The organism is Streptomyces sp. NPDC086835 (assembly GCF_044745705.1).
In the GTDB taxonomy this organism is placed as follows: Bacteria; Actinomycetota; Actinomycetes; order Streptomycetales; family Streptomycetaceae; genus Streptomyces.
In genome coordinates, this window is record NZ_JBIVAU010000016.1 from 1 (window position 1) to 54,233 (window position 54,233).

The window sequence follows — 54,233 nt, forward strand, 5'->3', positions numbered from 1 at the left end:
GCTTTCCTCCGGGCGCTTCCCTTCGGTCTTGCGTTTCCGACTCTATCAGATCTTTCCGATCCGATTTCCTCGGTGTGCTTTCCGGCCTTTCGGCCCTCCGGCGTGTTCACTACTTTAGCGGATTTCCCAGGCGACTCATAATCGAGTCAAGGGGATTGAATTCCGGCATGCCGAAATCGCACCCGTTCGGGTTTGTCGTAAGTAGTGGATGGCCGCTCCGGATCTGCTGACAGCAGTGCTCCGTCTCAAGCGGCTCGGGCTACATTAGGCGTCCCCGGCATCCGAGTCAAGTTGCGCCGAGGGCCTGCGTCGCGGCACGTGGGCCCGGTAGGGACTGACCGTCGGGTCCCCGTCTATCCAGAAGCGCCACGGATGGAATGCGCCTTCGCCGCCCACCCCGGTGCGCGGGCCGTTCCTGACCTGGTCGGGCGTCGGCCGGTGGCCCGGGAGAAGAGAGAGGGGCGCGTCCGGGCCGAGGCAGAAGTCGGCGCCGTTGAGGCTGCGGTCCACATCGAGCGCAGTGGCCAGCCGGGCGGGGCCTTTGGCCAGTTCCTTGTCATGCCGGGCCGAGAGTCGACGTTTGCGCGCCAGGTCGGCGCCCACTGTCACCTCGCCGGCACGGAGCAGGACTCCGCTCGCCCGGCCCTCCGGACCGCACACCACATTGAGGCAGTGCCACATTCCATACGTGAAGTAGACGTACGCGTGCCCCGGCGGGCCGAACATCACCTCGTTGCGTGCGGTTCGGCCGCGGAAGGCGTGCGAGCCGGGGTCGGCCTCTCCCGCGTACGCCTCCACCTCCGTGATGCGCAGCTCGATGGGGCCGTCGTCGGTCAGGCGGGTCAGCGTGCAGCCGAGGAGGTCGGGAGCGACCTCCAGCACCGGGCGGTCGAAGTGGTCCCGGGGCAGCGGCGTACGGTCAAAGCTCTCGATCATCGCGTTCGAGCGTACCGGGGATCCGCTCGAGGCCGGGGGGAACCGACTACGGTCATCGGGCGTATGTAGGGGTCAGGACCAAGAAGGAGTGGACATGGGCTTCAAGAAGCTGCTTGCGAGCATGGGTGCCGGCGGTGCCTCCGTGGAGACGGAGCTGACCGAGGCGAACGTCGTCCCCGGCGGTGTCGTCCAGGGCGAGGTTCGTATCCAGGGCGGCTCGGTGGATCAGCAGATCGAGGGGCTGTCCGTCGGTCTCCAGGCCCGCGTCGAGGTCGAGGGCGGTGACCAGGAGGTCAAGCAGGACATCGAGTTCACCAAGCAGCGGCTCGGCGGTGCCTTCGTGGTGAAGGCCGGAGCGGTGCACGTGGTGCCCTTCGGGCTCGACATCCCGTGGGAGACCCCGATCACCACCATCGAGGGACAGAATCTGCGCGGGATGGACATCGGTGTGACGACGGAGCTGGAGATCGCGCGCGCCGTGGACTCGGGCGACCTCGACCCGATCCGCGTGCACCCGCTGCCGGCTCAGCAGGCGATCCTCGACGCCTTCGTCCAGCTCGGTTTCCGCTTCAAGAGCGCCGACATGGAGCGCGGTCACATCCGTGGGACGCGTCAGCGGCTGCCGTTCTACCAGGAGATCGAGTTCCTCCCGCCGCAGCAGTACCGCGGACTGAACCAGGTCGAGCTGACGTTCGTCGCCGACGACCGCGAGATGGACGTCATCTTGGAGATGGACAAGAAGCCGGGCCTCTTCAGTGAGAGCAGCGACTCGTACAAGGCGTTCAAGGTGGATCACGAGGACTTCCGGTCGACCGACTGGGCGGCCTACCTCAACCAGTGGCTGGCCGACGTCGGCGGCCGTCGCAACTGGCTCTAGTCTCGGAGCGAAAGGCAGTACGCGAGACGCAGAACGGCCGATTCGGAGGGTTTGACGTGACCGAGCTCAAGAGGGCTCCGCTTCCCCACGACTTTCATCCGGCGGTGCCGTCGTTCACGGTGGTGAGCGACGACCTCGAGCCGGGGTCGGTGCTGAAGGACTCCCAGGTCCAGGCGGCGGGCAACAGCTCGCCCCATCTGCGCTGGGAGGGCTTCCCCGCGGAGACCAAGAGCTTCGCAGTGACGTGCTTCGACCCGGACGCGCCGACCGGCAGTGGTTTCTGGCACTGGGTGCTCTTCGACATCCCAGCGTCGGTGACGGAACTGCCGGCGGGTGCGGGCGGCGGGAAGTTCGAGGGGCTGCCCGACGGCGCCCTCCACGCCCGGAACGACTACGGGACTCAGGACTTCGGCGGGGCCGCTCCGCCGGCGGGCGAGAGGCACCGGTACGTCTTCACCGTGTACGCGGTGGACACCGAGAAGCTCGGACCGGACTCCGACGCCTCTCCCGCGGTCGTCGGCTTCAATCTGCGCTTCCACACGATCGCGCGCGCCCAGCTGATCGGCGAGTACGAAGCCCCCGCGGAGGGCTGACGATTCGGCCGGGAGCTCGGCCGAGAGTTCGTCCGGAGTTTGCCCTGCCCTGGTCTTGGAGAGATCAGGGCAGGGCAGTTTTGTTGCCAGGGGTTCAGGTGTCCTCCCCCGGCAAGGCACAGATATTGCGTTGTCCATCTCGGCGCGCCCGGCCAGAGTTGATCCAGGCTGATGCCCGCCGACGGGGGCCGGGCCGGCGAACGGAGGTGGGCAGGATGCGGGACACACTGGTGCTCAATGCGAGCTTCGAGCCGTTGTCGACGGTGACGCTCAACCGCGCGGTCGTGCTGGTGCTTCAGGACAAGGCCGTGGTCGAGCAGTCCCACCCGGCGCTCAGGGTGCGTGCGGCGGCGGTGGATCTTCCGGTGCCCCGGGTGATCAGGCTCTGCAGATACGTACGGGTGCCGTTCCGAAGACAGGCGCCGTGGTCGAGGCGGGGTGTGCTGGTACGGGACCAGCACCGGTGCGCCTACTGCGGGCGGCGTGCCACGACGGTGGACCACGTGGTGCCGAAATCGCACGGTGGCGCCGACAGCTGGCTGAACACGGTGGCGTCCTGCGCCGAGGACAACCACCGCAAGGCGGACCGTACTCCGGAGCAGGCTGGGATGCCGCTGCTGCACGAGCCGTTCGTGCCGTCGCCGGCGGACGCGATGCTGCTGGGTCTGCGGTCGGGCGAGCGTGCGGCGCTGCCGGACTGGCTGGCGGCGCAGCCTGCCGCGTAGGACCGACGAGACCCGCTCCCCTGGAACACGAGGGGCGCGGGTCTCGTCGTGTCAGCGCAGCAGGAGCTGGACGATGGCGACAGTGCCGACGACGACGATGATGCCGCGCAGCACGGCGGGCTTGAGCTTGCGGCCGATTCCGGCGCCGAGTTGTCCGCCGATCGCGGATCCGACGGCGATCAGCAGGACGGCTGTCCAGTCGAACTCGGCGACGAAGAGGAAGAAGACGGCGGCGACTCCGTTGACCACGGCGCCGAGGACGTTCTTCACGGCGTTCATCCGCTGAAGGCTGTCGTCGAGGAGCAGACCCATGAGGGAGAGGTAAAGGATCCCCTGGGCGGCACCGAAGTAGCCGCCGTACGCGCTGGCGAGGAGCAGGCCGGTGTGGAGGACGGGGCCGCCGTGCGGGCGCGGCTCGGTGCCGCGTGCCTCGCGGCGCCGCTGCACGGCCTTGGCGAGGCGCGGCTGGAGGACGATGAGGATCAGGGCGAGCGCGATCAGTACGGGGACGATCGTGTCGAACGCGTCGGAGGGCAGGGCGAGAAGCAGGACCGCGCCGGCCAGGCCGCCGAGGAGCGCGGTGACTCCGAGGCGAAGGACCCGGCCGGTCTGTCCGCGCAGCTCGGCGCGGTAGCCGATGGCGCCGCTGATCGAGCCGGGCACGAGTCCCAGGGCGTTGGAGACGTTCGCCGTGATCGGGGACAGCCCGGTGGCGAGCAACACCGGGAAGGTGATCAGGGTGCCGGAGCCGACGATGGTGTTGATGGTGCCGGCTCCCACGCCGGCCGCGAATACCGCCAGTGCTTCCCAGATGGACAACGCCATCTCCTTACATGGTCCGTGAGTCGCCTCCCCGCCTCCAAGGTCGAGGGGCCTCACCGATCATGCATGAAGGAGCGTGGGCGTCAGTCGATGGGGGGCTGCTCGCGGCGTTCGGTGCCGTTGCCGCCGGTCTGCTTGGGCACGGAGCCGCCGCCGCCCATGCCGCCCATGCCGGCCATGGGGTTGAAGTTGCCCATGGCGCCGCTGAGGCCCTTGAGGGCGTCGCCGATCTCGCTGGGGACGATCCAGAGCTTGTTGGCGTCGCCCTCCGCGATCTTCGGAAGCATCTGCAGGTACTGGTAGGCGAGCAGCTTCTGGTCGGCGTCTCCGGCGTGGATGGACTCGAAGACGGTACGGATGGCCTGGGCCTCGCCCTCCGCCCGCAGCGCGGCCGCCTTGGCCTCACCTTCGGCGCGCAGGATCGCCGACTGCTTCTCACCTTCGGCGGTCAGGATCTGCGACTGCCGGATGCCCTCTGCGGTGAGGATCGCCGCGCGCTTGTCACGGTCGGCGCGCATCTGCTTCTCCATCGAGTCCTGGATGGAGGTGGGCGGCTCGATGGCCTTGAGCTCGACGCGGTTGACGCGGATGCCCCACTTGCCGGTCGCCTCGTCGAGGACACCGCGCAGGGCCGCGTTGATCTCCTCGCGGGAGGTCAGGGTCCGCTCGAGGTCCATGCCGCCGATGATGTTGCGCAGGGTGGTGACGGTGAGCTGCTCGATGGCCTGGATGTAGCTGGCGACCTCGTAGGTCGCGGCGCGGGCGTCGGTCACCTGGTAGTAGATGACGGTGTCGATGTTGACGACCAGGTTGTCCTGGGTGATCACCGGCTGGGGCGGGAAGGGGACGACCTGCTCGCGCAGGTCGATGCGGTTGCGGATGGAGTCGATGAACGGGACGACGATGTTCAGGCCCGCGTTGAGGGTGCGGGTGTAGCGTCCGAAGCGCTCGACGATGGCGGCGCTGGCCTGTGGGATGACCTGGATCGTCTTGATCAGGGCGATGAAGACCAGCACCACCAGAATGATCAGGACGATGATGATCGGTTGCATCGCGTTCCCTGTGCCCTTCGCTGCCGGATGAGTCTGATGATCAGTTTCCCAGAACACGGGCTGCTCTGTGGGGCGTTCGGCCCGTTCTGCCCGGCGGCTTCAGGTCGTTCCGCGCGGAATCCGTGCGGAACAGGGTGCCGGGCGGGTGGAGTGCGCGTCACATGACGACGGCGGTTGCCCCGTCGATCTCTATGACGTCGACCTGCTGGCCTTCTTCGTAGGCCATCGTCGCGTCGAAGGCGCGGGCGGACCAGACCTCGCCGGCGAGCTTGATCCGGCCGCCGTTGCCGTCGACCCGTTCCAGCACAATGGCCTGACGGCCTTTCAGGGCGTCCACACCGCTGGCGAAACCGGGACTCTGCGATCTGTGCCGATTGGCGATCGGGCGCACGACGGCGATGAGCGCCACCGACACCGCCGCGAACACGAGCACCTGGGCGACCGTGCCACCGCCGACCGCCGCCACGACGGCCGCGGCCACCGCGCCCGCGGAGAACATTCCGAATTCCGGCATGGCGGTCAGCACGAGCGGAATGCCCAGTCCGACCGCGCCGATCAGCCACCACACCCATGCGTCGATGTCCACATGGGCATGGTAGGTCCGCCGGGCGCGCTCGGGACAGGGGGCGAGGTCGTGTCACCTTGCCCGTAGGGCAGTTGTCCGTAAGGGAGTTGCACGCAACGGAGTCGCCTGCGAGGGAATCGCCCGTGCGGGAGTCGCCCTTGAGGCGGTTCAGCGAGCGGGGGTTCAGCCGAGCGGAAGTCCCTGGGCGGACCAGCGCTCGCCGTTGCGCTCGACGACGAGCGGCAGGCCGAAGCAGAGCGAGAGGTTGCGGGAGGTCAGCTCGGTCTCCATCGGGCCCGCGGCGAGCACCTTGCCCTGGCGGATCATCAGGACGTGCGTGAATCCGGGCGCGATCTCCTCGACATGGTGGGTCACCATGACCATGGAGGGGGCGTACGGGTCACGGGCGAGCCGGCCCAGGCGCCGGACCAGGTCCTCACGGCCGCCGAGGTCGAGCCCGGCGGCGGGCTCGTCCAGGAGCAGCAGCTCGGGGTCGGTCATCATGGCGCGGGCGATCAGGGTCCGCTTGCGCTCGCCCTCGGAGAGCGTGCCGAACTTCCGGTCGAGGTAGTCGGTCATGCCGAGGCGGTCGAGGAACGCGCGGGCACGCTGCTCGTCGACCTCGTCGTAGTCCTCGTGCCAGGTCGCGGTCATGCCGTAGGCGGCGGTGAGCACCGTCTGCAGGACGGTCTGGCGCTTGGGGAGCTTGTCCGCCATGGCGATGCCGGCCATGCCGATACGGGGCCGCAGTTCGAAGACGTCGACGGCGCCGAGGCGGTCGCCGAGGATCTGCACCGTGCCGGTGGTCGGGAAGAGATAGCTGGAGGCGAGGTTGAGGAGGGTGGTCTTACCGGCGCCGTTGGGGCCGAGGATCACCCAGCGCTCACCTTCCTTGACCGACCAGGAGACGTCGTCCACCAGAGCGCGTCCGTCGCGGACCACGGATACGTCCACCAGCTCCAGTACATCGCTCATGAGCGCGTAGTCTCCCCATGCAGTCGTCTTGAGGTGTTCGGGTGTGATTCGGGTGCTTTTGTGCACCTGTGGGCACACCACCCAGGGAAAACCTACGCCACCGGGTGAGTGCTCCGGTCGCCCGGCCCGGTCCCTAGGCTGGTGCCATGCTTTCGGAACCACGCTCAGGACGGTTGGCCGCATGGGGAAATGCCCTCTTGGCCGGACTTGTGTCGCCGGACGACGCCGTGCACGCGATCGTCGGCGACGACACGGTGCACCGCGTCGAGGGCCTGCCCGGGGAGACGGCACCGGTCGGTCTCACTCTGGCGCTGGGGCGCCTGCGGGCGCTCGGTGTGACCGGCTTCCGGGTCGCCCTTCCCGCCGCCGGACACCCTCTGGGGCTCAGCGGCCCGCCGGCGTTCAACGCGCGGGCACTCGAGGCGGAGGAAGCGGTCGTCGCCACGGGGGCGGCGTACGGGCTCGTGCCCGAGGTGTACGAGGCCGGCCCGGCCGGGGACGTCCACGTCGAGGTCGTCTGGCACTGCCTGCCGGTTCGGGACGCGCCACCGGCGGACGTGCCGTCGCTCGGCGAGGCGGAGCGTGAACTCGCGGAAGCCCTGCGGGACGCGACGAATACGCTGACGCGGCTCGACGTGGCGGCGTCCGGGCCGGTGGCGGAGGCGGCACTCGACGCGTACCGTGCGCGGGCGCAGCGGGGCGCGGCCGAGACGCTGGCCCCGGGCTATCCGCCGCGTGCGGTACGGGTGCTGGAGCTCGCGCAGCGGATCGGCCTGCTGATCTCCGTGGCGTACGAGAACGGCCACGGGGGCGCGGTGAGCGCGTCGGAGATGGCGGCGCGGGGCGAGGCGCTGCGGCCGGTGGAACGGGTGGCGCGGAGGGCGCAGGTGGCGGCGTACAACGCATATGTGGAGGAACGGGAGCGGGGCTGACGCCGGAGCAAGCGCCGGACCCGTACCGCGCTCCGCGCGTGCCCCCGCGCCTCGAACTCCGTCTTACGGCCTGGCGGCCGTGGGAGGTGCCCACAGCGAGGCCGGACGCCGCGCAGCGGACTTTCCAGCCCGTCCGGCGATTGAGGACACCGCGCAGCGCGGTGCCGGTCGGGCGAAGCCCGGTTCGGGAAGGGGGGGTCCCCACGGCCGCCAGGCCGTAGGGGAGGGAAGGGGAAAGTGCCCGCCGCAGGCGCCACCCGCCCGCGCGCGGAACGCCGCACGGCCCCGGGGCTGCGCCCTGGGGCCGTGCGGTCGGACTCGAGCGGCCGTCAGCCGTTGACGCCGACGTTGCCGAACGCCGGGTTCAGCAGGCCGATCACGTTCACCGAGTTGCCCACCACGTTCACCGGGACGTGCACCGGCGCCTGGACCAGGTTGCCCGAGAGGACGCCCGGGGAGTGCACAGCCTCGCCGTGGGCGTGCGAGCCGCCGGTCGTGGCCGACGCGACACCGGCGCCCGCCGCGACGAGGCTTCCGGCGATCATCGTGAGGGCTGCGGCCTTCTTCAGGTTCTTCACTTCGTCATTCCTCCTGAGCACTCGCTGCGGCCGGCCGCCGCAGCACGCTATGGAGAACGCCCGCGAGTGGATCAGGATGCGCCGTATGGGTGACATACACCCGACAGTATGAATCTCGGATCGGAGGATGACGCTCCGCTCAGTCCGTCATCCCGTGCCGGACCGCCCACAGCGCCGCCTGCGTGCGGTCCGCCACGTCCAGCTTCATCAGGATGTTCGAGACATGGGTCTTGACGGTCTTCTCCGAGAGGACCAGCGCCCGCGCGATCTCCCGGTTCGAACGTCCGTCCGCGATGAGGCCCAGCACCTCGCGCTCCCGCTCGGTGAGGCTGCTCCCGCGGCCCGTGCCGCTGCCCGGATCGTCGTCGGAGAGCAGCGCCCCCGCGATCTCCTGCTGGAGCAGCACATGGCCCGCGTGCACGGAACGGATGGCGCCGGCCAGCGCGTCGGGGTCCACGTCCTTGTACACGTATCCCGAAGCGCCCGCGCGCAGGGCGGGAACGACCGTGCGCTGCTCGGTGAAGCTGGTCACGATGAGGACCTTGGCCGGATTGGCCAGCTCCCGCAGCTTCCGCAAGGCGTCGATGCCGTCCATGCCCGGCATCTTGACGTCCATGAGGACGACGTCCGGCCTCAGCTCCTCGGTGAGGGCCACTCCCTCCGCGCCGTCACCCGCCTCGCCGACGACCTCTATGTCGTCCTGGACCTCCAGGAACGTGCGCAGGCCACGCCGCACCACCTGATGATCGTCGACCAGCAGCACGCGGATCCTCTTGTCAGCCACCGGGGACCTCCATCTCGACCGTGGTGCCCCTGCCGGGCGCCGATTCGACCTTGAGCCTGCCTCCGACGCCGCTCGCCCTGTCCCGCATGGAGACGAGTCCCAGGTGGCGTCCGGCCCGGCGGACCGTCCGCGGCTCGAAGCCCTTGCCGTTGTCCGTGACGGAGAGGACGGCGCCCTGGCCCCGGCGGATCAGCGCCACGTCCACCTGAACCGCGCCGGAATGGCGCAGCGCGTTGTGCAGAGCCTCCTGGGCGACCCTCAGCAGCGCCTCCTCCTGGGCGGCGGGCAGCGCCCTGATCCCGCAGGCGTCGAAGGTGACGCGCGCGCTGTGGGCGCGGTCGAGGACCTGTATCTGCGTGCGCAGGGTGTTGACGAGGCCGTCCTCGTCGAGCGCGGCGGGGCGCAGCTCCACGACGGCGGCACGCAGCTCGTCCGCGGCCTCCGCGGCGAGGGCCGCCACCTGCTGGAGCTCGCCCTTGGCGCGGGCCGGGTCACGGTCCACGAGCGCGGCGGCGGCCTGGGCGGTCAGCCGCAGGGAGAACAGCTTCTGGCTCACGGCGTCGTGCAGCTCGTGGGCGAGGCGGGAGCGCTCCTCCGCGATGGTGAGCTCGCGGCTGCGCTCGTAGAGGCGGGCGTTGGTGAGGGCGATCGCGGCGTGCTGGGCGAGGATGCCCAGCAGCTCCTCGTCCTCCTCCGTGAAACCGCAGCCGCCCTGCGGCTTGGGGCACCTCTTGTTCGCCAGGAACAGGGCGCCCATGGTCTCCTCGCCGTCCTTGATCGGCAGGCCGAGGAAGTCCGACATGTCGGGGTGGGCCGACGGCCAGCCCTCGAAACGCGGGTCCTTGCGGACGTCCGCGAGCCGCTCCGGCTTCGCGTCGCGGAGCATCGAGGCGAGGATGCCGTGCTGCCGGGGCAGCGGTCCTATCGCCTTCCACTGGGCGTCGCTGACCCCGTCGACCACGAACTGGGCGAAACCTCCGTGGTCGTCGGGCACGCCCAGCGCCGCGTACTCGGCGTCGAGGAGTTCGCGCGCCGAGGCCACGATCGTCTTCAGCACGTCGCGCACCTCGAGGCGCCTGCTCATCGCGAGGAGCGCGGTGCTCACGGCCGCGAGGCCGGAGCCGGGTCGGTGACTCATGGACCAACCGTACCGGCGGGATGTGACGGTCCGTATCGGTCCGGGGACCGCGTCCGCTTAGGGCTGCGGACGTAGGTCGAAGTGCCTTGTGGAGTGGGGCCTCGGGCACGAGGCGGCGGGACCGGCCGCGTTCCTACGTTGAGTCCATCCATACGGACGGCGACAGCGGACAGCACGTGGCAAGGGGATGGGAACCATGGCGGTAGCAGTGATCACCGGAGCGTCGAAGGGCCTGGGGCGGGCCCTGGCGGAGGCTCTCGCGCGGCAGGGCTGGGACCTGGTCCTGAGCGCCAGGAGCGCGGACGTACTGAAGGAGAGCGCGGAGCACGTGGCGCAGTACGGCACCCGGGTCGTGGCGGTGCCGGGGGACGTCACGGACGCCGCACACCGCGGCGAGCTGGTGGCGGCGGCCGGGCGGCTGGGCGGTCTCGACCTGCTGGTGAACAACGCGAGCGCGCTGGGCGCCGAGCCGCTGGTGCGGCTGGAGGGGCTGTCGCCGGCAGGGCTGCGGGAGGCGCTGGAGACCAACGTGGTCGCTCCGCTGGGCCTGGTGCAGGAGGCGCTGCCCCTGCTGCGGGCCTCGCGGACGGGTGGCACGGTCGTCGCCGTCAGCTCGGACGCCGCGACCACGGCCTACGAGACCTGGGGCGGCTACGGCGCCTCGAAGGCGGCGCTCGACCAGCTCGCCGCCGTGCTGGCGGTGGAGGAGCCGGGGCTGCGGGTGTGGAGCGTCGACCCGGGTGACATGCAGACGGACCTGTACGCGGCCGCGGTGCCGGACGACGACGCCCCCCGCCCCTCGCCCGGGTCCGTGGCGCCCGCCTTCCTGCGCCTGCTCGAGGACCGGCCCGCCAGCGGCCGGTACGAGGCCACCACGCTGCTGGGGACCCGATGAGGGCGGGGCAGCGCGCGGGGGCGGTCCTGGAGGCCCTGAAGGTGCCGGAGGAGCTGTCCGCCCGGGTGCCGGCGGAGGAGCGCGGGTCGGGCAGGGACGACGTGCGGCTGCTGGTCTCGCGGGGTACGGAGGTGTCCCACCACCATTTCCGCGACCTGCCGGGCCGGCTGCGGGCCGGTGACGTGCTGGTCGTCAACACGTCGGCCACCCTGGCGGCCGCCGTGGACGGGAGGCTCGGCGGCGAGGCCGTCGTGGTGCACTTCTCGACCCGCGGGGACCTCGGGCGCTGGGCGGTGGAGCTGCGCAGGCCCGACGGCGCGGGCAGCACCCTGCCGCGCCCCGGGGGGCCGGTGGGGGCCGTCGTACGGGTACCGGGCGGGGGCGAGCTGGTGCTCGAGGCGCCGCTCGTGCCGGGCGGCGAGCGCCTGTGGTGGGCGACGGCGTCGGTGGACGTACCGACGCTGCTGCGGCGGTACGGCAGGCCGATCCGCTACCGCTACACGGAGCGGGACCAGCCCCTGTCCGCCTATCAGACGGTCTTCGCGCTGCCCTCCCCCGACGGCTCGGGTTCCGCGGAGATGCCGAGCGCCGCCCGTCCCTTCACGCCCGGTGTGGTGGCGGACCTCGTGAGCAGGGGGGTGCAGTTCGCGCCGCTCGTGCTCCATACGGGGGTGGCGTCGGCGGAGGCGCACGAGCCGCCGTACCCGGAGCGCTTCGAGGTGCCGGCGACCACGGCGTGGCTGGTGAACGCGGCACGAGCGGCCGGGGGCCGGATCGTGGCGGTGGGCACGACGGCCGTGCGGGCCCTGGAGTCGGCGGCGGACGGCGAGGGCGTGGTGCGTCCCGTATCCGGCTGGACGGACCTGGTCGTGACGCCGCGACGCGGTGTGCGGGCGGTGGACGGTCTGCTGACCGGACTGCACGAGCCGGAGGCGTCGCATCTGCTGATGCTGGCGGCCATCGCCGGCCGGGACGCTCTGACCTGCGCGTACGACGAGGCGCTGAGGCAGCGGTACCTCTGGCACGAGTTCGGCGACGTCCATCTCGTACTCCCCGCGGAGGGCCCTCACCCAATGAATTGCTGACGCAACACGCGGTGAGAACGGGGCACGGCCGATGTGAGCCCTCACATAGGGCCCAGATCACTTACGAGACTCTTTAGTTGATACATAAGGGGCATCTGAGCGCGGACAGCACAGGCGAATCCGGACATTGGGAACATGTGTCCACTACCGCGGATCGTACGTCACACCTTTGCCACGCGATTTTGCGCCAGCTAAGAATTGCCGACGTCGCTACCGAACAGCGCAGAGCCGACCGGCCTGGAGCGACTTTCCGCTATTCGAAGAGGTACGTCTGTATGTCCGCGTTCATCACCCCTGAGATCCGCCGCCGCCTCAAGAGTCGTAGGACCGCCGTGGCCGGCATCGCCGCCGTCGCCGCCACGACCGTCGCGCTCTCGCTCGCCCCGTCGGGTGACGCCGAGGCCGGCGTGAAGACCGAGGCAGCAGCCGCGGCGGCGCCCGTCGCGTGGAAGGCCGACGCCAAGCAGGTCGCGGCCGTCCACGAGAGCATCACCAGCCAGAAGTCCGCCTTCGAGGCCCAGCTCAAGGCCACCCAGGCCAAGGCCAAGGCCGCGGCAGAGGCGAAGGCGAAGGCCGAGAAGGCCGCCGCCGAGAAGGCCGCCGCCGAGAAGAAGGCAGCCGCCAAGGCCGCCGCCGAGAAGCGCGCCAAGGAGCAGGCCGCCAGCCGCTCCGCCGCCCGCCCGGCGAAGGTGACCTACCCGAACAACCTGGACGGGTGGATCCGCGAGGCCATGGCGATCATGAAGAAGCACGACATCCCCGGCAGCTACGAGGGCATCCACCGCAACATCATGCGGGAGTCCTCCGGTAACCCCCGGGCCATCAACAACTGGGACATCAACGCCATCAACGGTGTCCCCTCGAAGGGTCTGCTGCAGGTCATCAAGCCGACCTTCGACGCCTACCACGTCCCCGGTACCTCGTGGGACCAGTACGACCCGGTCGCCAACATCGTCGCCGCCTGCAACTACGCGGCCGACCGTTACGGCTCGATGGACAACGTCAACAGCGCCTACTGAGGCACTTTTGCGCTGAGCCGGCAGCACAACCGGCGGACATCAACAGACGCTGAAGGGCGCACCCCGCGCAGGGTGCGCCCTTCGGCGTCGTGCTGTCACCGCGTGACGTGCGTTACTTGCGCATGACCTCGGGCTCGTGGCGGCGCAGGAAGCGGGCGACGAGCACTCCGCACAGGGCGCCGAGAGCGATCAGTGCGGCCATGTCCATGCCCCAGGCGGCAGCCTCGTGGTCCCACAGGGGGTCGGTGCTGGTCGGGTCGTCCGTGTTCGGGTTGATCTTGTTGAAGTCCAGCGTGGTACCGGCGGCCGCGACCGCCCAGCGCGACGGCATGAGGTACGAGAACTCGTTCACGCCGACCGTGCCGTGCAGGATGAACAGGCAGCCGGTGAACACGACCTGGATGATCGCGAACATCACCAGCAGCGGCATGGTCTTCTCAGCGGTCTTCACCAGCGCGGAGATGATCAGACCGAACATCATCGACGTGAAGCCGAGAGCCATGATCGGCAGCGAGAGCTCGAGCATGACCGCCCCGCCGAGGACCAGGCCCTCTTCCGGGAGTTCGCGGGTGGCGAAGCCGATGGCGCCCACCAGACCGCCCTGGATCACGGTGATCATGCCGAGGACGACGACCTTGGACATCAGATACGCGGAGCGTGACAGTCCGGTCGCGCGCTCCCGCTCGTAGATCACCCGCTCCTTGATCAGCTCACGGACGGAGTTCGCCGCGCCGGCGAAGCAGGCACCGACCGCGAGGATCAGCAGCACCGTGGTGGCCGTGCCGTTCGGGATGATCCGGCCGGTCTGCGCGTTCTGGTTCACCAGCAGACCCTTGTCCGGGTCGATGAGCAGGCTCACCGCGCCCAGCACCGCCGGCAGGATCAGCATGAGGGCCATGAAGCCCTTGTCGGAAACGATCACCGAGACGTAGCGGCGGATCAGGGTGAACAGCTGGGATCCCCAGCTCTGCGGCTTCGGCGGACGCATCTGCTGCGCCGGCGGCATGTTCACGGACTGCGCGGCGACGGCGTCGATGTCCGCCGCGTACATCTGGTAGTGCTGCGAACCGCGCCAGCGGCCCGCCCAGTCGTAGTCGCGGTAGTTCTCGAACGCGGAGAACACGTCGGCCCAGGTGCTGTAGCCGAAGAAGTTGAGCGCCTCCTCCGGCGGACCGAAGTAGGCCACCGAACCGCCGGGAGCCATCACCAGGAGCTTGTCGCACAGCCCCAGCTCGGCCACGGAGTGCGTGACGACGAGGACCGTACGGCCGTCGTCCGCCAGCCCGCGCAGCAGCTGCATGACGTCACGGTCCATGCCCGGGTCGAGGCCGGAGGTCGGCTCGTCCAGGAAGATCAGCGACGGCTTGGTCAGCAGCTCGAGGGCGACCGACACGCGCTTGCGCTGGCCGCCGGAGAGCGAGGTGACCTTCTTGTCCTTGTGGATGTCGAGCTTCAGCTCGCGCAGCACCTCGTCGATACGGGCCTCGCGCTCGGCCTCGGCGGTGTCGCCGGGGAAGCGGAGCTTGGCCGCGTACTTCAGCGCCTTACGGACGGTGAGCTCCTTGTGCAGGATGTCGTCCTGCGGAACCAGACCGATGCGCTGGCGCAGCTCTGCGAACTGCTTGTAGAGGCTGCGGTTGTCGTAGAGGACGTCGCCCTGGTTGGCGGGCCGGTAGCCGGTGAGCGCCTTGAGCAGGGTGGACTTTCCGGAGCCGGAGGGGCCGATGACGCCGATGAGCGACTTCTCCGGGACGCCGAAGGAGACATCACGCAGGATCTGCTTGCCGCCGTCGACGGTGACCGTGAGGTGACGGGCCGAGAAGGAGACCTCGCCGGTGTCGACGAACTCCTCGAGCTGGCCGCCGACGATACGGAAGGTGGAGTGGCCGACGCCGACGATGTCGTTCGGGCCGATGAGGACCGTGCCGGACTTGGCGATCGGCTGACCGTTGACGTAGGTGCCGTTGTGGGAACCGAGGTCACGGATCTCGAAGCGGCCGTCGGGGTGCGCGGTGAACTCGGCGTGGTGGCGCGAGACCTGCAGGTCGGAGACGACCAGCTCGTTCTCGAGCGCACGGCCGATGCGCATGACGCGGCCGAGGGAGAGCTGGTGGAACGTCGTCGGGCTGCGGTCTCCGTGGACCGGCGGGACGCCCTGGGCGCTGTGCACCCCCTGCTGGTGCGGGACCTGCGGCTGCTGCGCCTGCGGGGGCTGCTGCGGCCAGCCCTGCTGCGCGGGCTGCTGCGGCTGCGGCCAGCCCTGCTGCTGCGGCTGCGGCTGCTGCACCGGCGCCTGCGCGGCCTGCTGCGGCGCACCCTGGGCGTAGGCGCCCGCGCCCGCCACCGCGCCGACGCCGCTCAGGCCGAGGCGCGGACCGTCGGTGGCGTTGCCGAGGTGCACCGCTGTGCCGGGGCCGATCTCCATCTGGTGGATCCGCTGGCCCTGTACATACGTGCCGTTGGTGCTGCCGTGGTCCTCGATGACCCAACTGCGCCCGCCCCAGCTGATCGTGGCGTGCCGCCACGAGACCCGGGCGTCGTCGATCACCACATCGCCCTGGGGATCACGGCCCAGGGTGTACGACCTGGACGGATCGAGCGTCCAGGTGTTTCCGTTCAATTCCAGTACGAGTTCCGGCACTCCATGCCCCACTAGTTGTCCCCCGAGCTTCCCCCGTCGCCGGGAGTCTAGGGAAGGCGAACATCGTGGGGAACTATTTCAGGCCCGGTCCCGTATCCGAAAGCCGGGCCGTGTGAAGACCTCGTTCGGTACCGAGTTGGGACGTTCGCCGACGCCGAGGGACCGGGTCGGCGGCGACGATCACCCACGAGTGGTGACGGATCATGCGTGAAACGAATAATCCGCGCCATTCCGGTCGGATGCGCCGCTCCCGGCCGCACGGGCGTGCGGCGGCCGCTCGGGTGTCCGTCTGGCGGGACAGGACCGCTCCTCCCGGCCGTCGCCCGATACGGTGGTAGCACCATGAGCGCATCTCAGCCCCCTCCCGACACCGATGTCCCCACCCTTCTCGTGAAGATCTTCGGGAAGGACCGCCCGGGGATCACCGCCGGGCTCTTCGACACCCTCGCCGCGTACGCCGTCGATGTCGTCGACATCGAACAGGTCGTCTCCCGTGGCCGCCTCGTGCTCTGCGCGCTCGTCACGGCACCGACGGCCGGCGGGGCCACCGAGGGCGACCTGCGGGCCACCGTGCACAGCTGGGCCGACTCCCTGAAACTGCAGGCCGAGATCATCTCCGGTACGGGCGACAACCGGCCGCGCGGCAGCGGGCGTTCGCACGTGACCGTGCTCGGCCACCCGCTCACCGCGGAGTCGACCGCGGCCATAGCGGCCACCATCGCCGGCACCGGCGGCAACATCGACCGCATCTTCCGGCTCGCGAAGTACCCGGTGACCGCGGTGGAGTTCGCGGTCTCCGGCGTGGAGACGGGGCCGCTGCGGACGGCGCTGGCCATGGAGGCCGCCGAGATCGGCGTCGACGTGGCCGTCGTCTCCGCCGGACTGCACCGGCGGGCGCAGCGGCTTGTGGTCATGGACGTGGACTCCACGCTCATCCAGGACGAGGTCATCGAGCTGTTCGCGGCCCACGCCGGCTGCGAGGACCAGGTCGCGGAGGTGACCGCCGCGGCGATGCGCGGCGAGCTGGACTTCGAGCAGTCGCTGCACGCGCGGGTGGCGCTGCTGGAGGGCCTCGACGCCTCCGTGGTGGACAAGGTCCGTACGGAGGTGCGGCTCACCCCGGGTGCGCGGACCCTGATCCGCACGCTGAAGCGGCTCGGCTTCCAAGTGGGCGTCGTGTCCGGCGGCTTCACCCAGGTCACCGACGACCTCAAGGAGCGGCTCGGGCTCGATTTCGCGTCGGCGAACACGCTGGAGATCAAGGACGGGAAGCTCACCGGCCGGGTCGTCGGCGAGATCGTGGACCGGGCCGGCAAGGCGCGGCTGCTGCGCCGCTTCGCGGCGGAGGCCGGGGTCCCGCTCGCCCAGACGGTCGCGATCGGCGACGGCGCCAACGACCTCGACATGCTGAACGCCGCGGGTCTCGGCGTCGCGTTCAACGCCAAGCCCGTCGTGCGCAAGGCCGCGCACACCGCGGTCAACGTGCCCTTCCTCGACACGGTGCTCTATCTGCTGGGCATCACCCGTGAAGAGGTCGAGGCAGCCGACGACGGCACCGGCGAGCACTGACGTCCGCGAGAACGAAACGGCAGGGCCCCGGCGCACTCGGTGTGCCGGGGCCCTGCCGTTGTTCGTGCCGGATCACTCGTGCGGGGTCCAGTAGTCGAGCAGCTTGCCCACGCCGTGCTCCACGGACTTCCACGGACCGGTGATCGACAGGACGGCGAACGCCGAGGTCGGGAAGCCGTCGCTGGTCATCCGGGCCAGCGCGTCACCCTCCGTGCTGCCCGCGAGGGCGTCCGCCAGCGCGTGCATACCGGGGTTGTGGCCGATGACCAGCAGGTCGTTCACGTCGTCGGGGGTCTCGGTCAGCAGGGCGAGCAGGTCGCCGAGGGAGGCCTCGTAGAGCCGCTCCTCGTAGACCGTCTTCGGGCGGTGCGGCAGCTCGTGCACCGCGAGCTTCCATGTCTCGCGGGTCCTGACCGCCGTCGAGCACAGGGCCAGATCGAAGTCGATACCGGTCTCCGCGAGCCGGCGGCCGGCCACCGGGGCGTCCTTCCGGCCTCGCTCGGCGAGCGGGCGTTCATGGTCGGACACCTGGGGCCAGTCGGCTTTCGCGTGCCGGAGGAGGACGATCCTGCGGGATTCGGGAGGTCCGGGGGGCGTCCCACCGGAAGACACAGCGGCGCTCATGTCACCCAGCTTCGCATGAAATGAGCCAGCGGGCGCAGGGTGTTGAGGTGCTCTGCCGTGAAGAGTGACCCCGTCAACGGGCCAGCATCCGGTGCACGAGCCGGATGAACTCGCCGATCCCCTGTTCGTCGCCCGCCGCGGCGTGTGCCTGCCCCGGACCGGCGATCAGCAGGAGCAGCGCGCAGAAGGCGATCACCGGGAGTGCCAGCGCCCACCAGGGCAGCTCGCCCCCGGTGATGCCCGGGGACCGGGTGAGGGACCGGGGGTGCGTGTGGGCCGGCATGGCCGCCTCCGTACGTCTAGAGGTCGAGTCCCTCAAACGTACGGATCATGGACGGCCGGGCCCATCCGGTGGCCCACCCACTTCACCCTGAGCCTGGCCCCCTAGGGGAAGGTGGGGCCAGCACCACCGTCCTCCTCGAGGGAGGGACGGGGCCCGGGTGCCCGGCCGGTGCGGGGCGGGTCAGGGAGCGGCGATCGTGGCGATGATCGAGATGACCACGCCGATGAGCAGGATCAGGCCGAAGATCCCGAGGAGCTTCTTCTGGCCGTTCTGGGGGTTCGGGTCGAGCACTGGCATGGTCTCAGTCTCGCACTCCGGTCTCGTCCTCGATCGTCCGGTCCCTGCCCGCGAGGACGCCCATGGCGATCTGGGGCACGAGAAGGGCGGCCATCAGCCCGATCGGCAGGCCCCAGCCGCCGCTGTGCTGATAGAGCACGCCGACCAGGAGCGGCCCGGGAATGGAGATCAGATAACCGGTCGACTGGACGAACGCGGAGAGCCGCACGACGCCCGCACCGGTCCTCGACCGCATGCCGATCATGGTGAGCGCCAGCGGGAACGAGCAGTTCGAGATGCCCAGCAGCAGCGCCCACGCCCACGCCCCCGCCGCCGGTGCCAGCAGGAGTCCCAGGTAGCCGGTCAGGCCGCACAGGCCGAGGCCGATCGCGATCGGTCCCTGCTGGTTCAGCCGGGTCGCCAGTCGCGGAATGACGAAGGCCAGCGGCACGCCCATGACCATGGTGACGGCGAGCAGCACGCCGGCGGTCTGCGCGGAGACACCCGCGTCGCGGAAGATCTGCGGCATCCAGCCCATCGTGATATACGCGCCGGTGGCCTGGAGCCCGAAGAAGCAGGCCAGTGCCCAGGCGGTCGGGCTGCGGGTGATCCGCGGCGCGGGGGCGGACCCGTCCCCCTGCGCCGTTCGCGCCGCGCCGTCCTCGCGGTCGCGGTCGCGCACCAGCCCGAGCCAGGGCAGTACGGCCACGGCCGCCAGCAGCGCCCACGCGGCGAGGCCGACCCGCCAACTGCCGCCCAGCGCGTTCGTGATGGGCACGGTCGCGGCCGCCGCCACGGATGTGCCGAGCGCCAGCGCCATCGAGTAGAGACCGGTCATGGAGCCGACACGGCCGGGGAAGTAGCGCTTGACGATCACCGGCATCAGCACGTTGCTGACGGCGATGCCCATCAGGGCGAGCGCGCTGGCGGCGAGGAAGCCGGCCGTACCACCGGCGAAGGGCCGTACGACGAGCCCCGTCGCGATGGCCGCCATTCCCGCGCACAGGACGGCGCCGGGTCCGAAGCGGCGGGCGAGGCGGGGTGCCGCGGTGCCGAAGAGGGCGAAGCAGAGCGGCGGGACGGAGGTGAGCATGCCGGCCACGCTGCCGCTCATGTGCAGCCCCGTCCTGGCCTCTTCGAGCAGGGCTCCGAGGCTGGTGATGGCGGGGCGCAGGTTGAGCGCGGCGAGGACGATGCCGACGAGGACGAGCCGGGTGATCCACACCGGGCCCGTGCGGGCGGCAGAATCCTGGGGAGCAGGGGCCGTCGTGGCGGGGCTCAGTGTGCGGGTCTCGTCAGGCATTGGCCCATCATAGAATCATGGGATGATTGGTTGTCCAATCCTGGACGACACCTCGGCCGTCGGCCGCCCCAGGGGCGTCGGGCGGACGCCTTCACGACAAGGAGCACCATGGCGCTGTCCTCTCCCCGGCGTTCCGCACTGTCCGACCAGGTGATCGCCCAGCTGCGGAACCAGATCACCTCGGGCGAGTGGCCGGTGGGTTCGCGGATCCCGACCGAACCGGAACTCGTCGAACAGCTCGGCGTCGCCCGCAACACGGTCCGCGAGGCGGTGCGGGCGCTGGCCCACAACGGGCTGCTCGACATCCGGCAGGGCTCGGGGACGTACGTACTGGCCACCAGCGAGCTCGCCGGCGTCATGCACCGGCGGTTCGCCGACGCCGACCCCCGGCACATCGCCGAGCTGCGCTCCACCATGGAGTCCTCCGCGGCGAGGCTGGCCGCCGAGCGGCGCACCGAGCGCGACCTCAGGCAGCTGGACGCCCTCCTGGCGAGGCGCGAGGAGGCATGGGCGTCCGGCGTCGCGGAGGCGTTCGTGGCCGCCGACGCGACGTTCCACCTCGCCGTGGTGGCCGCCTCGCACAACGAGGTGCTGACCGGGCTCTACGCCGACCTCGGGGATCTGCTGCGTGACTGGCTGCGCGAGGACGTCGGCCAGGAACTGCGCCCCGAGCACCACATGGACCACGCGCGGATGGTCGAGGCGATCCGCGCGGGCGACGGCGACGCGGCGGCCTCGGAGGCGGCCGGCTACCCGTTCATGTGCCTGCGTCGGCCCGCGGCGGCTGGTGGCTGATCCACACCGAGCGGATCTCCTTCCAGCACCGCCCGGTCAGTTCCCCGTACTCGGCCGGGCGGAGCAGGACCGGGGCGGTGTCCGCGTCGACGTCCCACCAGCGGTCGCACTCGACGTGCAGCCGCACGCGGTCGGCGGCGGGATAGGGGTTGTGGCAGTAGGCGGTGACCCGGGAGCCTTCCACCACGGTGCTGCACCGTGCCTCGTAGGACGGCGGCTGCGCCGGGCGGGGGTCCTGCGTCTCCTGACGGAAGTGAAGGGCGGTGCAGGTGATCCCCAGCACCAGGACCGTCGCGGCGGCCAGGGCGGAGGCTTTGCGCCATGTCGTAGGCACGAGCAGGACCTCCTCGGCCGGGCTGCGACGCACGCGCCACAACAGCACCACAAGGAAGATGTGCTCCTCCAGCATCGCCGCCCTCGGCGCCGCCCGCCCCGCCGCTGGGCCGAACGAGGGACGCCCCGTCCACCGCGCCGGGCGGTGGACGGGGCGTCCCTGGTGTACGTATGTGCTGGTCAGGCACCCATGATGTGCACGCCGCCGTCGACGTGGACGATCTCGCCGGTGGTCTTCGGGAAGAAGTCCGAGAGCAGCGCGACGACACCGCGGCCGGCCGGCTCCGGGTCGGCCATGTCCCACTCGAGCGGGGAACGCTCGTCCCACACCTTCGCGAGGTCGGAGAAGCCGGGGATGGACTTGGCGGCCATCGAGCCGAGCGGGCCCGCCGAGATCAGGTTGCAGCGCACATTGCGCGAGCCCAGGTCACGGGCCAGGTAACGGCTGGTGGCCTCGAGCGCGGCCTTCGCCGGGCCCATCCAGTCGTACTGCGGCCAGGCGAACTGCGCGTCGAAGGTCAGACCGACGACCGAGCCGCCGTTCTGCATCAGCGGCAGGCAGGCCATCGTCAGGGACTTCAGCGAGAACGCGGAGACGTGCATCGCGGTCGACACCGACTCGAAGGGCGTGTTGAGGAAGTTGCCGCCGAGGGCGTCCTGCGGGGCGAAGCCGATCGAGTGGACGACCCCGTCCAGACCGCCGAGCTCCTCGCGCACGATGCCCTCGACGCGGGCCAGGTGCTCGTCGTTGGTGACGTCGAGCTCGATGACCTTCGCGGGCCTGGGGAGCTTCTTGGCGATGCGCTCGGTCAGGGTGGGCCGCGGGAAGGCGGTGAGGATGATCTCCGCGCCCTGCTCCTGGGCCACCTTGGCGGTGTGGAACGCGATGGAGGACTCCATCAGCACACCGGTGATCAGGACGCGCTTGCCCTCGAGAATTCCGCTCATGTGATCAGTGACCCATGCCCAATCCGCCGTCAACGGGGATGACGGCTCCAGTGATGTACGAGGCGTCGTCGGAGGCCAGGAAGCGCACGGCGGCGGCGATCTCCTCCGGCTTCGCGTAACGGCCGAGCGGCACCTGCGAGACGATGCCCGCGCGCTGCTCGTCGGTGAGCACCTGCGTCATGTCCGTGTCGACAAAACCGGGTGCGACGACGTTGAAGGTGATGTTCCGCGAGCCGAGCTCACGGGCCAGGGAGCGGGCGAAGCCCACCAGGCCGGCCTTCGAGGCGGCGTAGTTGGCCTGCCCGGCCGAGCCCAGCAGCCCGACGACGGAGGAGATCAGCACGACACGGCCCTTCTTGGCGCGCAGCATGCCGCGGTTGGCGCGCTTGACGACCCGGAAGGTGCCGGTGAGGTTGGTGTCGAGGACGGAGGTGAAGTCGTCCTCCGACATCCGCATCAGAAGCTGGTCCTTGGTGATGCCGGCGTTGGCCACCAGCACCTCCACATTGCCGTGCTTCTCCTCGATCTCCTTGTAGGCCTGCTCCACCTGCTCGGCGTCCGTGATGTCGCAGCGGACGGGCAGGCAGCCCGCCTCGACGAGCTCGGCGGGCGGCTCGCCCGACCGGTAGGTGATGGCGACCTTGTCGCCGTTCTCGGCGAAAGCGCGGGCGATGGCGAGGCCGATGCCCCGGTTTCCTCCGGTGACGAGAACCGAGCGGCTCAACGGATCACCCTTTCGTCAGTGGTCTGGAGCACCTGGCAGCCAGGCGACTACCCGAAAACCTATCGGTCCGGTCCGTCGTACGGGGAATCGGTCCCTGACAGCGCCACCGATCAGTCACTGTCGGGTCCCTACAGAAGAGGACCGCGCGGCATCCTGCACAACCCGCTGGGCAACAGGCCCCCCGTCGCGACATGATCGGGGCGACCCGTCGCGACGACAGGAGACATCCGTGCCTCATTCCATCGACGAAGCCTTCACGGCACTGCCGCTGCGGGCGCTCGCCGACGCGGCACTCGCCCGGGCCCGCGCGCTCGGCGCCGAGCACGCCGACTTCCGTCTCGAGCGCGTACGCAGTGCCTCCTGGCGGCTGCGTGACGCCAAGCTCGCCGGTTCCTCCGACACCACGGACCTCGGGTACGCCGTGCGCGTCGTGCACGGGGGTGCATGGGGCTTCGCCTCGGGGGTGGATCTCACCATGGACGCCGCGGCTCGGGTCGCGGGCCAGGCGGTGGCGATGGCGAAGCTGTCGGCGAAGGTGATCGCGGCGGCCGGGTCCGACGAGCGCGTGGAGCTGGCGGACGAGCCGGTGCACTCGGACAAGACGTGGATCTCCTCGTACGAGATCGACCCCTTCGAGGTACCCGACGAGGAGAAGACCGCACTGCTCGCCGACTTCAGCGGCCGGCTGCTGCGGGCGGACGGCGTGGCGCACGTGGACGCGTCGCTGCTCACCGTCCACGAGAACAAGTTCTACGCGGACACGGCCGGCACCGTCACCACCCAGCAGCGGGTCCGGCTGCACCCACAGCTCACCGCGGTCGCCGTCGACGGCACCAGCGGCGAGTTCGACTCGATGCGCACGATCGCGCCGCCGGCCGGCCGCGGCTGGGAGTACCTGACCGGCACGGGCTGGGACTGGGACCGGGAGCTGGAGGAGATCCCCGGGCTGCTCGCGGAGAAGATGCGCGCGCCGAGCGTCGAGTCCGGCCGCTACGACCTGGTGGTCGACCCGTCGAACCTGTGGCTGACGATCCACGAGTCGATCGGCCACGCCACCGAACTGGACCGGGCGCTCGGCTACGAGGCCGCGTACGCGGGAACCTCGTTCGCGACCTTCGACCAGCTGGGGAAGCTGGCGTACGGCTCGTCCGTGATGAACGTGACCGGCGACCGCACGGCCGAGCACGGGCTGGCGACGATCGGGTACGACGACGAGGGCGTCGAGGCGCAGAGCTGGGACCTGGTCAAGGACGGCACGCTGGTCGGCTACCAGCTGGACCGGCGGATCGCGAAGCTGACGAACCTCGGCCGCTCCAACGGCTGCGCCTACGCCGACTCCCCCGCGCACGTCCCCGTGCAGCGGATGGCGAACGTGTCGCTCCGCCCGGACCCGGGCGGCCTGTCGACGGAGGACCTGATCGGCGGGGTCGAGCGCGGGATCTACGTGGTCGGCGACCGGTCGTGGTCCATCGACATGCAGCGCTACAACTTCCAGTTCACCGGGCAGCGGTTCTTCCGGATCGAGAACGGCCGGCTGGCCGGACAGCTCCGGGACGTCGCGTACCAGGCGACGACCACCGAGTTCTGGGGCTCCATGGAGCAGGTCGGCGGCCCGCAGACCTATGTGCTCGGCGGTGCTTTCAACTGCGGAAAGGCCCAGCCGGGCCAGGTCGCCGCGGTCTCCCACGGCTGCCCCTCCGCCCTCTTCCGGGGCGTAAACATTCTGAACACCACGCAGGAGGCCGGCCGATGAGCCCCCGTACGACCAAGCCGCACGAGATCGTCGAGCGGGCTCTCGAGCTGTCCACAGCCGACGGCTGTGTCGTCATCGCCGACGAGGAGTCGTCCGCCAATCTGCGCTGGGCCGGCAACACCCTGACCACCAACGGCGTCACCCGCGGCCGCACCCTCACCGTCATCGCGACCGTCGACGGCTCGGAGGGAACCGCCTCCGGTGTGGTGTCCCGGTCCGCGGTGACCGCCGCCGACCTCGAGCCGCTGGTGCGCGCCGCCGAGGCGGCCGCCCGCGGCGCCGGTCCGGCGGAGGACGCCCAGCCGCTGGTCGAGGGCACCCCGGCGTCCCCCGACTTCACGGACCCGCCCGCCGAGACCAACTCCGCCGTGTTCGCCGACTTCGCACCGGCCCTCGGCGAGGCCTTCGCCCGGGCCCGGGCAGGCCGCAGGGAGCTGTACGGCTTCGCCAACCACGAGATGACCTCCACGTATGTGGGCACCTCCACCGGGCTGCGGCTGCGGCACGACCAGCCGAACGGCACCCTCGAGCTGAACGCCAAGTCCCCGGACCGCACGCGCTCTGCGTGGGCGGGCCGTTCCACGCGCGACTTCAAGGACGTCGACCCGGCCGTCATGGACGCCGAGCTGGCGCAGCGCCTGGTGTGGGCGCAGCGCCGGACCGAGCTGCCCGCGGGCCGGTACGAGACGCTGCTGCCGCCCACCGCGGTGGCCGACCTGCTGATCTACCAGATGTGGTCATCCGCGGCCCGCGACGCTGCGGAGGGCCGCACGGTCTTCTCCAAGCCGGGCGGCGGCACCCGCGTCGGCGAGAAGCTGTCCCCCCTTCCGCTGACCCTGCGCAGCGACCCGCACGCGCCTGGCCTCGAGTCGGCCCCCTTCGTGATCGCCCACTCCTCCGGCGACGACGCCTCCGTCTTCGACAACGGGCTGCCGATCACGGCGACGGACTGGGTGCGGGACGGAAAGCTCGATCATCTGGTGACCACCCGGCACAGCGCCGGTCTGACCGGCCTGCCGGTGGCGCCCGGGGCCGGGAACCTCATCCTGGACGGCGGCGGTGAGCGCAGCCTGGAGGAGATGGTGGCCGGCACGGCCCGCGGTCTGCTGCTGACATGCCTCTGGTACATCCGCGAGGTCGACCCGGCGACGCTGCTGCTGACCGGTCTGACCAGGGACGGCGTGTATCTGGTGGAGAACGGCGAGGTCGTCGGCGAGGTCAACAACTTCCGGTTCAACGAGTCGCCCGTCGATCTGCTCTCGCGTACGGCGGAGGCCGGGCGCAGCGAGAAGACGCTGCCGCGTGAGTGGGGTGACTGGTTCACCCGGGCCTCGATGCCCGCGCTGCGGGTGCCGGACTTCAACATGAGCTCGGTGAGCAAGGGCGTGTGAGCGCCGGATATCCGGTCGGGCCGGGTCCCGGTCACCAATAGACTGGGTGGTAGCGCCCTGCTACCACCCAGCGGGGTTTCCACTGTTCCAAGGAGACACGACACCGTGACGGACATCGTCGACGAGCTGAAGTGGCGCGGGCTGATGGCCCAGTCCACCGACGAAGAGGCCCTGCGCAAGGCTCTCGCGGACGGTCCTGTCACGTTCTATTGCGGCTTCGACCCCACCGCGGCGAGCCTGCACGTCGGTCACCTGGTGCAGGTGCTCACCATCCGCCGCCTCCAGCAGGCCGGGCACCGCCCGCTCGCGCTGGTCGGCGGGGCGACGGGGCAGATCGGCGACCCGCGGCCGACCGCGGAGCGCACGCTGAACGATCCGGAGACGATCGCGCGCTGGGTCGACCGGCTGCGTTCGCAGATCGAGCCCTACCTGTCCTTCGAGGGCGACAACGCGGCGATCATGGTGAACAACCTGGACTGGACCGCGGGCATGTCCGCGATCGAGTTCCTGCGGGACATCGGCAAGCACTTCCGCGTCAACAAGATGCTCACCAAGGACTCGGTCGCCCGCCGCCTGGAGTCCGAGCAGGGCATCAGCTACACGGAGTTCAGCTACCAGCTGCTGCAGGGCATGGACTTCCTGGAGCTGTACCGCCGCTACGGCTGCACCCTGCAGCAGGGCGGCAGCGACCAGTGGGGCAACCTGACCGCGGGCCTGGACCTGATCCACCGGCTCGAGCCGGACGCCGACGTGCACGCCCTGGCCACGCCGTTGATGACCAAGGCCGACGGCACCAAGTTCGGCAAGTCCGAGACGGGAACGCTCTGGCTCGACCCGGAGATGACGACGCCGTACGCGTTCTACCAGTTCTGGCTGAACACGGACGACCGGGACATCTCCCGCTACATGCGGGTCCTCAGTTTCAAGAGCCGCGAGGAGCTCGAGGAGCTGGAGAAGCAGACCGAGGAGCGGCCGCAGGCACGGGCCGCGCAGCGCGCGCTGGCGGAGGAGCTGACGACGCTGGTGCACGGCGAGGACCAGTGCGCCGCGGTGATCAACGCCTCTCGGGCGCTGTTCGGGCAGGGCGAGCTGGCGGACCTGGACGAGGCGACACTGCGTGCCGCCCTCGCCGAGCTGCCGCACGCGCGGGTAGGCGAGCTGCTGCCGGTGGTCGACCTGTTCACCGAGGTCGGTCTGGCGCCGAGCAAGTCCGCCGCCCGCCGCACGGTGAAGGAGGGCGGCGCCTACGTGAACAACGTGAAGGTGACCGCCGAGGACGCGGTGGTGGCCGGCGACGACCTGCTGCACGGCCGCTGGCTGGTGCTGCGCCGGGGCAAGAAGAACCTGGCGGCGGTCGAGGTCGCGGCCGGCTGACCGGAGCGGGACATTCCGTGGCCGGGTGACCGGAGCGGACATGACCGTGGCCGGGTGGGCGTGATCGCCCACCCGGCCACGGGTCTTCGTCAGGCGTGATGCCGTTTCTTACCGCGGGCGGCGGTGTAGGCCATGTCGCCCAGGAAGACGATGACGATGGCAGCCGCGAGCTGCAGTGCGTGCCGGCCCCAGTCGATGCCGCTGGTCTCCTCGATGCCGAAACCACGTGCGACGGCGTTGCCGATGACGGCGCCGATGATGCCGAAGATGGTGGTCAGCCACAGGGGACTGTGCTGCTTGCCTGGGATGATCGCTTTCGCGAGCAGGCCCAGCACGAATCCCACGACGATCGCCCACAACCAGCCCATGGCTGCCTCCTTGTACGGCCCTGCGTGAGCAGTTACGTCGCCAGTCTCGGCCCGTAGGCCGTACGGCGCATGTCGAAGTCAGCCGTACGTGCGTCTGCGCAGGCCGGGCACGCAGACATCGGCGGCCCCGCTCTCGAACGCGGCGCAGCCCAGGCGTACCGTGGAGGGTCCGAGCAGGGAATTTCCGCCGAACGTCCGGCGCGGGGAAATCGGGTGGTGGAGCACGATGCGGAAGCACGGTGGGACCGAGGTCTTCCGGATCACCGGCGCACGGCAGGGCCTCGCCGACGACGTCCGCGGCAGGCAGCGCCGCTATGTGATCTCGATGTCGATCAGGACGGTCGCCGTGATCCTCGCGGCGGTCCTGTGGAACGTGGAACGCCATGTGGCGATCGTGGCGCTGGTGCTCGGTGTGCTGCTGCCGTACATCTCCGTCGTCATCGCCAACGCCGGGCGGGAGAACGCCCCTTCGCTGCCGTCGACGTTCGTCGAGCCCCCGGTCCGGCCGGCCGTCGAGGCGGGCCCCGGGCAGCGCGCGGCGGAACCGGAGCCGGAGGCGGAGCCCTTCCAGGAGGACCGTCCGGGGGCCGGGCAGCGCTGATCGCGAGCGGTGTCCGGCGGGCTCGTGAAGCTCAAGAAAAGCTCAGATCAATCATGAAGTTCCGGTGCACCGCACCCTGTCCCCCGTGACATACTGCGTACGCGCTCCGCATCCCCCGTCGGAGCGACGGACCGACGCCGGGCAGCTCCCCCCGTGGCTGCTCGGCGTCGCCATGCTGGGACAATGATCCCGTGAATCTTCCGGTGAGTGACGAAACCCCGATCTGCTCGGCCAAGGGCTGCCGTACCGACGCCGTCTGGGTCCTCGCCTGGAACAACCCGAAGCTGCACACTCCGGACCGTCGCAAGACGTGGCTGGCGTGCGACGAGCACCGCGAGCACCTGTCCCAGTTCCTCGGGGTGCGCGGTTTCCTGAAGGACGTCGTGACGCTGGAGGAGTGGGAGCGGGGTGCCGGGGCCGGGTCAGCCGCCGATGGCTGACATGGGCCGCTCCGGCTGAAGGAACGACGGGTCGTCGAGACCGGATCCGGCCTTCTTGCCCCACATCGCCAGCCGCCAGATGCGGGCGATCTCCTCGTCGGGCGCCTCCGAGCGCAGCGCCGCCCGCAGGTCGGTCTCCTCGGTGGCGAAGAGGCAGGTGCGCACCTGACCGTCGGCGGTGAGCCGGGTCCGGTCACAGGCGCGGCAGAACGGACGGGTGACGGAGGCGATGACGCCGACCCGGTGCGGCCCGCCGTCGACGAGCCACCGCTCCGCCGGCGCGGATCCGCGCGCGGCGTCGCCTTCGGGGGTGAGGGTGAAGCGTGTCCGCAGGGACTGGAGGATGTCCCCCGCGGTGATCATGCCGTCACGCTTCCAGCCGTGCTGTGCGTCGAGCGGCATCTGCTCGATGAAACGCAGCTCGTAGTCGTGCTCCACGGCCCAGGCGAGCAGGTCGGGGGCCTCGTCGTCGTTCATGCCGGGCATCAGGACGGCGTTGACCTTGACCGGGGTCAGACCGGCGGCGCGGGCGGCTTCGAGGCCGTCGAGCACGTCGTGGTGGCGGTCGCGACGGGTGAGGGTCTTGAAGACGTCGGGCCGCAGGGTGTCCAGGGAGACGTTGACCCGGTCGAGGCCGGCGGCCTTGAGGGCAGCGGCGGTGCGCTTGAGTCCGATGCCGTTGGTGGTGAGGGACATCTTGGGGCGGGGCTCGAGGGCGGCGCAGCGCTCGACGATGCCGACGAGTCCCGGCCGCAGCAGCGGCTCACCGCCGGTGAAGCGCACCTCGGTGATGCCGAGGTCGGTGACGGCGATGCGGATCAGGCGGACGATTTCGTCATCGGTGAGCAGGTCGGGCTTGGCCAGCCATTGGAGGCCCTCTTCCGGCATGCAGTACGTACACCGCAGATTGCACCGGTCCGTCAGAGAAACGCGCAGGTCAGTGGCCACTCGGCCGTAGGTGTCGATGAGCACTGTGGGCCCCCTCCCCTATTCGCGGATCCGACGGTTTCGAGCCTACGCGACGGCGCCGACAACACCAGGGCCCGATTGGCACGAGGTACGGCACGGCCGCGTCGTAGGACCCTACGACGCGGCCGCTGACATGCGTGTGTCGGTTTCCTCTCAGTGGGCGCCGATGCCGGTGAGGGACTTGACCTCGAGCTCGGCGTACTTGCCCTCGTCGGGCTTCTCCTTGGTCAGGATCGAGCCCAGCCAGCCGAGCAGGAAGCCCAGCGGGATGGAGATGAGACCCGGGTTGGACAGCGGGAACCATGCGAAGTCCACGCTCGGGAACATCGCGGACGGGCTGCCGGAGACCACCGGCGAGAACAGCACCAGGAACACCGAGGAGGCGAGGCCTCCGTAGATGGACCACAGGGCGCCCTGGGTGGTGAACCTCTTCCAGAACAGGCTGTAGAGGATCGTGGGCAGGTTGGCCGAGGCGGCGACAGCGAAGGCGAGGGCGACGAGACCGGCCACGTTCAGGTCGCGGGCCAGCGCGCCGAGGGCGATGGACACGATGCCGATGAAGACGGTCGCCCAGCGCGCGGCGCGGACCTCCTCCTTCTCCGTGGCCTGTCCCCTGCGGATGACGTTGGCGTAGATGTCGTGCGCGAACGACGACGAGGAGGCCAGCGTGAGTCCGGCGACGACGGCGAGGATGGTGGCGAAGGCGACGGCCGAGATCACGGCGAGCAGGATCGCGCCCCAGGCGGAGTCGACGCCGCCGATGTGCAGGGCGAGCAGCGGGGCAGCGGTGTTGCCCGCCGGGTTGGACGCCTTGATCTCCGCGGGTCCGACAATCGCGGCGGCGCCGAAGCCGAGCGCGATGGTCATCAGGTAGAACGCGCCGATGATGCCGATGGCCCAGTTGACGGACTTACGCGCGGCCTTGGCGGTGGGCACCGTGTAGAAGCGGATCAGGATGTGCGGGAGTCCGGCGGTGCCGAGGACGAGCGCGATGCCGAGGGAGATGAAGTCGAGCTTGGTCATCCCGTCGACGCCGTACTTGAGGCCGGGCTCGAGGAAGGCGTCGGGGTTGCCCTTCTGTCCGACCTCGCTGTTCTTCGCCGCCTCTCCGAGCAGGTCGGAGATGTTGAAGTTGAACTTCCACAGCACCAGGAACGTGATGAGCAGGGTGCCCGCGATGAGCAGGACGGCCTTGACCATCTGCACCCAGGTGGTGCCCTTCATCCCGCCGATGGTCACATAGACGATCATCAGCAGACCGACGAGGGCGACGATCGCGATCTTGCCGCCGTCGCTGGTGATGCCGAGCAGCAGCGAGACGAGGATGCCCGCGCCCGCCATCTGCGCGAGCAGGTAGAAGATCGAGACGACGATGGTGGAGACGCCCGCGGCGGTACGGACCGGGCGCTGGCGCATCCGGTAGGCGAGGACGTCGCCCATCGTGTAGCGGCCGGAGTTGCGCAGCGGCTCGGCGACCAGCAGCAGGGCGACGAGCCAGGCGACCAGGAAGCCGATGGAGTAGAGGAAGCCGTCGTAGCCGAAGAGGGCGATGGCGCCGGCGATGCCGAGGAACGAGGCGGCCGACATGTAGTCGCCCGAGATGGCGAGGCCGTTCTGGAAGCCGGTGAACTGGCGTCCGCCCGCGTAGAAGTCGGCGGCGTCCTTGGTCTGCCGGCCGGCCCAGACGGTGATGAACAGCGTCCCGACGACGAAGGCCGCGAAGAGTGTGATGATCAGCGGCCGGTGCTCGGTCGTGGCGCTCGAGGCCGCGAGGTGCAGGGCGGGGCTCATGCGTCGGCCTCCATACGGGACTTGATGGCCTCGGCCTTCGGGTCGAGCTTCGCGGCGGCGTGCCGGGAGTAGAACCAGGCGATGAGGAACGTGGTCAGGAACTGCGCGAGGCCGAAGACCAGAGCGACGTTGATGTTGCCGAAGAGCTTCGTGCCCATGAAGCCGCCGGCGTAGTTCGAGAGCAGGACGTAGAGCAGGTACCAGGCGATGAACGCGACGGTCAGGGGGAAGGCGAAGGAACGGTATGTGCGGCGCAGTTCGCCGAATTCCGCACTCTGCTGCACCTGCGCGAACGACTGGGTCGTGGGCTTGACGGTGCTGGTCTGCGTACCGCGCTCGGGCGGCGGTGCATCGGTGGTCACGGAATCTCCTCGCGACGCGGGGGCGGTGGGGATTGACTCGGGGATGTCACTGGCAGGGGCGGTTCGATGTTGCTCCACTCCCTGACAACGGCACGGGGCACGCGCCGAACTGGTTCAGCCCTGGTCTTTTTCTTCTGTACTTCCTTCGCGAACTCATTGAATTCGGACCTTGATCAGCGATAGCTTCGCTCGTCATGTACCCGCCCATTCGCACAGGGGTGTCTGGGCGGTTGTCACGGATGATGTGGAGAACCCATGGCTCATCTGGGATCCAGACGGCGCCGCGCACTCGCGCTGCCCGCCGGTCTGGCGCTCACGGCCTCGCTCGGCTTCCTGCCCGCGGGGGCCGCTACGGCGGCGCCGGTCGACGACGTACCTGCGGCGGTCCAGGCGGACGGACCCAAGCTGTCGTACGTCGTGAACGTGAAGGGCGGTCACGGCACCGCGAAGTCGGTCAAGAAGGCCATAGCCAAGGCCGGCGGAACGGTGGTGATGGCCTACGACCAGATAGGCGTCATCGTCGTCCACTCGCAGAACCCGGACTTCGCCACGACCATCCGCGGTGTGCGGGGCGTGGCGTCGGCCGGTGCCACGCGCACCGCGCCTCTGGCGCCGTCGGCCGACATGGCCATCGAGTCGGAGCGTCCGCTCACCGCCGACGAGGCGAAGGCCTCCGCCGCGGTGGCGTCCTCGGGCCAGGACCCGCTGGAGCCCCTGCAGTGGGACCTCCCGGCCATCAAGGCCGACAAGGCGCACGAGAAGACGCTCGGCAGTGACAAGGTCACGGTCGCCGTCATCGACACGGGTGTCGACGACACCCACCCGGACCTCGCGCCGAACTTCGACCGTGAGGCCTCCGTCAGCTGCGTGGGCGGCGTGCCGAACACGGCGGACGGCGCCTGGCGTCCCGGTCCGACCGAGTCGGACCACGGCACCCATGTCGCGGGCACGATCGCCGCCGCGAAGAACGGCGTCGGCGTCACCGGCGTCGCGCCGGGCGTGAAGGTCTCCGGCATCAAGGTCTCGCAGCCCGACGGCTTCTTCTACACCGAGGCCGTCGTCTGCGGCTTCGTGTGGGCGGCGGAGCACGGCGTCGACGTGACCAACAACAGCTACTACACGGACCCGTGGCTGTTCAACTGCAAGAACGACGCGGACCAGAAGGCCCTCGTCGAGGCCGTCTCCCGCGCCACCCGCTACGCGGAGGGCAAGGGCGCGGTGAACGTCGCCGCGGCCGGCAACTCCCGCATGGACCTGGCGGCGGACGAGCTCACCGACACCACGAGCCCGAACGACACCACCCCGGTCGAGCGGGTCGTCAACCCGCGCGAGTGCCTCGACATCCCGACGCAGATCCCGGGCGTCGTCACGGTGTCCGCGCTGGGTGCGAAGGGCCTGAAGGCCTCGTACTCCAACTACGGCGACGGCGTGATCGACATCTCCGCCCCCGGCGGCGACTCGACGCGCTACCAGGCGCCGGACGCGCCGGCGGTCGACGGCCGGATCCTGTCCACGGTTCCGGGCGGCTACGGCTACAAGGCCGGTACGTCGATGGCCTCCCCGCACGTCGCGGGCGTGGCCGCGCTGATCAAGTCGACCCACCCGTACGCACCGCCGGCCCTGGTAAAGGGTCTGCTGTACGCGCAGGCTGACGACACGGCGTGCACCAACCCGTACGACATCAACGGCGACGGCACCGTCGACGCGGTGTGCGAGGGTGGCGAGCGCGACAACGGCTTCTACGGCACGGGCGTCACCGACGCTCTGGACGCGGTCCGCCGCTAGCAGCTTCATGTGAGGGGCCCGGTGCGCGATCCGCGATCCGCACCGGGCCCCTTGCGTTGTGGCAGCCGGTGCCATAGTGAGTGCATGACCCACTCACCCCTCGGTCTCCCGTCCAGCGGTACCGCCCACGCATGGGCGGCTCTGGGTGGTGATCCGGCTCTGCTCGGCCGTGTCGTCCACAAGGGCGGCGGCTCGCTGCCCTCCCGGCTGCCGGTCATGGAGCTGGCGCGTGCCACCGTCGCGGTCTGCTCCCTCGCCGCCGCGGAGCTGGCCGCGCGGCGCGGTGGCGGTCAGGTCCCCTCCGTGACCGTCGACGACGGTGCGGTGACGACGGCGTTCCTCAGTGACAGGCTGGTGCGGGTGGACGGCGTGGCGCCGACCACGTTCGCACCGCTGTCCCGGTTCTGGCGTGCCGCGGACGGATGGGTGCGCACCCACGCCAACTACCCGCACCACCGGGCACGGTTGCTCGACGCGCTGTCCCTCCCCGAGGACGCCGGCGTCGAGGCCGCCGCAGGCGCGATCGGCGAACGCCGCGCCGTGGACGTAGAGGAGAGCGTGTACGCGGCGGGCGGCCTTGCCGTGGCCATGCGCAGCGGGGACGAATGGGCGCAGCACCCGCAGGGTGCGGCCACCGCCGGGCGTCCGCTGCTGCGCGCGGAGCGGCTCGGCGACGACTGCCCGCCGCGAGCCGCGAACGGCCGGGCGTCCCTGCCCTGTTCGGGACTGCGCGTGCTGGACCTGACCCGGGTGCTGGCCGGACCGGTCGCCACGCGGACACTCGCGCTGCTGGGCGCCGACGTGTTGCGGATCGACTCCCCGCATCTGCCGGAGAGTCAGGACGCCCACAGCGACACCGGCGTGGGGAAACGGTCCACCCGGCTCGACCTGGCCGCGGTCGCCGACCGTGCCACGTTCGAGGAACTGCTGTCCCTGGCCGACGTGGTGGTGACCGGCTACCGACCGGGCGCCCTCGACCGGTTCGGTCTCTCTCCCCAGGCGCTGGCCGAGCGCCGTCCGGGCCTGGTCGTGGCCCGGCTGTCGGCCTGGGGCCGTTACGGTCCGTGGGACGGGCGGCGCGGTTTCGACAGCCTGGTCCAGGCGGCGACCGGCATCGCCGCCACGGAGGGCGAAGAAGGCCGCCCGGGCACACTGCCCGCCCAGGCCCTCGACCACGGCACCGGATACCTGCTGGCCGCCGGGGTGCTGCGCGCGCTGACCGGACAGCACGGCGCGGGCGGATCCCGGCTGGTGGAGGCCGCTCTCACACAGACGGCGGCCTGGCTGACCGGAGGTCTCGTCAAGGCCCCGGACGGGGACCCGGCGGCGTACGACGCCGATCGGTGGCTCACCGGGAGGGACAGCCCCATGGGCCGCCTGCGTCACGCCGTTCCGGCGGTCGGCTACGACGGCGGACCGGCCGACTGGGCCCGCCCGCCCGGGATCTGGGGGACGGACGCGCCGAAGTGGGAGAACGCCGCCGCTTGACGCCGTTTCGGCGTGTCCGGCGACCCGTCGCACAGCCGCCGCGGCGAGCGCCGGACCGGTGGAGTACGTCCCGCGTGTGTGCGCGGACCGCGACCGTCTTCGCCCGCTGAGGGTAGGCCCGTCCGCACCGCGGGCATGCACCGATGACCGGCGCGACACGGATCGCGGACCGTACGATCCGGTGGCCGGTGAATTCACGGGGAGGAACCGCAGTGCAGGGGTTGGAAGCCGTCGTCTTACGACTGGCCGGGACGCTGGCCGTGACCGTCGTGAAATCGCTGATCGCCGCCCGCCCGGGGGCGGGCCTGGTGACGGGCCGCCGGGCCGCGCCGCTCCCCCGGCCGAACCCTGCCCCGGTGGCGAAGAAGCTCGCGGGCCGGCTCTCGGACCCGTACACCGACCTGCCCGACCATGAGCGCGAGGCCGCCGTCGAGGCGGTACGGGACACCGTCCAGGCCGCGGGGACGGTCAGTCCCGACCGGCTGTTCGCGCTGGACCTCGACCCGGAGCGGCTGTTCCGGACGCTGCGGGACCCGGCGGCCGGCCTGGCAGAGCGGGGCGTGGAACTCTACGACGAGCTGCTGCGGCTGTGCTGCGCGCACATGGTCGAGAACCTGACCGCCGACCAGTCGTTCATGGCACGGGCGGCGGTGGAGCAGACCCGCAGGGCGGGCCGCACCGAAGCGCTCGTCGAGGACGTCAGGGACCGGCTCGGCCCGCGTCCGGAGGCGGTCGCCCTCGGCTTCGAGGGACGGTACGCGGACTATGTGGCGGAGACCCACGGGCGTCTGGAGCTGTTCGGGCTCACGCTCGGCAGGTCCGGCAGCGAGTGGCCGCTGGACACGGCGTACATCTCCCTGGCGGTCAGCGGGGACGGGCCCCACCAGAAGGGTTTCGGCCTGCCCCGGACCGGACAGGTCGCCGTGAAGGCGGAGCAGATCCTGTCCTCGGCCGACCGGCTCGTCCTGCGTGGTGCCGCCGGCTCCGGCAAGAGCACCCTGGTGCAGTGGCTCGCGCTGAACGCCGCCCGGCGCAGTTTCGGCAAGGATCTGGAGGACTGGAACCGGTGCGTGCCCTTCCTGTTGCGGCTGCGCGCCTTCACGTCGTCCGACACGCTGCCGATGCCGGACGCCTTCCTACGGGCGGCGGGGGTCCCGCTGCACGGTGAGGCACCCGCCGGCTGGACGGAGAAGCTGCTGACGGACGGCCGGGCGCTGATCCTGGTCGACGGGGTGGACGAGATCCCCTCACGGCAGCGGCACCGTACGGAGAACTGGCTGAAGTCGCTGATCGCCGCCTATCCGGACGCCCGGTACGTGGTGACGACCCGGCCGTCGGCCGTCCCGGAGGACTGGCTGTCCCGCCAGGGATTCGTCGGGCACTCGCTGCTGCCGATGGAGCGCGACGACATCCGCTCGTTCATCGGCCACTGGCACGAGGCCGCGCGCCAGGAGTGCCTGTCCCAGACCGAACGCGCCCAGCTCGACACCTACGAGACGTCCCTGCGCAAGGCCGTCTCCACCCGCCGTGATCTGGGCCGGCTGGCCACCAACCCGCTGATGTGCGCCCTGCTGTGCGCGCTGAACCGGGACCGCAGGATGCAACTGCCGCGCGCCCGCAAGGAGCTGTACGACGCCGCGCTGGACATGCTGCTGGTGCGGCGGGACACCGAGCGGGAGATCGTCGGTGTGGAGGGTGTCGATCTGACGCGTGAGGAGCAGACGGCGCTGCTGCAGCGGTTGGCGTACTGGCTCATCCGCAACGGTCAGGTGGAGGCCGAGCGCGCCGAGGCGGTGGAGATGGTGGCCGAGTGGCTGGCCGCCATGCCGCAGGTGCAGGGCAACCCCGAGCAGGTCTTCTCCCATCTGCTCATCAGGAGCGGTCTGCTGCGTGAACCCCGCCCGGGTGCGGTGGACTTCGTGCACCGGACGTTCCAGGACTATCTGGGCGCCAAGGCCGCTGTGGAGGCTCGCGACTTCGGGGTCCTGGTGCAGAACGCGCACGACGACCAGTGGGACGACGTGGTGCAGATGGCCGTCGGCCACGCCCGCGTCGAGGAACGGGCCCGGCTGCTGCGGCACCTGCTCCGCCGCGCCGACCGGGCGCAGCGCCACCGGCACCGTCTGGTGCTGCTCGCCGCGGCCTGTCTGGAGCACGCCCCGGAGCTGGACCCGGAGATCCGCGCGACGGTGCAGTCGCGCACGCAGGATCTGCTGCCCCCGCGCACCCAGGAGGACGCGGCGCAGCTCGCCAAGGTCGGCGAACTGGTGCTGGAGCTGCTGCCGGGGCCTGAGGACCTGGAGGAGTACACGGCGGCGGCCGTGGTGCGCACGGCGGCCCTGATCAAAGGGGACGCCGCGTTCGAGGTGGCCGCGCGGTTCCGGGAGGACGCACGGCTGTCCGTGGCGTTCCAGGTGTCGACGGCGTGGGGCTCGTTCGACACCGAGTCGTACGCCAGGGACGTGCTGGCCGCCGGGGCGTGGAACACCTCGTACCTGCATGTCCAGACGCCCGAACAGCTCCGCGCCCTCCGCCACATACCCAAGGCCCGGCGCCTGCACGTGGCGGGCGACCACCACGACCTCACTCCGCTGCTCGCGGTGGAGGACCCCGAGTGGCTCTTCCTGTACGAGAACGGCGTGGTGGACGACCTCACACCGCTCGCGTCGTTCCGGCGGCTCAAGGATGTCGGTCTGAGCCGGTGCCCCGAACTGCGCGACCTGCGGCCGCTGGCGCGACCGGGACTCGAGCGACTCTCGCTCTGGGAAGTTCATCCGGAGGTCTCGATCGAGCCCTTGCGGGACATGCCCGACCTGCGCAGCGTGAATCTCTCCCAGCCGCTGCTCATCGAGAGCCTCGCGGAACTGCCGGTCGGACCGGGCCTCGTCCACCTCGGGCTCCACCACCAGACCCGTTACGTGAGCCTGGAGGGCATCGAGCGGTGGCCGTTGCTGGAAGGGCTGACGATCGCGGGCCAGTCGCAGCTGCGTCAACTGGCGCGCCTGCCGCTGCCACCGTCGCTGACGAGTCTGAGCCTGTACGAGGTCGACCCTCTCGACCCGCGTCCGCTCCTCGGCCACTCCACGCTGCGGCACCTGCACCTCTGGCGGTGCGAACTGCCGAACGGCCTCACCGCGCTGCGCGAGCTGCCCGCGCTCACTTCCCTGGAGCTCTGGCAGTGCTCACCGTCCGGAGCGCCCGTCGACATCGGACCGCTCGTCGCGATGCCCGAACTGAAGATCACGGTCAGCGACGACACCCCGGTCGTCGGCATCGACCGCTTCCCGCCCGACCGCGTCGAGGTGAAGCGCGTCAGGACCTGACAGCGCCTCAGACGCCGACCGCGTCGAGCGCCGAACCGGCGGCGTACGTCACCGCCATGGCGAGAGCCCCGCCGCACACGTTGCGCAGGACGGCGGGCCCGGCCGCGGCAGCGCCCAGCCGGGCGCTCCACCAGCCGGTCAGCGCCAGCGCCGCGAGCACCGAGAGGACCGTGACGTACAGGCGGGCCGACGCCGGCGGCAGCACGATGGCCAGCAGCGGCAGCAGCGCACCGACCGTGAACGCCAGGAAGCTGGCGCCCGCCGCGTGCCAGGGGTTGGTCAGCTCGTCGGGGTCGATGCCGAGTTCCACCCGCGCGTGGGCACGCAGCGCGTCCCGGTCGGTGAGCTGCACGGCGGCCTCCCTGGCCACCTCCTCCGACAGGCCGCGGTCGGCCAGCATGCGGGTCAGCTCTTCCAGTTCGGCCTCCGGCTGTTCCTTCAGCTCCCGCTTCTCCACCGCCAGCGCGGCCCTCTCCGAGTCGCGCTGCGTGGAGACGGACACGTACTCGCCTGCCGCCATCGACATCGAACCGGCGAGCAGGCCGGCGAGGCCCGCGGTGAGCAGCGCCGGCCGCGAGTCCGTCGCACCGGCCACACCGACCACGATGCCCGCCGTCGAGACAATGCCGTCGTTCGCGCCGAGGACGGCTGCGCGCAGCCAGTTGAGGCGGGTGCCGAGTCCGCCGGAGTGCGCCTCGTCGTGACTTTCGCCGCCGGTCGCTTCACTCATCCGGGGAGCCTCTCACGCAAGGAAGTTGGGGACGCGGAGCCACACCCCGGCCTTCGGGCGCTGGGGGCGGGACAGGGCTGTCGGTGCCTGCCCGTATTCTCTGTGACCATGCTCGACGACCGTAGGACCGCAGCGACGACGTGGCCGGCCGCGTACCCACAGGGGTACGCGGTCGTCGACGTGGAGACCACCGGCCTCGCCCGTGACGACCGGATAGTGTCGGCTGCCGTCTACCGCCTCGACACCCACGGCAACGTCGAGGACCACTGGTACACGCTCGTCAACCCGGAGCGCGACCCCGGACCGGTGTGGATCCACGGTCTGACGAGCGAGGCGCTCGAAGGCGCCCCACTGTTCGGGGAAATCGCCGGCGAGCTCTCCGCGCGGCTCGACGGCCGGGTCCTGGTCGCGCACAACGCCACGTTCGACTGGTCCATGATCGCCAGGGAGTACGCGCGTGCGCGGGGCGCGGCGCCGACCCGGCAACGGCTGTGCACCATCGCCCTCGCCAAGGAGCTACGACTCCCGCTGCCCAACCACAAGCTCGAGTCGCTGGCCGCGCACTACGGGGTCGTGCAGCAGCGTGCCCACCATGCCCTGGACGACGCCCGCGTACTCGCGGAGGCGTTCCGGCCGAGCCTGCACACCGCGGCCCGTGACGGTGTGCGGCTGCCGCTGCTCGAATGCCGGCCGCTGACGGAGTGGTCGGACGCTCCCGCCGCCCCCCGCGTCGGCTACCAGTCGTCGTACGGGCACAGCAGCTGGCGCCCGTCGCGCAAGCGGCCGCCGTGCCCGTACGCCAACCCCGGGAGGTACGAGCCGGGCGGGCAGCTGGTGCAGGGCATGCGGGTCGCCTTCTCCGGCGACACCTCCGTGGAGCGTGAACTGCTCGAGGACCGGGCCGTCGAGGCGGGGTTGCACGTCGCCACGAGCGTGTCACGGCTCACGAGTCTGCTGGTGACCAACGACCCGGACGCGGCGACGTCCAAGACCGTCAAGGCCGCCTCGTACGGCACGCCGGTCGTCGACGAGGGCGCCTTCACCCAGCTGCTGCGGGACGTCGCCCCCGCGCCGGACGCGTAGAGGCGGACGGACACCCGCATCGGAGTGAACCGGGCGCGACTCGCCCGCCGCCCGCTCGCCCGGGGCGCCGAAGCGTTTCACCCTGTGGCGCATGGCACGTTGCGAGGTTTGCGGAAACGACTACGGCATGTCCTTCGAGGTGCACGCGCAGGGCGCGGTGCACGTCTTCGACTGCTTCTCCTGCGCCATCCACCGCATGGCGCCCATCTGTGAGCACTGCCGGGTGCAGATCATCGGCCAGGGTGTCGAGGTCGAGGGCCACTGGTACTGCGGCGCCCACTGCGCCCGCGCCGAGGGGAGGGCCGGCATCGTCGACAGGGTGTGACCTGCGCCCGGCCGGGGCACGGGCGGGGACCCACCGTCCGTGGCCCGGCGCCGAGCAGGTACGGTCGAAGCCGTGTACCGCTTCCTGTTGTCCCGGCAGTGGGTGATCCTCACCCTCATCGGCCTCGTTCTCATCCCCACGATGATCGAGCTGGGCTTCTGGCAGCTGCACCGGCACGAGCGCAGGGTCGAGCAGAACGCCCTGATCGCACGGAACCTCGAGGCGAAGCCGGTGCCGATGGAGGAGCTCACCTCCCCCGGGCACACCGTCCCGCGCTCCGACTACTGGCGGCAGATCACCGCGACCGGCACCTTCGACACCGACCACGAGATGGTCGTCCGCCGCCGCACCAACGCCGACGACCGCGTCGGCTTCCACGTACTGACCCCGCTGGTGCTGGCCGACGGCCGTGCCGTCCTCGTCAACCGCGGCTGGGTCCCCGCCGCCGCCGACCAGAAGGCCTTTCCCGAGGTGCCGGCCGCCCCCGCGGGCACCGTGACCGTCACCGGCCGGCTCAAGGCCGACGAGACGACCGGCGCCAGCGGCATCAAGGACCTGAAGGGCCTGCCGCCCCGCCAGGTGATGCTGATCAACAGCGAGCAGCAGGCGCAGCTGCTGGACCGGCAGGTGCTCGGCGGCTATCTGGAGCAGACGGCGCCGAAGCCCGCAGGCGGCAGCCCCGAGATGATCCCGACCCCGGACCACGACTCCATCGGCGCCCACATGGCGTACGCCGTGCAGTGGTGGCTGTTCGCAGCGGCGGTTCCCGTCGGCTGGGTGGTTCTCGTCCGGCGGGAGAGGCGCGACCTGGCGGCGGCGGAGCGGACCACGTCCGAGCCTGCTCCCGCGGCTGCTTAGCGTCCTCTTCTGGCGGGAACACGCCAGAGCGTGACCCAACGTATCGAGGACTACGCCCTCATCGGCGATCTGCAGACCGCTGCACTGGTCGGCAAGGACGGCTCCATCGACTGGCTGTGCCTTCCCCGTTTCGACTCCGCCGCATGCTTCGCCGCCCTCCTCGGCGACGAGGAGAACGGCCATTGGCGGATCGCGCCCAAGGGCGCGGGCGCCTGCACCAGCCGCCGCTATCTCGGCGCGTCACTGGTGCTGGAAACAGTGTGGGAGACCCGCACCGGCAAGGTCCGGGTCCTCGACTTCATGCCGCAGCGTGACGAGGCGCCGGACGTCGTCCGCATCGTCGAGGGCCTGAGCGGCTCGGTCGAGATGGCCGGCACCCTGCGGCTGCGGTTCGACTACGGTTCCGTGGTGCCGTGGGTACGCCGCGAGGACGGCCACCGGGTCGCGGTCGCGGGACCCGACTCCGTGTGGCTGCGCAGCGAACCGGAAGTCAAGACATGGGGTCAGCACTTCAGCACCTGCTCGTCGTTCACGGTCGAGGAGGGCCAGAAGGTGGCGTTCGTCCTCACCTGGCACCCCTCGCACAAGCCTCGGCCCCCACTCGTCGACCCGCACGAGTCCTTGGACCACTGCCTCCAGGACTGGGAGACATGGTCGTCGAAGTGCCGCTACCAGGGCCCCTACCGCGACGCCGTGCTGCGCTCCCTGATCACCCTCAAGGCGCTCACGTACGCCCCCACAGGAGGTATCGTCGCCGCGCCCACGACGTCCCTGCCCGAGGACCTCGGCGGCGTACGGAACTGGGACTACCGCTTCTGCTGGCTGCGCGACGCGACCCTCACCTTGAGCGCCATGGTGTCCGTCGGTTACCTGGACGAGGCCGCGGCCTGGCGGGACTGGCTGCTGCGGGCCGTCGCCGGCGACCCGGCCGATCTGCAGATCATGTACGGAGTGGCCGGCGAACGCCGCCTGCCCGAGATGGAGCTGGACTGGCTCAGCGGCTATGCCGGCTCGGCGCCGGTCCGCGTCGGCAACGAGGCGAGGTGCCAACTGCAGATCGACGTCTACGGCGAGGTCATCGAGTCCCTCTACCTGGCCAGGCAGGCCGGTCTCACGCCCGAGCGACACGCCTGGAACATCCAGCTGAGCCTGCTCGGCTTCCTCGAGTCCAAATGGCGCGAGCCGGACGAAGGTCTGTGGGAGGTCCGGGGTCCGCGCCGTCACTTCGTCCACTCCAAGGTCATGGCATGGGTCGCAGCCGACCGCGCCGTACGCACTCTCGAGGGCGAACCGTCGCTGCGCGGCGACGCGGCACGCTGGCGGGCCATGCGGGACGACATCCACCGCGAGGTCTGCGAGAAGGGCTTCGACCCGGCCCGCGGCACCTTCACCCAGTCGTACGGCTCCACGGAGCTCGACGCCGCGGTCCTGCTGATCCCGCGCGTCGGCTTCCTGCCCCCGGACGACCCCCGGGTCGTCGGCACGGTGGACGCGGTGCGGCGGGAGCTGGCCAGTGGACCGCTCGTCCGCCGCTATACCCAGGACGCCACCCAGGTCGACGGACTGCCCGGCCGCGAGGGCGCGTTCCTGGTCTGCTCCTTCTGGCTGGCCGACGCGCTGCGGATGACGGGCCGCGAGAAGGAGGCCCGCGAACTGTTCGAGCAGTTGCTCGGCCTCTGCAACGACGTGGGTCTCCTCTCCGAGGAGTACGACCCCGCGACGGGAGCGCACCTCGGCAACTTCCCGCAGGCGTTCAGCCACATCGGACTGGTGACCACGGCCCTCGCGCTCACCGGGCAGAGGACGGCAGGATAGGGCCATGGATCTTGGACTGAAGGACCGCGTCTACATCGTCACCGGCGCATCGAGGGGCCTCGGCAACGCCTCCGCGCGGGCGCTCGTCGCCGACGGCGCGAAGGTCGTCGTCACCGGGCGCGACGAGAAGACGGTCACCGACGCCGCGGCCGAACTCGGCTCGGCCGCGGTGGGCGTCGCCTGTGACAACGCCGACCCCTCCGCCGCGGAACGCCTCGTCGCCGCCGCCCGCGCGCACTTCGGCCGCTTCGACGGCATCCTCGTCAGCGTCGGTGGCCCGGCACCGGGCTACGCCGCGGACAACACCGACGAGCAGTGGGCCGCCGCGTTCCAGTCCGTCTTCCTCGGCGCCGTCCGCATGGCGCGCACGGCCGCGGCCGAACTGAACGAGGGCGGTGTGATCGGTTTCGTGCTGTCCGGTTCGGTGCACGAACCCATCCCCGGCCTGACCATCTCCAACGGCCTCCGCCCGGGCCTCGCGGGCTTCGCCAAGTCCTTGGCGGACGAACTGGGCCCGCGCGGCATCCGCGTGGTCGGCCTGCTGCCCTCCCGCATCGACACGGACCGCGTCCGCGAGCTGGACGCCCTGTCGGGCGACGCGGAGGCGGCACGCAGGGCCAACGAGGCGGCCATCCCGCTGCGGCGTTACGGCACCCCGGAGGAGTTCGGCCGCACGGCGGCGTTCCTGCTCTCGCCGGCGGCGTCCTATCTGACCGGCGTCATGCTCCCGATCGACGGCGGGGCGCGCCACGGCTTCTGATATGGCGGTGCCCCCGAACGCCGACGGAGGCGATTCCTGCCCCGCCGGCGTTCGAAGCACGGCGGTCCGGGGGCGGAGCACCGGTTACGGCCGCACCCCGACCGTCAGGAAACCCGCCGGGCCCGGTGCTTCGCCGCCCGCATCCGTACCTCCGTCGGCAGGGACTCCAGCCCCGCCGAGTCCCTGGCGTGCGCGACCGCCTCGTCCGAGAGCCGCGCCAGCGTACCGGCGGGCGAGGCGTCCGGCTCCAGGCGCAGCGCCACCAGCGCCTGTGGCGCGGTCCGGCGGCCCGTCAGCAGGACGGACGCGCCGGAGACGCCTTCCAGCGACGCCGCCTCGTCCTCCAGGGCGCCCTGCAGCGCCCGGCCCCTCAGCAGCGCGCCTTCGCCGTCGCCGCTGTCGACCAGGACCTCCGCCAGCCGTGCGCGCCGCAGTTGGGCGAAGAACCACCACAGACCGAGGATCAGCAGCAGCGCCAGCACCGCGATGACGACCGGCCACCACCAGCCCTCCTCGCGCCAGCGCGTCCGGTCGGCGTCGCTCAGCAGTACGTCGTGCCGTCCGTCGTAAGGCCACCACGAGGGGACGGAGAGACCCGCGCCCGCCACGAGGACCGCACCGCCGACGCACAGCAGGACGAGCCCGGCGAGGCCGAGGAAGACCCGGTTGACGGCTCGAAGCATCCCCTGCACCGTTCCTCACCTCTTCTTCGCGGGCGGTCTGCCGACGTGCACGGCCAGCTCCGGGCGCCGGGCGAGGCCGAGTTCCTTCAAGGCGGCGCCGAGCGCCTCGTCGAGGTCGGCGCGTACGTCGTCCAGGTCGCGGAAGTGCGCCCGCGCCCGTACCGACGCGCGGGAACGCCCCATCCGGACCTGTACCGTCTGCACGCCGGAGACCTCCATGGCCCGGTCGCGCAGTACGACGGCCGCGGCCTCACGGCGCAGTCCTGCCCGTACATGGGGCCGGTACCGGTGCATCGGCAACAGCGCGCGCAGCCCAGGTGTCACCGCGAGAAGGATCAGCCACAGGCCCAGCAGCATCACCGCGCCAGCCCCGGCGAGCACCGCGATCTCGTCGAGGCGCCATTCGGCGAGGTGATCGGCCAGCCACCGCCGCCAGCGCATCGCGGACCGGTCGGCCCGCACGGCGGCGACGTCGTACAGCAGCAACCCCGCGCCCACGACGACGACGAGGGCGAGCAGCCCGGCGGGCACCCGGCGCACCGACCAGAAGCGACCGGTCCTGCCGGCGTCGCCGTCGTCGTCCGCCACCGGGTTGTACGCGGAGGCGGAGGCGGACTGGTCCATTTCGAGAACGGGCCGTGAGGAGCGCGCTTCCCGCTCCTGGGGGGCCGGCTCTTCGGGGCCCGCGGGCCTGTCCGGTTCGGTCATCGGATCCTCCCCTGCGCCGTGCCGCGCGAGAGGGCGGAGTGCAGCCGCTCGACGTGCACCGCCACCTCGGGGACCTCCATCCCCGCCAACGCCTTTACCCGCTCGACGACCTGCCGACGCACCGCGCCGCACTGAGCGCCGATGTCGGACGGGTACTCCAGCTCGAGGCTGACCCGCACCCGGGCCGTCTCGTGGTGCACGACGACCATGGCGTGCGGCGGCGCGCCGCCCTCCGGTACACCGGAGAGCGCTTCACGCGCCGCCCGCGCGGCGATCTTCGCGACGACGCGGTCGGCGATCGCGGTCGACCCCCGGTCCGAGGGCGGCACCCGGCCCGCGGGAGCGTCACGACCGGAAGCGCCGGCCACCGCGACAGCGTCTGCCACGGCGCGTCACCGCCGCCCGTCGCCACGCTCGCGGCCCCGGATGAAATCGCCGACCTCGAGGTCGCCCTCGATGAACCGGCCGATCACGAAGCCGACCGCTCCCAGGGCGGCCACCAGCAGGAACGCCCCGAAGCCGCCGAAGTATCCGGCGAAACCGAGTGCCATGCCGGCCATCAGTCCGACCACCGCCATGCTCATGTTGGGCTCCTCTACTGGATTCGAGGCTCCGGCTCGTCCTCTTCTTCGTCCGGCAGCTTCACGTCGCTGACAGCGATGTTCACCTCGACGACCTCGAGGCCCGTCATCCGCTCGACGGCGGAGACGACGTTCTCCCTGACAGCACGGGCCACGTCGGAGATGGATACGCCGTAGTCGATGACGATCTCCAGGTCGATCGCGGTCTGTACCTCGCCGACCTCGGCCTTCACTCCGCGTGCGACGTTGGACGTCTTGCCGCCGCCGGGCTGCACCCGGTCGCGCACCGCGCCGAAGGTACGGGAGAACCCGCCCCCCATCGCGTGCACGCCGAGAACGTCCTTGGCGGCCAGTCCGGCGATCTTCTCCACCACTCCGTCGGCGATGGTGGTACGACCGCGGGAGCCTGGCTCCGGCAGGCGCTTGCCGCCTGGACCCTTACGGGTGGCTTCGCTGGAACCGGACAGCTCGTTTCCGGATGTCGTGGGCAGGCTGCGCCCAGGTGTTTCGGTCATCGCCGTGGTCCTTTCCGGGCGGGTGACGGCCCCGTTGCCCACATTAGGTGACCTTGCCCACATCCGCGCCGGGGATGCGGCAGGCTGGAGGAATGACCACTCCGAATGCGGTTCTGCGGCGGGTACGCGGTGCGTTGGGTCTCGGCAGACTCCTCGCCCTCGGCGGCCCGGCGGACGGTGCGTGGCTGTCGGAATCAGCCGCCGCCGCGGTCCTGCGCCGTGCGGCGGCCTCGGTGCCGGGGGCCGTCCTGAACGACGTCAGGCTCTCCCTGGTGGACCCTGAGACGGCGGAGCCCCCGACGGTGCCGACCCCACCGGCAGCCGTGTGGCCGGGCCCTCTGCGGGTCGAGGCGGGGGTGTCCGTCTGGGACCTCACAGAACCGCTGCCGGCGCTCACGGCGGCGTTGCGGTCTGCGTTGCTCGACGCGGCGGCGGAAGCGCTGGGGCTCACGGTCACGGTCGTCGATCTGCGCGTCGACACTCTTTTGGACGCGGCCCCCGAGAGTCCTGCCGCGCCCGGCGCCCCGGCGGCCGTCGAACCCTCCGACCCGGTGGGCACGGCCGTGGCCGCGACGGCGGGCGTGGCGCATCTGACGGGGACGCTGGGCGCGGCGGTCCATCACGCGCCGGACCACGTCCGCGTCGAACTCGCGACGGCGGAGGGGCATCGGGCGCTGGACGTGGCGCGGGCGGTACGGAGGGTGGTGGCGGGGGTGCTGGAGGACGACCGCGCGGTGACGATCGTGATCACCGCGACGGCCTGACCGCTGGGTACCGCGCTTCGCGCGGCGTCCTCCAACGCCGGACGGGCTGGATTTCGCTCCGCGAAACCAGCCCCTCCGGCAGATCCAGCCTCGCTGGGGGCACCTCCCACGGCCGCCAGGCCGTAGGGGGAGTTCGAGGCGCGGGGGTCCGGGCTCAGTCCGCGAGACCCGCCAGGTCGCGCAGGCGCCGCCCCTGCGCCGCGCGTTCCGCCGCGCGCTGTTCGTCGTACGAGCGGCCCGCCGCTCCCCGCAGCAGCGCCTTCGTCTCGTTCACCGCGTCCCGGGGCGCGGCAAGCAGCGCCGCGGACAGGTCGCGTACCGCGGCGTCGAGTTCCTCGCCGGGGACGACGAGGTTGGCGAGGCCCGTGCGCTCGGCCTCTTCCGCGTGGACGAAACGGCCGGTCGCACAGATCTCGAGTGCGCGGGCGTATCCGACGAGCGACACCAGGGGGTGCGTGCCGGTGAGGTCGGGCACGAGACCGAGCGCGGTCTCGCGCATGGCGAACTGCACGTCCTGCGCGACGACCCTCAGGTCGCAGGCGAGGGCGAGCTGGAAGCCCGCTCCGATCGCATGGCCTTGCACGGCCGCGATGGAGATGATGTCGTTGCGGCGCCACCAGGTGAACGCCTCCTGGAACTCGGCGATGGACGCGTCGATCTCCGCGTCGGTGCCGCGTGCCAGGTCGATGAAGGACGGCTCGCCGTCGAAGCCCTCCGGTGTGAAAGCCTGCCGGTCGAGGCCCGCGGAGAAGGACTTGCCTTCGCCGCGCAGCACGACGATCCGCACGCTGCCGGGCAGTGACCGTCCCGCCTGCGCCAACGCCCGCCACAGCGCGAAGTTCTGGGCGTTGCGCTTGTCCGGGTTCGTCAAGGTCACCGTGGCAACCGCGTCTTCGACGGTGAGCCGTACGCCGTCCTTGTCGAGTACGGGGTCGAGCGAAGTCATGAGGCGCCTCCGGTTCGGTGCAGTGTGGCCTGGCCTTCGAGTCAAGAAGGTAAGCTACTGCACAGTAACCGCCCGGCCGGCCATAGGGCCGACCAGGTGGCCACCGTAGGTACCGATGAACCGGAGGAGCAGCCTCGTCGACGGGACCGTCAGGCCGAAGCGGCCTTCTTGCCTCGCGTCGCTCCGCCACGTCCCCGCAGGACGACTCCGGACTCACTGAGCATCCGATGGACGAATCCGTATGAGCGACCGGTCTCTTCGGCCAGCGCCCGGATGCTTGCACCGGAGTCGTACTTCTTCTTCAGGTCTGCCGCGAGCTTGTCGCGCGCGGCGCCGGTAACCCGGCTGCCCTTCTTCAGAGTCTCGGCCACCCGTGCCTCCTCATGGGAAGTGCGCTCTGGACTTCTCATGATCACCCCTCACGGGCGTCCTGGCCACCCATTCGACAAGGTCAGTACGGAACGCTTTGCGGTGCGCTATGAGGCCACCATGAACGGAATGATGCATTCCGATCGGTGCTCGGTCCACGCAGTCACGGCCCGGCACGGAAAAGGCCAGCTCAGAGCAGGCGGGAGGAATGGCGCTCAGCGGGGCCGTGGCGACGGCGGTCCACCAGTCGCCACGCCGCAATACGAGACGCACTCACACAGATGATGGATCACTCGTAGGCCGAATGATCCATGCGGAGATCCATACGAAGATCGTAGAGGGATGGATCGACGGGTTCCGGTACCGGCCCGGAACCCGTCGCAGGGCCTCAGGCCAGGGCCACGAGGTCCGCGTAGTCCGCGCCCCACAGGTCCTCGACACCGTCCGGCAGCAGGATGATCCGCTCGGGTTCGAGCGCCTCGACCGCGCCCTCGTCGTGCGTGACGAGGATGACGGCGCCCTTGTAGGTGCGCAGCGCCCCGAGGATCTCCTCGCGGCTGGCCGGGTCGAGGTTGTTGGTGGGCTCGTCGAGCAGCAGGACGTTGGCGGACGAGACGACCAGGGTCGCCAGCGCCAGCCGGGTCTTCTCGCCGCCGGAGAGCACCCCGGCCGGCTTGTCGACGTCGTCGCCGGAGAAGAGGAACGAGCCCAGCGTCTTGCGCACCTCGACCAGATCGAGGTCGGGCGCGGAGGAGCGCATGTTCTCCAGGACCGTACGGTCGGGGTCGAGGGTCTCGTGCTCCTGGGCGTAGTACCCGAGCTTGAGGCCGTGCCCCGGGGTGACCATGCCGGTGTCCGGCTTCTCCACGCCCGCGAGGAGCCGCAGCAGCGTGGTCTTGCCGGCGCCGTTGAGGCCCAGGATGACGACGCGCGAGCCCTTGTCGATGGCGAGGTCCACGTCGGTGAAGATCTCGAGGGACCCGTACGACTTGGACAGGCCCTCGGCGCTGAGCGGCGTCCTGCCGCAGGGCGCCGGCTCCGGGAAGCGGAGCTTGGCCACCTTGTCGGCCATCCGGACGTCCTCGAGGCCGGCCAGCAGGCGCTCGGCGCGGCGGGCCATGTTCTGCGCGGCGACGGTCTTGGTGGCCTTGGCGCGCATCTTGTCGGCCTGCGAGTTGAGCGCGGCGGCCTTCTTCTCGGCGTTCTGACGCTCGCGCTTGCGGCGCTTCTCGTCCGCCTCGCGCTGCTGCTGGTACAGCTTCCAGCCCATGTTGTAGACGTCGATCTGCGAGCGGTTCGCGTCCAGGTAGAAGACCTTGTTGACGACGGTCTCGACGAGGTCGACGTCGTGGGAGATCACGATGAAGCCGCCGCGGTAGGTCTTCAGGTAGTCGCGCAGCCAGACGATCGAGTCCGCGTCGAGGTGGTTGGTGGGCTCGTCGAGCAGGAGCGTGTCCGCGTCCGAGAACAGGATCCGGGCGAGTTCGACGCGGCGGCGCTGACCACCGGAGAGCGTATGGAGAGGCTGGCCGAGGACGCGGTCGGGCAGGCCGAGCGCGGCGGCGATGGTGGCGGCCTCGGCCTCCGCGGCGTAGCCGCCCTTGGTGAGGAACTCGGTCTCCTGGCGCTCGTACTGGCGCATGGCCTTCTCACGGGTGCTGCCCTGGCCGGAGGCGATGCGCTCCTCGTTCTGCCGCATCTTGCGGATCAGGGTGTCGAGGCCGCGGGCCGACAGGATGCGGTCGCGGGCGAGGACTTCGAGGTCGCCGGTGCGCGGGTCCTGCGGGAGGTAACCCACCTCGCCGGAGCGGGTGATGGTGCCGCCTGCGGGGATGCCCTCACCCGCGAGGCACTTGGTGAGGGTCGTCTTGCCCGCTCCGTTGCGGCCGACGAGGCCGATGCGGTCGCCCTTGGCGATGCGGAAGGAAGCGGATTCGATGAGGACGCGCGCGCCTGCGCGCAGCTCGATACCGGATGCGGTGATCACGGGGGAAGACTCCAGGGCGGTATGGACGGCGGAAGGGACGGGCGGAGACGCTTCTACGCCGTCTAATGCACAAGGAGAATTGCCATACGGCCCAGTCTAACGGGACCGTGCAAGTGTTTTTCGCGGCCGGACGGCGGCCCGGGAGGGCCGCGGCACGGTGTGCGGAGCCACGGCGTGGCGGGCCGCCGCCGTGGTGGAGCAGAGGCGGTGGCCACGCGGTCGGCCATGACACCGGTCCCGCCACTTCACCGGCGCGGGACATTCTGCCGCCGCGCGACACGTTCCGCTGAGCCCCGTCGTCAGTGGCGGATGCCAGACTGAGACACAGATCACATCCGAGTCGTCGAGCAAGTGAGGGAGCGATCGGGATGGCTCAGTCGCCGAGCATCTGTCCGACCCTGTTGTACGCGGACGCCAAGGCCGCGATCAGACAGCTCACCGAGGCCTTCGGCTTCACCGAACACGCGGTGTACGAGAACGAGGACGGCGGCGTGATCCATGCCGAGCTCACCTACGGCAACGGCATGGTGATGCTGGGCAGCAAGGGCACCGGTGGCGAGTTCGACAAGCTCATGGAAGGCGCCGGGCCGACGGGGGTGTTCGTCCATGTCGACGACGTCGACGCCCACCACGGCAGGGCGGTGGAGCACGGCGCCGACGTCGTGATGCCGCCCACCGACCAGGACTACGGCTCGCGGGACTACATGGTCCGCGATCTGGAGGGCCACATCTGGAGCTTCGGCACGTACACGCCGGGGGCGGCGGAGGCCTCGTAGACCTCCCCGCCCCTGCGGTCGTGGCCTGCGGGGGTCAGACGCCGCCGGTGTGCACCTGGAACGCGGCCCTGCGTACCGCCTTGGCCAGGGCCGGGTCCGGGTGCGCCGCCGCCAGGGCGACCAGGACCTGCACCGTACGAGGATGGCCGCCGGTCCGGACCGCCTCGAGCAGCGCGGGGACCGTGCCCTGCACGGCGGAATCGAGATGGCGCAGCAGCAGCTGGGGCTCCCCGTGGTCCGCGACGGCCGCGGCGGTGTCCACCCACAGCCAGGTCGCTTCCTCACGGGTGAGGACATCGGCCGCGTCCTCCGGGTCCGCGCCCTCGTGCTCGGCGAGCCACAGCAAGGCGTAAGGGCGAAGGGACGGTTCGGCGGCGGCCGCGCGCACCTCGCTCTCGGCGGGAGCGCCGACCATGCGCAGCGCCTCGAAGGCAAGGCCGCGCAGCAGGGCGTCCTCGCCCCGGGCGACGGCGAGCAGTTCCCCGACGGCACTGGAGACGGTGCGCGCCGCGAGCCACGCGCGGTACTCGGCGCGGGCCGGGCCGGGGGTGAGGCGGGCGCAGCCCCGGAGCATGTCCTCCGCGGACTGCTCGATGTTGCCGGCGGGGCTCTGGGCGGCGACGCAGATCTGCTCCAGCTTGACCCAGACCGCCCAGTTGCCGAGCGGGGTGAGGGTCGCCTGGCCCCGCTCGAGGGTCAGGGCGCCGACGGCGGACAGCCCCTCGAGCGCCCAGTCGAGGAGTGCGGCGACGGGGGCCTCTTCGGCACCGGACCCGGTCTGCGGTTCGGCGGGGGCGCCGGCGCCGTAGGGGACCTCGCAGCGTTCCTCGCGGAGCTCGGCGACGCGCTGCTGGAGCAGGTCGAGCAGAGCGGGCGTGAGCACGGGGCCGGCCGACAGCTGGAGGAGGGAAAGCACCTGGGGCACCGCCTCGACCACCTCGGCGACCGCAGTGGGAGCGACGTCGCCGGGGGCGGGGTGGATCAGGGACCAGGCGTCGAAGAGGGCGACCCAGCCGCGCAGCACGGCCATGTCGTCGCGGTCCCAGGCACGCAGCCGCCAGCCGGGGCGGACCGTGTCGCCGTGCAGCTCGACGAGGCCGGCGAGGCGGGCGCGGTCCCAGCCGGCCCGCACCTCGTCCATGGTCAGGTCCAGGGCGGCAGCAGCCCGTTCCTGGGCGCCGACCGCGAGCGGTGTGGTGCCGAGGTCGCGGTCGGCGGCCGCCCAGCGGGCGATGCGGACTGCGTCGGCGAGGACAGCCCGCGCCTGGCGCGCGAGCTCGGCGGGGGCGGGTGTGCCCTCCGGCGGCCGGGGCGCCGGACGGGTCCGCCGGGTCGTCACGGCCCGTCGCGCGGCGGCCAGTGACCGCGAGCGGACAAGGCGGAGTCTGGAGTTGCGCGCCAATTGCTCATCAGGCTTTCGGGACGTCACGGGGTGCAGTCTTCCCGTTGACGGCCCGAAAGCCCAAACGGAACCTGGCGGGCGGCGCTGGACGGCCGTCCCAGGCGGGTCGTACGCGGGTCACATGAGGGGGGTGAGGAAGCGCCGGAGGACCTCTTCGTACCCCTTCGGGTCGGCGTTCCACATGGCGGCGTGCGGCGCCTGCGGGACCGTGTGAAGGGTGACCAGATCAGGGCGGCGGGCGGCGAGTTGGCGCGAGCCGCGCCAGGGCGCCAGGGTGTCGTCGGGGCCGTGGAAGATCAGCGTCGGTACGGCCAGGGACTTCGGGTCGCCGGCTTCGGCGAGGCGGTCGCCGTGCGCTCCCGTGCGGCCCTGGGCGGCCCGGACCGCAAGCGGAAGCAGCGGGGCGGGGGTTCTGCGGGCGGAGGCCAGTGCGCGCACCGTCGCCTCCCACTCGAGAACGGGCGAGTCGAGGACGACACCGCTGATCCGGTCCCGCAGACCGGAGTTGGCGGCCGCGTGCAGCGCCATCGAGGCGCCGACGGACCAACCGTGGACGATGACCCGCTCGGCGCCGTAGCGCACGGCGTGGCGGACGGCGGCGTCGAGGTCGCGCCACTCCGAGTCGCCGAGGTGGCCCAGCCCGTCCGGGGGCCGTGGGGCGCCGGAGTCTCCCCGGTAGGCGAGGGACAGCACCGGGAACTGAAGGGCGTGCAAGCAGCCCAGCACGTTCATGGTGTGTTCCCGGGTGGTGCCGAGCCCGTGCACGGCGATGACCCAGGTCGAGCGAGGGCCGGGCACGAACCAGGCGGGGAGCGCGCCGAGTTCTCCGGGGACGAGGACCTCGGAGTGCTCTATGCCGAGCGCGCCGGTGGGGTCTCCCCGGTGGACCTGCGGGGTGAGGCGCACCTTGGTGCCAGGCTCCAGTTCGCCCTCGGTGACGCGTACGAGGCGGCGCACGACCGTGTCCGCGTCGTGCGGGACTCCGCCGAGCACCTCCCCCACGACCGCGTGGACGCCGGACCCTTCCAGCCCGTACGTCCCCGGGCGCAGCGAGGCCAGGCTGCGGGTGAGGACGACGGCGCCGGGGGGTGTGGCGTGGACGGTGAGCCGGGGGTCGCCGGGCAGGGGCCTGTTCGCCGCCCGCAGGGCTGCGTGGCTCGCGTAGCGGCCGGCCGCGACTGCTGCCGCGCCGACTCCGATCAGGGTGGTGACGGCCGCTGCCGTCGCTGTAGCGGGGCGCACGTGTACCAGTGTCGGGGCGGCTGCGGGAGGGGGCCAGTGGGCGGGGCCGGGCGTGTTGCGACGGGGGCGTCGCCTTGCGGGGGGCGTGTACCCCCACCCCGCCCCTTCCCGAATCCGGGGCAGGCCCCGGACCCCGCCACCGCGCGCCGCGCGCCGCTTCGGCTCCGCCCCCTACGCCTGGCGGCGTGGAGAGACACGCCCACAGGACCCCGCGCCTCGAACTCCCCCTACTGCCTGGCGGCAGCGGGAGGTGCCCCAGCGAAGCTGGAAATGCCCCCGCCGGGCCCAGGCCGGAGCCACCGGCAGGGCCGGAGCCGCCGCCGGCGAGGCCGGAACTGCCCGGGCCCGAGGCGCGCCCAGGCGAGGGCGTGTTCCCCGCCCCGCCCCTTCCCGAATGCGGGGCAGGCCCCCGGACCCCGCCACCGCGCGCCGCGCGGCGCTCCTCCCCCCTACGCCTGGCGGCGTGGAGAGACACGCCACAGGACCCCGCGCCTCGAACTCCCCCTACTGCCTGGCGGCAGCGGGAGGTGCCCCAGCGAAGCTGGAAATGCCCCCGCCGGGCCCAGGCCGGA

General features: G+C 71.0%; 55 protein-coding genes. 24 read left to right on the forward strand and 31 right to left on the reverse strand.

Features of this window, described 5'->3' with window-relative positions:
• Positions 1-264: 264 nt before the first annotated feature.
• The gene (locus ACIPJI_RS33900) at positions 265-936 is read right to left on the reverse strand and encodes a DNA-3-methyladenine glycosylase (RefSeq protein ID WP_159693314.1); all 672 of its coding nucleotides are present in this window, start codon (positions 934-936) and stop codon (positions 265-267) included.
• A gap of 94 nt (positions 937-1,030) precedes the next feature.
• Here ACIPJI_RS33900 and ACIPJI_RS33905 point away from each other — a divergent pair, with 94 nt between their 5' ends.
• The 3 genes from ACIPJI_RS33905 to ACIPJI_RS33915 all read left to right on the forward strand — a co-directional run bounded on the left by ACIPJI_RS33905 (position 1,031) and on the right by ACIPJI_RS33915 (position 3,131).
• Positions 1,031-1,813: a sporulation protein gene (locus tag ACIPJI_RS33905; protein WP_307705676.1), complete on the forward strand. Its 783-nt coding sequence runs from the start codon at positions 1,031-1,033 to the stop codon at positions 1,811-1,813.
• Positions 1,814-1,869: 56 nt separating this feature from the next.
• The gene (locus ACIPJI_RS33910) at positions 1,870-2,406 is read left to right on the forward strand and encodes a YbhB/YbcL family Raf kinase inhibitor-like protein (RefSeq protein ID WP_402250722.1); all 537 of its coding nucleotides are present in this window, start codon (positions 1,870-1,872) and stop codon (positions 2,404-2,406) included.
• 215 nt (positions 2,407-2,621) lie between these two features.
• A complete protein-coding gene (locus tag ACIPJI_RS33915; protein ID WP_159693308.1) occupies positions 2,622-3,131 on the forward strand; it encodes an HNH endonuclease in 510 nt (169 codons plus the stop codon).
• Between the two features lie 51 nt (positions 3,132-3,182).
• Here ACIPJI_RS33915 and ACIPJI_RS33920 read toward each other — a convergent pair whose 3' ends face one another.
• From ACIPJI_RS33920 to ACIPJI_RS33935, 4 genes are all read right to left on the reverse strand, one after another.
• Positions 3,183-3,956, reverse strand: a complete 774-nt coding sequence (locus tag ACIPJI_RS33920; protein WP_402250723.1) for a sulfite exporter TauE/SafE family protein — start codon at positions 3,954-3,956, stop codon at positions 3,183-3,185.
• An 80-nt stretch (positions 3,957-4,036) separates the two neighbouring features.
• Positions 4,037-5,005 carry an SPFH domain-containing protein gene (locus tag ACIPJI_RS33925; protein WP_402250724.1) on the reverse strand — a complete coding sequence of 323 codons (969 nt, stop codon included), beginning with the start codon at positions 5,003-5,005 and terminating at the stop codon, positions 4,037-4,039.
• Positions 5,006-5,162: 157 nt separating this feature from the next.
• The gene (locus tag ACIPJI_RS33930) at positions 5,163-5,591 is read right to left on the reverse strand and encodes an NfeD family protein (RefSeq protein ID WP_159693302.1); all 429 of its coding nucleotides are present in this window, start codon (positions 5,589-5,591) and stop codon (positions 5,163-5,165) included.
• A gap of 162 nt (positions 5,592-5,753) precedes the next feature.
• Positions 5,754-6,545 (reverse strand): ABC transporter ATP-binding protein, encoded by a 792-nt coding sequence (locus ACIPJI_RS33935; RefSeq protein ID WP_356624256.1) that lies wholly within the window; start codon positions 6,543-6,545, stop codon positions 5,754-5,756.
• Between the two features lie 146 nt (positions 6,546-6,691).
• On the opposite strand from ACIPJI_RS33935, the gene ACIPJI_RS33940 reads away from it, so the two are divergent.
• Positions 6,692-7,477: a hypothetical protein gene (locus tag ACIPJI_RS33940; RefSeq protein WP_307705680.1), complete on the forward strand. Its 786-nt coding sequence runs from the start codon at positions 6,692-6,694 to the stop codon at positions 7,475-7,477.
• A 329-nt stretch (positions 7,478-7,806) separates the two neighbouring features.
• Here the strand turns inward: ACIPJI_RS33940 and ACIPJI_RS33945 are convergent, their stop codons facing one another.
• From ACIPJI_RS33945 to ACIPJI_RS33955, 3 genes are all read right to left on the reverse strand, one after another.
• On the reverse strand, positions 7,807-8,055 hold the full coding sequence (locus ACIPJI_RS33945) for a chaplin (RefSeq protein WP_307705681.1): 249 nt from the start codon (positions 8,053-8,055) through the stop codon (positions 7,807-7,809).
• 139 nt (positions 8,056-8,194) lie between these two features.
• Positions 8,195-8,839 carry a response regulator transcription factor gene (locus ACIPJI_RS33950; protein ID WP_356624252.1) on the reverse strand — a complete coding sequence of 215 codons (645 nt, stop codon included), beginning with the start codon at positions 8,837-8,839 and terminating at the stop codon, positions 8,195-8,197.
• Positions 8,832-9,977, reverse strand: a complete 1,146-nt coding sequence (locus ACIPJI_RS33955; RefSeq protein WP_356624251.1) for a GAF domain-containing sensor histidine kinase — start codon at positions 9,975-9,977, stop codon at positions 8,832-8,834. The genes ACIPJI_RS33950 and ACIPJI_RS33955 overlap by 8 nt, the downstream gene beginning before the upstream one ends.
• A gap of 196 nt (positions 9,978-10,173) precedes the next feature.
• Between ACIPJI_RS33955 and ACIPJI_RS33960 the strand changes: the two genes are divergently transcribed.
• From ACIPJI_RS33960 to ACIPJI_RS33970, 3 genes are all read left to right on the forward strand, one after another.
• Complete coding sequence (locus ACIPJI_RS33960) at positions 10,174-10,872, forward strand: SDR family NAD(P)-dependent oxidoreductase (protein ID WP_402250726.1); 699 nt, start codon at positions 10,174-10,176, stop codon at positions 10,870-10,872.
• Positions 10,869-11,957: an S-adenosylmethionine:tRNA ribosyltransferase-isomerase gene (locus ACIPJI_RS33965; protein WP_402250727.1), complete on the forward strand. Its 1,089-nt coding sequence runs from the start codon at positions 10,869-10,871 to the stop codon at positions 11,955-11,957. Before ACIPJI_RS33960 ends, ACIPJI_RS33965 begins: the two co-directional genes overlap by 4 nt.
• 275 nt (positions 11,958-12,232) lie before the next feature.
• Positions 12,233-12,976 (forward strand): transglycosylase SLT domain-containing protein, encoded by a 744-nt coding sequence (locus tag ACIPJI_RS33970; protein WP_356624245.1) that lies wholly within the window; start codon positions 12,233-12,235, stop codon positions 12,974-12,976.
• A gap of 112 nt (positions 12,977-13,088) precedes the next feature.
• Here the strand turns inward: ACIPJI_RS33970 and ACIPJI_RS33975 are convergent, their stop codons facing one another.
• The gene (locus tag ACIPJI_RS33975; protein WP_402250729.1) at positions 13,089-15,617 is read right to left on the reverse strand and encodes an FHA domain-containing protein; all 2,529 of its coding nucleotides are present in this window, start codon (positions 15,615-15,617) and stop codon (positions 13,089-13,091) included.
• Positions 15,618-15,959: 342 nt separating this feature from the next.
• On the opposite strand from ACIPJI_RS33975, the gene serB reads away from it, so the two are divergent.
• Complete coding sequence (gene serB, locus ACIPJI_RS33980) at positions 15,960-17,186, forward strand: phosphoserine phosphatase SerB (RefSeq protein WP_356624242.1); 1,227 nt, start codon at positions 15,960-15,962, stop codon at positions 17,184-17,186.
• 72 nt (positions 17,187-17,258) lie between these two features.
• Here the strand turns inward: serB and ACIPJI_RS33985 are convergent, their stop codons facing one another.
• The 4 genes from ACIPJI_RS33985 to ACIPJI_RS34000 form a co-directional block, all read right to left on the reverse strand.
• Positions 17,259-17,810, reverse strand: coding sequence for a histidine phosphatase family protein (locus ACIPJI_RS33985; protein ID WP_307705689.1), 552 nt, complete (start codon positions 17,808-17,810; stop codon positions 17,259-17,261).
• A gap of 73 nt (positions 17,811-17,883) precedes the next feature.
• Positions 17,884-18,093 (reverse strand): hypothetical protein, encoded by a 210-nt coding sequence (locus ACIPJI_RS33990; protein ID WP_307705690.1) that lies wholly within the window; start codon positions 18,091-18,093, stop codon positions 17,884-17,886.
• Between the two features lie 180 nt (positions 18,094-18,273).
• Positions 18,274-18,390 carry an SGM_5486 family transporter-associated protein gene (locus tag ACIPJI_RS33995; protein WP_086025608.1) on the reverse strand — a complete coding sequence of 39 codons (117 nt, stop codon included), beginning with the start codon at positions 18,388-18,390 and terminating at the stop codon, positions 18,274-18,276.
• Positions 18,391-18,394: 4 nt separating this feature from the next.
• Positions 18,395-19,672 carry a CynX/NimT family MFS transporter gene (locus tag ACIPJI_RS34000; RefSeq protein WP_402250732.1) on the reverse strand — a complete coding sequence of 426 codons (1,278 nt, stop codon included), beginning with the start codon at positions 19,670-19,672 and terminating at the stop codon, positions 18,395-18,397.
• Positions 19,673-19,780: 108 nt separating this feature from the next.
• On the opposite strand from ACIPJI_RS34000, the gene ACIPJI_RS34005 reads away from it, so the two are divergent.
• The gene (locus ACIPJI_RS34005; protein ID WP_307705693.1) at positions 19,781-20,467 is read left to right on the forward strand and encodes a FadR/GntR family transcriptional regulator; all 687 of its coding nucleotides are present in this window, start codon (positions 19,781-19,783) and stop codon (positions 20,465-20,467) included.
• Here ACIPJI_RS34005 and ACIPJI_RS34010 read toward each other — a convergent pair.
• The 3 genes from ACIPJI_RS34010 to fabG all read right to left on the reverse strand — a co-directional run bounded on the left by ACIPJI_RS34010 (position 20,430) and on the right by fabG (position 22,472).
• On the reverse strand, positions 20,430-20,876 hold the full coding sequence (locus ACIPJI_RS34010) for a hypothetical protein (protein ID WP_402250734.1): 447 nt from the start codon (positions 20,874-20,876) through the stop codon (positions 20,430-20,432). The genes ACIPJI_RS34005 and ACIPJI_RS34010 overlap by 38 nt on opposite strands.
• A gap of 104 nt (positions 20,877-20,980) precedes the next feature.
• The gene (fabI, locus tag ACIPJI_RS34015) at positions 20,981-21,748 is read right to left on the reverse strand and encodes an enoyl-ACP reductase FabI (RefSeq protein ID WP_307705695.1); all 768 of its coding nucleotides are present in this window, start codon (positions 21,746-21,748) and stop codon (positions 20,981-20,983) included.
• Positions 21,749-21,752: 4 nt separating this feature from the next.
• The gene (gene fabG / locus ACIPJI_RS34020; protein WP_189475710.1) at positions 21,753-22,472 is read right to left on the reverse strand and encodes a 3-oxoacyl-[acyl-carrier-protein] reductase; all 720 of its coding nucleotides are present in this window, start codon (positions 22,470-22,472) and stop codon (positions 21,753-21,755) included.
• Between the two features lie 229 nt (positions 22,473-22,701).
• Here fabG and ACIPJI_RS34025 point away from each other — a divergent pair, with 229 nt between their 5' ends.
• The 3 genes from ACIPJI_RS34025 to tyrS all read left to right on the forward strand — a co-directional run bounded on the left by ACIPJI_RS34025 (position 22,702) and on the right by tyrS (position 26,990).
• On the forward strand, positions 22,702-24,225 hold the full coding sequence (locus ACIPJI_RS34025; RefSeq protein ID WP_307705696.1) for a TldD/PmbA family protein: 1,524 nt from the start codon (positions 22,702-22,704) through the stop codon (positions 24,223-24,225).
• Complete coding sequence (locus ACIPJI_RS34030) at positions 24,222-25,616, forward strand: metallopeptidase TldD-related protein (RefSeq protein WP_402250737.1); 1,395 nt, start codon at positions 24,222-24,224, stop codon at positions 25,614-25,616. Before ACIPJI_RS34025 ends, ACIPJI_RS34030 begins: the two co-directional genes overlap by 4 nt.
• Positions 25,617-25,721: 105 nt before the next feature.
• Entirely contained in the window at positions 25,722-26,990 is a 1,269-nt protein-coding gene (gene tyrS / locus ACIPJI_RS34035) for a tyrosine--tRNA ligase (protein WP_402250739.1), read from the forward strand.
• Positions 26,991-27,079: 89 nt separating this feature from the next.
• On the opposite strand, the gene ACIPJI_RS34040 is transcribed toward tyrS, so the two are convergent.
• The gene (locus ACIPJI_RS34040; RefSeq protein ID WP_402250741.1) at positions 27,080-27,358 is read right to left on the reverse strand and encodes a GlsB/YeaQ/YmgE family stress response membrane protein; all 279 of its coding nucleotides are present in this window, start codon (positions 27,356-27,358) and stop codon (positions 27,080-27,082) included.
• Positions 27,359-27,584: 226 nt separating this feature from the next.
• Here ACIPJI_RS34040 and ACIPJI_RS34045 point away from each other — a divergent pair, with 226 nt between their 5' ends.
• Complete coding sequence (locus ACIPJI_RS34045; protein ID WP_356624229.1) at positions 27,585-27,959, forward strand: DUF3099 domain-containing protein; 375 nt, start codon at positions 27,585-27,587, stop codon at positions 27,957-27,959.
• Between the two features lie 191 nt (positions 27,960-28,150).
• Complete coding sequence (locus ACIPJI_RS34050) at positions 28,151-28,399, forward strand: hypothetical protein (RefSeq protein ID WP_307705701.1); 249 nt, start codon at positions 28,151-28,153, stop codon at positions 28,397-28,399.
• Here the strand turns inward: ACIPJI_RS34050 and moaA are convergent.
• The 3 genes from moaA to ACIPJI_RS34065 form a co-directional block, all read right to left on the reverse strand.
• Positions 28,382-29,371 carry a GTP 3',8-cyclase MoaA gene (gene moaA, locus ACIPJI_RS34055; protein ID WP_356624225.1) on the reverse strand — a complete coding sequence of 330 codons (990 nt, stop codon included), beginning with the start codon at positions 29,369-29,371 and terminating at the stop codon, positions 28,382-28,384. The two genes, ACIPJI_RS34050 and moaA, sit on opposite strands and share 18 nt — an antisense overlap.
• 150 nt (positions 29,372-29,521) lie before the next feature.
• Positions 29,522-31,159, reverse strand: coding sequence for a cation acetate symporter (locus ACIPJI_RS34060; RefSeq protein ID WP_307705703.1), 1,638 nt, complete (start codon positions 31,157-31,159; stop codon positions 29,522-29,524).
• Complete coding sequence (locus ACIPJI_RS34065) at positions 31,156-31,521, reverse strand: DUF485 domain-containing protein (RefSeq protein WP_307705704.1); 366 nt, start codon at positions 31,519-31,521, stop codon at positions 31,156-31,158. The genes ACIPJI_RS34060 and ACIPJI_RS34065 overlap by 4 nt, the downstream gene beginning before the upstream one ends.
• 255 nt (positions 31,522-31,776) lie before the next feature.
• Here ACIPJI_RS34065 and ACIPJI_RS34070 point away from each other — a divergent pair, with 255 nt between their 5' ends.
• From ACIPJI_RS34070 to ACIPJI_RS34080, 3 genes are all read left to right on the forward strand, one after another.
• Entirely contained in the window at positions 31,777-33,306 is a 1,530-nt protein-coding gene (locus ACIPJI_RS34070; protein WP_356624221.1) for a S8 family serine peptidase, read from the forward strand.
• Between the two features lie 84 nt (positions 33,307-33,390).
• On the forward strand, positions 33,391-34,794 hold the full coding sequence (locus ACIPJI_RS34075) for a CoA transferase (RefSeq protein ID WP_402250743.1): 1,404 nt from the start codon (positions 33,391-33,393) through the stop codon (positions 34,792-34,794).
• 212 nt (positions 34,795-35,006) lie between these two features.
• Complete coding sequence (locus ACIPJI_RS34080) at positions 35,007-38,117, forward strand: NACHT domain-containing protein (protein ID WP_402250745.1); 3,111 nt, start codon at positions 35,007-35,009, stop codon at positions 38,115-38,117.
• A gap of 7 nt (positions 38,118-38,124) precedes the next feature.
• Here ACIPJI_RS34080 and ACIPJI_RS34085 read toward each other — a convergent pair whose 3' ends face one another.
• Positions 38,125-38,847 (reverse strand): VIT family protein, encoded by a 723-nt coding sequence (locus ACIPJI_RS34085; protein WP_307705708.1) that lies wholly within the window; start codon positions 38,845-38,847, stop codon positions 38,125-38,127.
• 108 nt (positions 38,848-38,955) lie between these two features.
• Between ACIPJI_RS34085 and ACIPJI_RS34090 the strand changes: the two genes are divergently transcribed.
• The 5 genes from ACIPJI_RS34090 to ACIPJI_RS34110 all read left to right on the forward strand — a co-directional run bounded on the left by ACIPJI_RS34090 (position 38,956) and on the right by ACIPJI_RS34110 (position 43,688).
• Positions 38,956-39,930: a DEDDh family exonuclease gene (locus ACIPJI_RS34090; RefSeq protein WP_402250747.1), complete on the forward strand. Its 975-nt coding sequence runs from the start codon at positions 38,956-38,958 to the stop codon at positions 39,928-39,930.
• A 91-nt stretch (positions 39,931-40,021) separates the two neighbouring features.
• On the forward strand, positions 40,022-40,255 hold the full coding sequence (locus tag ACIPJI_RS34095) for a hypothetical protein (RefSeq protein ID WP_100106509.1): 234 nt from the start codon (positions 40,022-40,024) through the stop codon (positions 40,253-40,255).
• A gap of 72 nt (positions 40,256-40,327) precedes the next feature.
• Positions 40,328-41,113, forward strand: a complete 786-nt coding sequence (locus ACIPJI_RS34100) for an SURF1 family protein (RefSeq protein WP_402250750.1) — start codon at positions 40,328-40,330, stop codon at positions 41,111-41,113.
• Positions 41,114-41,143: 30 nt separating this feature from the next.
• Positions 41,144-42,928, forward strand: coding sequence for a glycoside hydrolase family 15 protein (locus ACIPJI_RS34105; RefSeq protein WP_356624214.1), 1,785 nt, complete (start codon positions 41,144-41,146; stop codon positions 42,926-42,928).
• A gap of 4 nt (positions 42,929-42,932) precedes the next feature.
• Positions 42,933-43,688, forward strand: coding sequence for an SDR family oxidoreductase (locus tag ACIPJI_RS34110; protein ID WP_356624213.1), 756 nt, complete (start codon positions 42,933-42,935; stop codon positions 43,686-43,688).
• Positions 43,689-43,792: 104 nt separating this feature from the next.
• Here ACIPJI_RS34110 and amaP read toward each other — a convergent pair whose 3' ends face one another.
• The 5 genes from amaP to ACIPJI_RS34135 are packed head-to-tail and all read right to left on the reverse strand — an operon-like array spanning position 43,793 to position 46,175.
• Positions 43,793-44,371: an alkaline shock response membrane anchor protein AmaP gene (gene amaP / locus ACIPJI_RS34115; RefSeq protein WP_356624212.1), complete on the reverse strand. Its 579-nt coding sequence runs from the start codon at positions 44,369-44,371 to the stop codon at positions 43,793-43,795.
• 15 nt (positions 44,372-44,386) lie between these two features.
• Positions 44,387-45,079 (reverse strand): DUF6286 domain-containing protein, encoded by a 693-nt coding sequence (locus ACIPJI_RS34120; protein WP_402250752.1) that lies wholly within the window; start codon positions 45,077-45,079, stop codon positions 44,387-44,389.
• Positions 45,076-45,465: a hypothetical protein gene (locus ACIPJI_RS34125; RefSeq protein ID WP_356624210.1), complete on the reverse strand. Its 390-nt coding sequence runs from the start codon at positions 45,463-45,465 to the stop codon at positions 45,076-45,078. Before ACIPJI_RS34125 ends, ACIPJI_RS34120 begins: the two co-directional genes overlap by 4 nt.
• A gap of 6 nt (positions 45,466-45,471) precedes the next feature.
• The gene (locus ACIPJI_RS34130; protein WP_307705715.1) at positions 45,472-45,663 is read right to left on the reverse strand and encodes a hypothetical protein; all 192 of its coding nucleotides are present in this window, start codon (positions 45,661-45,663) and stop codon (positions 45,472-45,474) included.
• Between the two features lie 11 nt (positions 45,664-45,674).
• A complete protein-coding gene (locus ACIPJI_RS34135; protein ID WP_307705716.1) occupies positions 45,675-46,175 on the reverse strand; it encodes an Asp23/Gls24 family envelope stress response protein in 501 nt (166 codons plus the stop codon).
• A gap of 92 nt (positions 46,176-46,267) precedes the next feature.
• Here ACIPJI_RS34135 and ACIPJI_RS34140 point away from each other — a divergent pair, with 92 nt between their 5' ends.
• On the forward strand, positions 46,268-46,939 hold the full coding sequence (locus tag ACIPJI_RS34140) for a hypothetical protein (protein WP_402250755.1): 672 nt from the start codon (positions 46,268-46,270) through the stop codon (positions 46,937-46,939).
• Positions 46,940-47,093: 154 nt separating this feature from the next.
• On the opposite strand, the gene ACIPJI_RS34145 is transcribed toward ACIPJI_RS34140, so the two are convergent.
• From ACIPJI_RS34145 to ACIPJI_RS34155, 3 genes are all read right to left on the reverse strand, one after another.
• Positions 47,094-47,885 (reverse strand): enoyl-CoA hydratase/isomerase family protein, encoded by a 792-nt coding sequence (locus ACIPJI_RS34145; protein ID WP_005319115.1) that lies wholly within the window; start codon positions 47,883-47,885, stop codon positions 47,094-47,096.
• Between the two features lie 149 nt (positions 47,886-48,034).
• Positions 48,035-48,256: a helix-turn-helix domain-containing protein gene (locus ACIPJI_RS34150; RefSeq protein ID WP_005319113.1), complete on the reverse strand. Its 222-nt coding sequence runs from the start codon at positions 48,254-48,256 to the stop codon at positions 48,035-48,037.
• Positions 48,257-48,642: 386 nt separating this feature from the next.
• Entirely contained in the window at positions 48,643-50,241 is a 1,599-nt protein-coding gene (locus tag ACIPJI_RS34155; protein WP_159693237.1) for an ABC-F family ATP-binding cassette domain-containing protein, read from the reverse strand.
• A gap of 368 nt (positions 50,242-50,609) precedes the next feature.
• On the opposite strand from ACIPJI_RS34155, the gene ACIPJI_RS34160 reads away from it, so the two are divergent.
• Positions 50,610-51,017 (forward strand): VOC family protein, encoded by a 408-nt coding sequence (locus tag ACIPJI_RS34160; protein WP_402250758.1) that lies wholly within the window; start codon positions 50,610-50,612, stop codon positions 51,015-51,017.
• 34 nt (positions 51,018-51,051) lie between these two features.
• Here ACIPJI_RS34160 and ACIPJI_RS34165 read toward each other — a convergent pair whose 3' ends face one another.
• The gene (locus tag ACIPJI_RS34165) at positions 51,052-52,356 is read right to left on the reverse strand and encodes a hypothetical protein (RefSeq protein ID WP_402250760.1); all 1,305 of its coding nucleotides are present in this window, start codon (positions 52,354-52,356) and stop codon (positions 51,052-51,054) included.
• 180 nt (positions 52,357-52,536) lie between these two features.
• A complete protein-coding gene (locus ACIPJI_RS34170; RefSeq protein ID WP_356624203.1) occupies positions 52,537-53,661 on the reverse strand; it encodes a serine aminopeptidase domain-containing protein in 1,125 nt (374 codons plus the stop codon).
• Positions 53,662-54,233 lie beyond the last annotated feature (572 nt).

What these genes read in the sequence shown, in the direction of transcription:
- ACIPJI_RS33990 (WP_307705690.1), bottom strand. Translation starts at nt 18,093, where the DNA reads ATGCCGGCCCACACGCACCCCCGGTCCCTCACCCGGTCCCCGGGCATC.
- serB (WP_356624242.1), top strand. Translation starts at nt 15,960, where the DNA reads ATGAGCGCATCTCAGCCCCCTCCCGACACCGATGTCCCCACCCTTCTC.
- ACIPJI_RS33965 (WP_402250727.1), top strand. Translation starts at nt 10,869, where the DNA reads ATGAGGGCGGGGCAGCGCGCGGGGGCGGTCCTGGAGGCCCTGAAGGTG.
- ACIPJI_RS34075 (WP_402250743.1), top strand. Translation starts at nt 33,391, where the DNA reads ATGACCCACTCACCCCTCGGTCTCCCGTCCAGCGGTACCGCCCACGCA.
- ACIPJI_RS33995 (WP_086025608.1), bottom strand. Translation starts at nt 18,390, where the DNA reads ATGCCAGTGCTCGACCCGAACCCCCAGAACGGCCAGAAGAAGCTCCTC.
- ACIPJI_RS34000 (WP_402250732.1), bottom strand. Translation starts at nt 19,672, where the DNA reads ATGCCTGACGAGACCCGCACACTGAGCCCCGCCACGACGGCCCCTGCT.
- ACIPJI_RS33960 (WP_402250726.1), top strand. Translation starts at nt 10,174, where the DNA reads ATGGCGGTAGCAGTGATCACCGGAGCGTCGAAGGGCCTGGGGCGGGCC.
- ACIPJI_RS34030 (WP_402250737.1), top strand. Translation starts at nt 24,222, where the DNA reads ATGAGCCCCCGTACGACCAAGCCGCACGAGATCGTCGAGCGGGCTCTC.
- ACIPJI_RS34120 (WP_402250752.1), bottom strand. Translation starts at nt 45,079, where the DNA reads ATGACCGAACCGGACAGGCCCGCGGGCCCCGAAGAGCCGGCCCCCCAG.
- ACIPJI_RS33920 (WP_402250723.1), bottom strand. Translation starts at nt 3,956, where the DNA reads ATGGCGTTGTCCATCTGGGAAGCACTGGCGGTATTCGCGGCCGGCGTG.
- ACIPJI_RS34060 (WP_307705703.1), bottom strand. Translation starts at nt 31,159, where the DNA reads ATGAGCCCCGCCCTGCACCTCGCGGCCTCGAGCGCCACGACCGAGCAC.
- fabI (WP_307705695.1), bottom strand. Translation starts at nt 21,748, where the DNA reads ATGAGCGGAATTCTCGAGGGCAAGCGCGTCCTGATCACCGGTGTGCTG.
- ACIPJI_RS33915 (WP_159693308.1), top strand. Translation starts at nt 2,622, where the DNA reads ATGCGGGACACACTGGTGCTCAATGCGAGCTTCGAGCCGTTGTCGACG.
- ACIPJI_RS33985 (WP_307705689.1), bottom strand. Translation starts at nt 17,810, where the DNA reads ATGAGCGCCGCTGTGTCTTCCGGTGGGACGCCCCCCGGACCTCCCGAA.
- ACIPJI_RS33955 (WP_356624251.1), bottom strand. Translation starts at nt 9,977, where the DNA reads ATGAGTCACCGACCCGGCTCCGGCCTCGCGGCCGTGAGCACCGCGCTC.
- ACIPJI_RS34140 (WP_402250755.1), top strand. Translation starts at nt 46,268, where the DNA reads ATGACCACTCCGAATGCGGTTCTGCGGCGGGTACGCGGTGCGTTGGGT.
- amaP (WP_356624212.1), bottom strand. Translation starts at nt 44,371, where the DNA reads ATGCTTCGAGCCGTCAACCGGGTCTTCCTCGGCCTCGCCGGGCTCGTC.
- ACIPJI_RS34005 (WP_307705693.1), top strand. Translation starts at nt 19,781, where the DNA reads ATGGCGCTGTCCTCTCCCCGGCGTTCCGCACTGTCCGACCAGGTGATC.
- ACIPJI_RS33970 (WP_356624245.1), top strand. Translation starts at nt 12,233, where the DNA reads ATGTCCGCGTTCATCACCCCTGAGATCCGCCGCCGCCTCAAGAGTCGT.
- ACIPJI_RS34045 (WP_356624229.1), top strand. Translation starts at nt 27,585, where the DNA reads ATGCGGAAGCACGGTGGGACCGAGGTCTTCCGGATCACCGGCGCACGG.
- ACIPJI_RS33905 (WP_307705676.1), top strand. Translation starts at nt 1,031, where the DNA reads ATGGGCTTCAAGAAGCTGCTTGCGAGCATGGGTGCCGGCGGTGCCTCC.
- ACIPJI_RS34070 (WP_356624221.1), top strand. Translation starts at nt 31,777, where the DNA reads ATGGCTCATCTGGGATCCAGACGGCGCCGCGCACTCGCGCTGCCCGCC.
- ACIPJI_RS33925 (WP_402250724.1), bottom strand. Translation starts at nt 5,005, where the DNA reads ATGCAACCGATCATCATCGTCCTGATCATTCTGGTGGTGCTGGTCTTC.
- ACIPJI_RS34110 (WP_356624213.1), top strand. Translation starts at nt 42,933, where the DNA reads ATGGATCTTGGACTGAAGGACCGCGTCTACATCGTCACCGGCGCATCG.
- ACIPJI_RS34040 (WP_402250741.1), bottom strand. Translation starts at nt 27,358, where the DNA reads ATGGGCTGGTTGTGGGCGATCGTCGTGGGATTCGTGCTGGGCCTGCTC.
- ACIPJI_RS34145 (WP_005319115.1), bottom strand. Translation starts at nt 47,885, where the DNA reads ATGACTTCGCTCGACCCCGTACTCGACAAGGACGGCGTACGGCTCACC.
- ACIPJI_RS34010 (WP_402250734.1), bottom strand. Translation starts at nt 20,876, where the DNA reads ATGCTGGAGGAGCACATCTTCCTTGTGGTGCTGTTGTGGCGCGTGCGT.
- ACIPJI_RS33900 (WP_159693314.1), bottom strand. Translation starts at nt 936, where the DNA reads ATGATCGAGAGCTTTGACCGTACGCCGCTGCCCCGGGACCACTTCGAC.
- ACIPJI_RS33935 (WP_356624256.1), bottom strand. Translation starts at nt 6,545, where the DNA reads ATGAGCGATGTACTGGAGCTGGTGGACGTATCCGTGGTCCGCGACGGA.
- ACIPJI_RS34085 (WP_307705708.1), bottom strand. Translation starts at nt 38,847, where the DNA reads ATGAGTGAAGCGACCGGCGGCGAAAGTCACGACGAGGCGCACTCCGGC.
- ACIPJI_RS34135 (WP_307705716.1), bottom strand. Translation starts at nt 46,175, where the DNA reads ATGACCGAAACACCTGGGCGCAGCCTGCCCACGACATCCGGAAACGAG.
- ACIPJI_RS34160 (WP_402250758.1), top strand. Translation starts at nt 50,610, where the DNA reads ATGGCTCAGTCGCCGAGCATCTGTCCGACCCTGTTGTACGCGGACGCC.
- ACIPJI_RS34130 (WP_307705715.1), bottom strand. Translation starts at nt 45,663, where the DNA reads ATGAGCATGGCGGTGGTCGGACTGATGGCCGGCATGGCACTCGGTTTC.
- ACIPJI_RS33940 (WP_307705680.1), top strand. Translation starts at nt 6,692, where the DNA reads ATGCTTTCGGAACCACGCTCAGGACGGTTGGCCGCATGGGGAAATGCC.
- ACIPJI_RS34095 (WP_100106509.1), top strand. Translation starts at nt 40,022, where the DNA reads ATGGCACGTTGCGAGGTTTGCGGAAACGACTACGGCATGTCCTTCGAG.
- ACIPJI_RS34090 (WP_402250747.1), top strand. Translation starts at nt 38,956, where the DNA reads ATGCTCGACGACCGTAGGACCGCAGCGACGACGTGGCCGGCCGCGTAC.